Source organism: Clostridium sp. DSM 17811 (genome assembly GCF_018861905.1).
GTDB classification, from domain to species: domain Bacteria; phylum Bacillota; class Clostridia; order Clostridiales; family Clostridiaceae; genus Clostridium_AD; species Clostridium_AD frigoriphilum.
Genome location: NZ_JAHLDU010000011.1, coordinates 57,672 through 115,342 on the forward strand (window position 1 = coordinate 57,672; position 57,671 = coordinate 115,342).

The following is a 57,671-nucleotide window of genomic DNA, read 5'->3' on the forward strand; positions in this document are numbered from 1 at the left end:
TAACATTCTTATTATCAAGAGGTTTAGTAAAACTAGGCCATCCACAGCCTGAGTCAAATTTATCAAGAGATGTAAATAATGCTTCGCCGCTATTAATATCTACATATATTCCTTCTTCTTTGTTATTCCAAAATTCATTGTCAAAAGATCTTTCAGTTGCATTTTCCTGCGTTACTTCAAACTGAATTTTTGTTAGTTCTTTTTTTAACTGTTCTTTACTTTTTTTAGTGTATATTTTTTTATCCATAAAAATAACCTCCTTAAAATATTTATATTATTTTTCCTAAATGATTTTAGAGATATATAAAGCTTAACCATTTTACCGTATTTAAGCAAGTTATAGTTAGTATATACTAATAAGCACCTAATTTTTTTAGGTTGATTAATTTCAGTAAACGTAATCAATTAAAAAAATAAGGCTTAAGCGTATATTTAGTTAAATAACTATCTAAATATAGATGATGCGTTTAATTTATTAAATCGTATGATATAATATACCTAATAATATTATTTGAGAGGTGATTTTGTATGGACAATATCGATATTAGAATACTTAAACTTTTGCAACAAAATTCCAGAGTTACCGCTTCTGAAATAAGTACTCGAATTAATTTATCCGTACCTGCAGTAGGCGATAGATTAAAAAAACTTGATAATGCTGGCATTATTGAAAAATATACTATAATATTAAGTGCTAAAAAGTTCAATAAGGATCTTATGATAATAATGTTTGTATCACTTGAATCACCTAAATTTACAGATCTATTTATTAATACGATTCAAGTAGACGATGAAATCGTAGAATGCCACTACTTAGCTGGAGATTACGACTATGTTTTGAAAATTATTACAGGAAGCACAGAAAGTTTAGAAAAAATTTTGAATAAAATAAAAAACATACCAGGTGTTCAAAAAACTAAGACTACAGTTTCTCTATCTACAATAAAGAATAATTATTCTATTATACCAAGTGAGATTATTAACTAGATTATAAAGGGAGGTTACTAAAATGAATTTTAGATTAGAAAGCGATTCAATTGGATCAAAACAAGTACCAATGGAGGCATATTATGGGGTACAGACTTTAAGGGCTGCTGAAAATTTTAAAATAACAGGACTAGGAATGTCTATGGAATTTATAAAAAGTCTTGCAGAAATAAAAAAGGCAGCAGCAATAACTAATAATGAAGCCGGGCTTTTAGAAAAAAAGATTGAAGAAGCTATTGTAAAAGCCTGTGATGAAATAATAGATGGTAAATTACAAGATCAATTCATAGTAGATCCTATTCAAGGTGGAGCGGGTACAAGCATGAATATGAATGCTAATGAAGTAATTGCAAACAGAGCTATAGAAATACTGGGAGGGAAAAAGGGAGATTATAGTATAGTTCATCCTAACGACCATATAAATTATGGACAATCTACAAATGATGTTATTCCTACAGCAGGTAAAATGACTGCCTTAAAACTTATTCCAAAGGCAATAGTTGAACTTTCTAAACTTTACGATGCTTTTAACGAAAAATCAAAAGAGTTCGATGATGTTATAAAAATGGGAAGAACTCAGATGCAAGATGCAGTTCCAATTAGGTTAGGACAAGAATTTAAAGCTTACAGTTCAGTGATAAGGAGAGATATCTCAAGACTTGAAAAAGCTAAAGAAGAATTAAAAGTTGTAAATATGGGTGGTACTGCAATCGGAACAGGTATGAATGCTGATATACAATATTTTAATAAGATAGTACCAAACATTTCAAAAATATCAAACATTGAATTAAAACAATCATCAGATTTAGTAGATGCAACTCAAAATTTAGATGGTTTTGTAGTAGTATCTGGTGTCATTAAAGCTTGCGCAGTTAACTTATCAAAAATAGCAAATGATTTAAGGCTTATGTCATCAGGACCAAGAACAGGATTTGGTGAAATTAATCTTCCATCAAAACAAAATGGTTCGTCTATGATGCCAGGAAAGGTGAATCCTGTAATACCAGAAGTAATAAGTCAAGTAGCTTTTAATATTATAGGAAATGATATAACAATAACTATGGCTGCAGAAGCTGGTCAATTGGAATTGAACGCTTTTGAACCAGTTATATTCTATAAATTGTTTCAATCCATAGAGACATTAACTAATGGAGTAAATACTTTTGTAGTTAACTGTGTTTCTGGAATAACTGCAAATAGAGAAAGATGTAAAGAATTGGTAGAAAACAGCGTTGGTATTATTACAGCAATCTGCCCACATATAGGGTATAAAAAGGCTGCTGAAATCGCAAAAATAGCTTTAAATACTAAACAATCAGTAAGAGAATTAATATTAGAAGAAGGTCTTTTAGGTGAAAAGGAACTTAATGATATATTAGATATAGAATTAATGACGAAGCCTGGTATATTAGCAAAAGAACTAATGGTAGGTTAAAATATGTGATCCCCATCAAATGGACATGACTATAGAATAGTTGTGTCCATTTAATGATTTATAGAAAGTTTTTATCGGATAAGAAACTGATGCAGTAACTCCCGCGAGGCTTGGAGTAAATGAATTATTTGTGTTGACAATTTTAAAATAACGTGGTAATATTAGCAAAAGTTAAAACATATATGTTTACTCGGTATAAGCGGCGGCTATAATGGATTAGATCAAGATAAGTATTAGCTTTTAATAATAATCTTTGAAGGGAGTGTTCATAAATGTTTGATGTTGTTATTAATAATGGTACTTTAGTTGATCCTGAACTCAAAACGAGTTTCAAAGGAAGTTTAGGTATAAAAGATGGAAAGTTGGCAGAAATAACAACTGGAGAACTAGTTGGAATAAAAAATATAAATGCATCGGGTTTAATAGTTTCTCCAGGATTCATCGATATTCATGGGCATGTTGATGGCGAAGATTATTGTGGCGAGCTATCCTTGCGTCAAGGTATTACGACTACAATAGGAGGCAATTGTGGGTTAAGTCCAATAAATATGAATACTTTTTTTGAGGAACAAGATAGAAAAGGGTTTGTTATTAATCAAGCTGAACTTGTAGGACATTCTATGAGCTTAAGGAAGGCTGTTGGAATTACAGATGTATATTCGGCAGCTAATAAAGAACAAATTTGTAAAATGCAATATCTTACAGAAAAAGCATTAGGTGAAGGTGCTTGTGGCTTATCATTAGGACTTGAATATGCGCCAAATAGCTCCCTTGAGGAAATATATGCTGTTTGTATAATAGCTGATAAGCATAACAGACCTATTACAATTCATACAAGAACATCTTCGGATCATGATTTAAATTCATTAAGAGAAGCTATTGAGATTTCAAGGGTTACAGGAGCAGCGGTTTTAATATCTCATTTTGTTTATCAATATAATGCAGTTATGGATAAAGCGTTAGAAATAGTAGATAAAGCAATAGAGGATGGATTAAATATAAAAATAGATAGTGGATTATATAACGATTGGGCTACGTCTATTGGAACTGCAATTTTTTGTGAGAACAATGTGAATCAGGGATTATGTTTAAACAAAATGCTTGTAGCTTCAGGGAAATATAAAGGTGAAAGATTAAACAAGAAACTATATAAAGAATTAAGAGCTGGTAATCCTTGTGAATGTATTATATATTGTACGGGTTCAAATGAAAGTGTATATAAGGCTTTAGATAAAAATTATGCAATGCCATCGTCAGACATTGGGCCTTATAAAAAGGGTGAAGGGCATCCTCAAATTTCAGGTACATTCCCAAGATATTTTAGGTGCATGGTTCGTGAACGCAAGGAGATAAGCCTTATAGAAGCGGTGCGCAAGGCAACTTTTCTTCCAGCAGAAACCATGGGACTTAAACAAAAGGGACGAATAAAAAAAGGGTCAGATGCTGATATTGTTATTTTTGATATAGATACTATTAAAGATAAATCTGATTTTCCAGATGTGGGGGTTCCAGATAGAAACCCTGAAGGAATAAAATACGTATTTGTGAATGGAAGGTTAGCTTTAGATGGAGGGATTTTTAAAAATAGTACCGCAGGTAGAACTATTAGGACTGCATAGCATAAGTCTAAAATAAAGTACATCATCCCCATTAAATGGACATAACTATAAAATAGTTGTAAAATCCATTTGGTGGGTTTATTTTATAGGGTACGATTCATATACTTTAAAAAAAAGCAAAGAAAGTTCTATTAGTAGGATATAATGATAATACAGAGCTTAAAAAAAATTAAGGGGTATAATATTATGGGAAATGAGAAATTATTAGAGAATATTAATAACTTAGAAAAAAAACTTTTAGATGTACGTCATAACCTCCATAAACATCCAGAGTTATCTAATGAAGAATTTGAAACAACTAAAACTTTACGTAAGTTACTAAATGAGGCTGAAATTCGTATACTTAATTTACCACTAGAAACAGGGCTAGTTGCAGAAATAACAGGAGATAGGGAAGGACCAATTATTGCCATTCGAGGAGATATTGATGCATTGCCTATTAACGAAGAAACAGATTTAGAATATAAATCACAAGTTAGTGGTAAAATGCATGCTTGTGGTCATGATTTTCATGCAAGTGTTATTTTAGGTGCAGCTTATTTATTAAAGCAGCAAGAATCAACACTAGAAGGAACAGTAAGGATAATATTTCAGCCAGCTGAGGAGTTAGGACACGGCGCGGAAGACGTATTAGCATGTGGAGCATTATCTAATGTGGCTGCTATTTTTGGACTGCATAGCGCACCAGAGTTAGAAGTAGGAAGCTTTGGAGCGAATGTGGGAGCTATGACTGCAGCTGTTGATCGTTTTGAAATTGAAATTGATGGTATTGGTACTCATGCGTCATCTCCAGAAAAGGGAATTGATCCAATTATTGTTGCAGCTCATATAATTACAGCGCTTCAGACAATTGTTAGTCGAAGCGTTAGCACCTTTGATCAAGTACTTATTAGTGTTACTCATATTGAAAGTGGTAATACATGGAATGTAATCCCAAATAAGGCTTATATTGAGGGGACAGTGAGAACTGTTAATGCTAAGATGCGTGAGTTTGTTCCAAGCAAAATGAGACAAATAATTAAAGGTATGGCTGACTCATTTGGAGCAACTGCTGAGCTTAAATGGTATAGTGGACCACCAGCAACAAATAACGCGAAAGATTGGACAGAGGTTGCATTAGAAGTTGCGCAGATGCAAGGGTATGTTGTTAAAAAATTGCCGGATACACTAATTGGTGAAGATTTTGCTTTTTATCAGGAGAAAATACCCGGTGCATTTGTAAATATTGGTACAGGTGTGTCATATTCACTTCATCATCCTAAATTTAAGGTAGATGATGCTGCACTTTTGCCAGCTGCCAATTATTTTTCGGAACTTGCTAAGCGCGCTTTGGTAATACTTAAAGAAAAATAAATATATGAACTAAAAAACACATTCCTAGGAAATATAGGAATGTGTTTTTTGTTTATATAATTATAATTCTAATGCTGTTTTTAAATCTTTTACTATATCAGAAACATTCTCAACACCTACTGATAATCTTACTAAATGATCGGTTATTCCAATTTCTTGTCTAATTTCATATGGAACTGCTGCATGTGTCATAGTGGCAGGATGGCAAATTAATGATTCTACTCCTCCTAAACTTTCTCCAAAAGTTATTAACTGAAGACTTTCTAAGAATTTTTTATAATCATAATCTTTTTTTAGAACAAAGGAAATGATACCGCCATATCCAGTTGCTTGCTTTTCTTGTATTTTATGTCCTGGGTGATCCTCAAAACCTGGATAATATACTTTTTCTACTTCTTTTCTATCTCTTAAGAATTCAGATACAATTTTTGCGTTTGAGTTGTGTCTGTCCATCCTTAAAGCTAAAGTTTTAATACCTCTTATTAATAAGAAGGAATCAAAGGGAGATAGAACACCACCTGTTGAATTTTGTATGAATCCAATTCTTTCTGCAAGGTCTTTATTATTTACGACAACAAGTCCTGCAATTAAATCACTGTGACCACTTAGATATTTTGTAGCACTATGAATAACTATATCAGCACCGAGGGTAAGTGGCATTTGTAGATATGGAGTCATAAATGTATTATCTACAATTAAGAGTAAGTTATTTTTTTTAGCAATTTTTGCAACTGCAGCAATATCTGTAATACCCATTAATGGATTTGTTGGTGTTTCTATAAAAATAGCTTTTACACTATCATCAATTTTATTTTCTAATAACGTTATATCAGATGAATCAAATGCAGTATAATGTATACCAAAATTATTAAAATATTTGTCTATAACTCTAAAGGTTCCACCATATATATTATTTGATATTAGAATTCTATCTCCTGTTTTAAATAACGATAATGTAGCAGTTGTAGCTGCCATACCTGAAGCAAATGCGAAACCTGCATAACCTACTTCAAGATCTGTAATGAGTTTTTCAAGAGCTTCGCGTGTAGGGTTTCCTGATCTTGAATACTCATAAGCATTATCAGCATCAAATTTACCTTTTTTGAACGTAGATGTTTGATAAATGGGAACATTTACTGCTCCGGTATGAGCATCACCATCGACTCCGCCATGTATTAATAATGATTCGAATTTCATATTTTTTTTCATATCTTTCCTCCTCGAATAATTTTTTATATATAATAACTAATTAAAATCTAAACTTAAAAATTGTTTTATTCGTGCGTTATTTGTGTTACTTAATAATTCCTCTGGAGTTCCCTTATCAAGGATAATTCCGTTATCCATAAATATTATATTGTCACCTACATCTCTTGCAAAGTTCATATTATGAGTAACGACTACCATAGTCATACCTTCAAGAGACAATTCCTTCATAACTTTAAGCACCTCGGCTGCAAGCTCAGGATCTAGTGCAGAAGTTGGTTCGTCAAATAACAACACTGATGGCTCGATGGCCATAGCGCGGGCTATGGCAACTCTTTGCTGTTGTCCTCCAGAAAGTTCATGAGGGTAACTGTTAGCTTTATCTAAAAGTCCAACTTTCTCTAATAGATTAAGTGCTTTATCATGAGCGGTCTTCTTAGATTGCTTAAGGACTGTAGTAAGTCCCTCCATAATATTTGCAACTACAGTCATATGAGGAAACAAATGAAATCCTTGAAATACCATTCCTGTATTTCGTCTTAGTGTTAGCATTTCTTTATCAGTTGGTTCTTTATTTCCACCAAAAACCAATTCAATATCTCCAATGCTTATGGTTCCAATGTTCGGTATTTCCAATAAATTTATACATCTAAGAAGTGTGGTTTTACCTGAACCTGAAGGGCCTATTACAATTGTTGTTTCACCCTTTTTTATTTTTAAATCTATACCTTTTAATATTTCATTATCTCCGAAACTTTTGTGTAAATCTTTTATATTAATCATGAAATACCTCCAATTACCTAGCTACATATCTTTCAAGTTTTTTCTCTATTCTTTGCTGAATTATAGTTAATATTGTACAAAACATCAGATAAATAAAAGCTACTTCACAATACAACACAAGCGGCTCATATGTTGTTGCTGTTATTTGTTGTGCAACTTGGAACATTTCAGTCAAAGTAATAGCCGCTGCAAGTGATGTATCTTTAATAAGACTTATAAAGGAGTTTGACAGTGGCGGTACAGATACTCTAGCTGCCTGTGGCAAAATTATACGAAGGAGTGATTGAGTATGAGTCATACCAATTGAACTTGCGGCCTCCCATTGACCCTTAGGTATAGATAAAATAGCCGCTCTAATCACTTCTGAATTATAAGCACCAACGTTTAATGTAAAACCTATAATTGCTGCAGGGAGTGCTCCGATTGTTATACCTGCTGTTGGCAATCCGAAGAATAATATAAATAACTGTACAAGAAGTGGCGTACCTCTTATTATCCAAACATAAAAACTTGATATTAGGTTTAGTAATTTATATTTTGATATACGAGCAAGAGCCGTTACCATAGCTAAAATTGAACCAAGCAAGAAGGAAATCACAGCTACTGGAATTGTAAACTTCACACCTGCTATTAATAAAGGAAAGAAAGAATCTTTAACTATGCCGAGTATTCTTAGTGTATCTACGTCTAAATTCATTTTATCACCCTTTTATTTTGATACATCGCTGCCAAAATATTTATTTGAAATTTTTGAGTAAGTGCCATCTGATTTCATGTCAGATAATGCTTTATTAACTGCGGTTACTAATTCTTTATTTCCTTTATTGAACATAAATCCACTTGGTTGTGCGTTTCCTTTTTGATCAACAATCTTTATAGCAAGGTTTGGTTTTTGTTTTTTTAGATCAAGGTAAGATAAACTGTCATTAACTGTGGCATCTACTCTTTTAGAAACTAAAAGGTCAATTGATTGGTTAAAGCCATCAACTGCTTGGAGCACCGCACCATTAGCTTTTGCAATTTTGCCTAAGTCACTAGTTAATGATTGAGCAGATTTCTTACCTTTTAAATCAGCAAATTTTTTGATAGTATTATCAGAACTATTTACTATTAGAACAGCTTTCGAAACTATATACGAGGTTGAAAAATCGTATTTTAGTTTTCTATCTGAATTGATTCCAACTTCATTCGCTATCATGTCAAATCTCTTTGCACCCAGCCCAGCAAGCATACCGTCCCACTTTGTTTCTACAAATTCGGGTTTAACTCCAAGACGTTTAGATACTTCAGTTGCAATATCAACATCAAATCCAGTTAATTTTCCTGATTTGTCATGGAAAGTATAAGGTGCATAAGTACCCTCAGTACCGATTTGTATTTTACCTTCACTCTTTATTGTTTCTAACAAATTTTTTGATGTTGTAGTTTTACTGGTACTGGTACCACATCCTACAAGACCTACTGATGCTACTAATAAAGTGGTAATTAATATAGATAATTTTTTCATTTGTTTCCCCCCTTGAAGTAATCCTACTGTTTTAGTAAGGTATTGTATTAATAATACCATAATTAATCCGTTGTTGTCAATATACGTTCGAAATTAAAAAGTGGCTTAAAAAACAACTAAAATAAAGGGTGGCTAATGGCCATCCTTTATTTTAGTTCATTCGGTGAAACTATTTTTTCAAAAAAACTAATAGCAAATATTAATATGCTATTCCCTCAGAATACATAGCATCAGCTACTTTAATGAATCCTGCGATATTAGCACCGGCAAGTAAATTACCTTCAAATCCATATTCTTTTGCAGCACTACTTGCTTTAATATAAATATCTGACATTATAGTCTTTAATTTATTATCAACTTCTTCAAATGTCCATGAGTATCTTATGCTGTTTTGTGACATTTCAAGTGCTGAGGTAGCAACGCCGCCTGCATTAACTGCTTTAGCAGGTCCAAAAAGAATCTTGCTTTTCAAGAATACATTAATTGCTTCTGAAGTGGAAGGCATATTTGCACCTTCTCCAACTGCTATACATCCATTCGCTATAAGAGTTTTTGCAGAGGATTCATTTATTTCATTCTGAGTAGCGCAAGGAAGTGCAATATCACACTTTATTTTCCAAATTCCTGAGCAACCTTCATGATATTCTGCAGTAGGATGGTATTTAACATATTCGCTTATCCTTTCTCTATTAACTTCTTTAATTTTTTTAACTGTATCTAGTTTAATTCCAGTAGGATCATATATGTATCCATTTGAATCACTTAATGCAACTACATTTGCACCTAGCTGTATAGCTTTTTCAGCTCCGTATATTGCAACATTACCTGAACCAGAAATTACAACTGTTTTATTTTTAAAGGAATTTTTTGTAGCTTTAAGCATTTCTTCAACAAAGTAACACATACCATATCCGGTGGCTTCTGTACGAACAAGACTTCCACCATAAGATAATCCTTTACCTGTTAATACACCTGTAAATTCATTTCTAAGCCTTTTATATTGACCATACATAAAACCAATCTCTCTGCCACCAACACCAATATCACCAGCAGGAACGTCAGTATCAGCTCCAATATGTTTTGAAAGCTCAGTCATAAAACTCTGACAAAATCTCATTATTTCTCTATCAGATTTTCCCTTAGGATCAAAGTCACTTCCACCCTTACCACCACCAATTGGTAGACCAGTTAAGGAGTTTTTAAAAGTTTGTTCAAATCCAAGAAATTTAATAATACTAAGATTAACTGAAGGATGAAGTCTTAAACCGCCTTTGTAAGGTCCGATAGCACTATTAAATTGGACACGAAAACCTCTGTTTACATTTACTACTCCCTTATCATCTATCCAGGAAACTCTAAATATAATTTGTCTCTCAGGCTCTACAATTCTATCAAATATTCCAGCTTCCATCCATTCAGGATGAGCTGCAGCAACTGGTTCTAGCGATTCTAGTATTTCTTTTACAGCCTGTTGAAATTCTGGCTCGTTTGGGTTTTTATTAATAACTTGTTGAGTCAAACTTGATAATAAACTCACTTTATGGCCTCCTCAAATATAATAAATAAATAAATATAAGTTGAATTTTAAAATTAATAGTTATCAATATATACAATTTTATAAAAATTGCATTTATCTATTATATATTCTACCATTTATAGAACGATTTTTCAACTTTTTAAAAGCCAGTTTTGATAACAATGATCAGTGGTAAGAACTTGTGGTGATATGCTACACCATAACAAATTAGTCGAGAGTGATTTTTATTAAATAAATTTTGCAAATAAACTGAAACCTATTAATCTAACATAACTAACAATGTTGTTATATTTTATTTGAAAACTTGGGTTTTATATGTTAAATAAACCATAAATCCATATTGAAGTTTATGTACAAGTGGAATATATGAGTATTACAAAAGGGATTATATATAAAATGAATTAAATTTAATGATAACATGCAATAATTTAGTTTTTAAAATTAAATTAAATATATAAATGTTAATGATTACATTCGAATTTATATGTTGCTTTTGCGTTAATGCACCTAGAATTGGCAGGTTATTCGTTAAAGAAATAGAATTAACAGAATATTAAAATACTTGACTTATGTTTCAAAAGTTAGTAAAATGATTTCTAATGGTAAGCAAAAATTCATTGTGACTACAATACGAATTTTTAAAAGCTAGGAATAATAATATTTAATTAGGGGGAATTTTTATGAACGCAATAAATACGACAGATACGTCATTTATGATTTTTGCAACGGTATTAGTAATGTTAATGACACCTGGACTTGCTTTATTTTATGGTGGAATGGTGAGAAGAAAAAATGTACTTAGTACTACAGTACACAGTTATACAGCAATGGTAATTGTATCGCTTCAATGGGTTTTAATTGGTTATACTTTATGTTTTGGAAAAGATTTTGCTGGTTTTGTTGGTAATTTTCAGTTTCTTGGATTGCATGGTGTAGGCTTTCTTCCAAATGCAGACTATGCAACTACGATACCACAATCAGTATTTATGTTATTTCAGTTAATGTTTGCAATAATTACACCTGCTTTAATTTCAGGAGCAATTGCTGAGAGAATGAAATTTCTTGCATTTGCAGTGTTCATTTTAGTATGGACAACATTAGTTTATGATCCAATTGCACATTGGGTATGGGGTGCAGGTGGATGGCTTAGAAATTTGGGAGCACTAGATTTTGCAGGTGGAAATGTAGTTCATATAAGTTCAGGTATATCTGCACTTGTTGTAGCACTTGTAATAGGAAAGAGAAAAAAATTAAAATCAATTACTCCACACAATCTTCCGATGACACTTCTTGGAGCAGGGATTTTGTGGTTTGGATGGTTTGGATTTAATGCAGGAAGTGCACTCGCTGTAAATGGTGTAGCACTTAATGCATTTATTACAACTAATACATCTGCTGCGGCATCTGCACTAGCTTGGTGTACATGTGAGTTAATTATTAGAAAGAAAGTTACATCGCTTGGGCTTGCAAGTGGTATAGTTGTAGGATTAGTTGCTATAACACCTGGTGCAGGTTTTGTAAGTCCGATGTCTTCCATATTGATAGGTGGAATAGGCGGCATAATATGTTACTTTAGCGTAACTGTAGTTAAACAAAAATTTGGATATGATGATGCATTAGATGCTTTTGGTTGTCATGGGATTGGAGGGATTTGGGGAGGCATAGCTACTGGCATTTTTGCTTCAAAGGCTATAAATTCTGCTGGTGCAAATGGTTTAATTCATGGCAATATTAAATTGCTAGGAATTCAACTAATAGCAATTGTAGCAACAATTGCATACTCAGCAATAATGACCTTTATTATATTGAAGGTACTTGGTAAATTTATGAGCTTAAGAGTAACAGCAGATGAAGAAAGCGATGGATTAGATATTTCTCAACATGGTGAGGAAGCTTATGGTGGTATAGATATTTAATAAAAAAGGGGGTACTATTATGGAAGAAAAATTTTCAAAAATAGATATTATTACATCTTCAAGTAAATTTGAAGAATTAAAAGAAGCTCTAAATGCGATTGGTGTAAGTGGTATGACTGTATCTAACGTTTTAGGATGTGGAATTCAAAAGGGCCACAAAGAATTTTATCGAGGACTCGCTTTAGATATTAATCTTTTACCGAAATTGAAGGTAGAAATAATAGTGTGCGATATTCCAGTAGAATTGGTTGTGGAAACAGCACAAAAGGTACTACACACGGGGAAAATGGGGGATGGAAAAATATTTGTTTATGATGTGAAAAACATTATAAGAATAAGTAATGGTGCTGAAGGGCGAGATGCTCTACGATATAACAAATGATAATATTAAAAAGTAATATATCGATTTAATTATATAAAAAACAAAAGTGCTTTCTACGATTTAATTAAATCGTAGAAAGCACTTTTGTTTTTAAGCAAAGGCATATTGTTGTCATAATGGATACTTGTTGTTATAGGTAATAAAAATTTCAAAAAAATATTTGATGAATTTATACTAGCTTAAAATCATTTTGAATATACTTATTTGAAAAAAGCCTATATTTAATACGTTTAATTCAAACTAATACAGAATAAAATAAAAAAATGATTAATATTAAAAGATATATTGCAATTAACTGAAAATGGTGATATTATAAATATTATATTATTTGCTATATAAATGGTAATAATAATCATAACTTACTAAAGAAGTAAAAACAAAGAGGAGGTTATATAAAACTAATTAATAATAACAAGAATCTAGGGGAGGAATTGTATGAAAAAAAAATATTCTATTATTACATTAATGGTTTTAAATACTTTAATATTACTTTCAGGAGTCCTGTTTATTGCATACAGTATTTATTTTAAGATAACTTTCAAAATTATTAATACTAATATCCCAGGTGCAATTGTTGGACTAACAGTTTTATATTTTTCATCACGCTATTATAAAATGATTTTAAAACTAAAGACTGAAATTAATGAGAAGGGAACCACTTTTTCTTGGTCAAATTTTAAACGAATAAAAAAATGATAAACAAGAATGAAGATAGGGGGGATATTAAATGAAAAAGATGACGAAAATTTCTATAATCACTTTGTTAACGGTATTATTTATAAGCATTTTTTCAGTTGTTGTATTTGCAGAAGGGGCAAGCGGAGATCCAACAGGTGTAAAAGCGGCTACGGTTAATCAGATAACAGCACAGATTGCTGGTAAACCAACATCTAGTGAAATAACAACACAAATTGCAAAAAATACATTGGGTGTTAATTATGTATGGGTTCTAATGACGGGAATGTTAATATTCTTCTTCCAGTGTGGATTTGCAATGGTAGAAACAGGTTTCTGTAGATCTAAAAATGCCTTGCATACAATGGCAATGAATTTTATGGTATTTATAGTTGGTGCAATAGGATATTTCTTAGTTGGATTTGCAATTCAATTTGGAGGGGTCGGAGGTTGGGCCTCACTTGGATCTGGAGTAGCAACACTAAATCATGAAGTATCTATAGCCGGGTGGGGTATATTTGGTACAAAAGGATTGGCACTTGCAAGTGGAGGAACTTATGATGTAGGGGTGTATGCATTATTCTTCTTCCAAATGGTATTTATGGATACAACTTGTACAATACCAACTGGGTCAATGGCGGAAAGAGTTAAATATTCAGTAGTTGTAATAAATTCTTTCTTCGTATCAATGATATTTTATCCTCTATTTGGTAATTGGATGTGGGGTGGCGGTTGGCTTTCTCAAATGGGTGTAAAGCTAGGACTTGGACATGGTGCAGTGGATTTTGCTGGATCGGCAGTAGTACATTCAATGGGAGGTATGATGGCACTTGCAGGTGCAATTGTTATAGGACCTAGAATTGGTAAATTTAGAAAAGATGGAACAGCAGTCGCATTTCCTGGACATGATATACCAATGGCAATAGTCGGAACTATAATCTTGTTTTTCTGTTGGTTTGCATTTAATGCGGGGAGTACAACTAATGCTACTGATTTAAGACTAGCAATAGTTGCAACTAACACAATGATTGCAGGAGCTGTAGGTGGATTTACAGCAATGATGTATATGTGGTTAAGATATGGGAAACCTGATCCGTCAATGATGTGTAATGGAGCTTTAGCAGGACTTGTTGCAATAACAGCTCCCTGTGCATTTGTAAATGGAATATCATCTTTTATAATTGGGATTATTTCTGGAATACTTGTATGTATATCAGTAAGAGTATTTGAAGATAAATTCAAAATTGATGATCCTGTTGGTGCAATATCTGTTCATTGTGTTAATGGGGTATTTGGAGTAATCGCTGTAGGGTTGTTTGCAGATGGGACCTACGGCGATGGTTTAAATGGAATTAAAGGTGGAGTTATTGGCTTATTTTACGGTGGTGGATTCAAACAATTAGAGGCTCAACTTATATGTGTTGCAGTATTGATTGTTTGGGGATTTGGATTATCTTATTTGTTTTATAAGGTGCTTGATAAAACAATGGGGCTTAGAGTATCTGCACAGGTAGAAATAGATGGTTTAGATGTTCCAGAGATGGGAATGCTTGCGTACCCAGATTTCGCATTAAATCCTGATAATATTGAAATATCAAGTTCTATAAAGGAAAGAATGATTCATACTAAAAAATAGATGGAAATGTTTATAAGTGTATTTATAATAGCTTTATAAAATAAAAGGGGGTTATGATAGTGGAAGAAAAATTTTCAAAGATAGATATTATTACATCTTCAAGCAAATTTGAGGAATTGAAGGAAGCCTTAAACGCAATTGGCATCAGCGGCATGACTGTGTCAAATGTTTTAGGATGTGGAATTCAAAAGGGTCACAAAGAATTTTATCGAGGACTCGCTTTAGATATTAATCTTTTACCTAAATTAAAGGTAGAAATAATAGTGTGTGATATTCCAGTGGACTTGGTTGTGGAAACAGCAAAAAAAGTACTACACACAGGTAAAATGGGTGATGGAAAGATATTTGTTTATGATGTGAAAAACATTATAAGAATCAGCAATGGGTCTGAAGGACGAGATGCTCTTCGGTATAACAAATAATTGCACTTAGAATTAAAGAAAAGCAGACCAACTTAATTGCATTAAGTTGGTCTGCTTTTTAGTTGTTATACTTTTTTGATAATAAGGCTCTACATAAAATAATAGCTATGAAGAATATATTAAAAAAATAAATAGTATCACTAAATTGTAATTTGATTAATAAAACAAAAAAGCTTGACTTTTGTCACAAAATTAAGTAAAATGACGCTTATTGGCAAGCAAAAATTCATTGCAACTGCAATGAAATTTTTTTTTGCATTTAGGAATAATATTTAATTAGGAGGAATTTCTATGAAGGCAATAAATGCTGCAGATATGTCATTTGTAATTTTTTCAACTTTATTAGTAATGTTAATGACTCCAGGACTCGCTTTATTTTATGGGGGAATGGTAAGAAGAAAAAATGTACTTAGTATTACAGTACACAGTTATGCGGCAATGGCTATTATATCAATTCAATGGATTTTAATAGGGTATACGTTATGTTTCGGAAAAGATTTTGCTGGACTTATTGGTAATTTTCAATTTATTGGATTGCAAGGAGTGGGATTTCTTCCAAATAATAATTATGCGACTACCATTCCACAATCAGTATTTATGTTATTTCAGCTTATGTTTGCAATAATTACTCCCGCTATAATTTCAGGAGCAATTGCTGAGAGAATGAAATTTTTCGCTTTTACAGTATTCATTTTACTATGGTCAATAATAGTTTACGATCCAATTGCACACTGGGTATGGGGTGCTGGTGGATGGCTTAAAAATCTAGGAGTATTAGATTTTGCAGGGGGATATGTTGTTGAAATAAGTTCGGGTATTTCAGCACTCGTTGCAGCACTCGTAATAGGAAAGAGAAAAAAGTTAAAAACAATTACTCCTCATAATATTCCTATGACAATGTTAGGCGCTGGAATTTTGTGGTTTGGATGGTTTGGATTTAATGCTGGGAGCGCACTAGCAATAAATGGTGTAGCATTAAATGCATTTATTACAACTAATACATCTGCTGCTGCAGGTATTATATCTTGGAGTATATGTGAGGTAGTAGCTAGAAAAAAGGTTACGTCACTGGGTATTGCAAGTGGTATGGTTGCAGGACTTGTTGCAATAACACCAGGTGCTGGTTTTGTAAGTCCTATGGCATCGTTATTAATAGGAGGAGTTGGAGGCATGTTATGTTTCTTTAGCGTAACGGTATTTAAACAAAGATTCGGTTATGATGATTCCTTAGATGCTTTTGGGTGTCATGGAATTGGAGGCATTTGGGGAGGACTAGCTACTGGTATTTTTGCTTCAAAAGCTATAAATTCTGCTGGCGCAAATGGATTAATATATGGTAATATTAAATTAGTAGGAATTCAACTGATTGCAATTGTAGCAATTATTGCATACTCAGCAATAATGACATTTATAATATTAAAAGTTATAAGTATATTTATGAGTTTAAGAGTAACAAGTGAAGAAGAAATGGAAGGACTAGATGTTTCACTACATGGTGAAGAGGCTTATGGTGGAATAGATATTTAATGAAATAAGTTAAAATAAAAGGGGGTACGGGTATGGAAGAAAAATTTTCAAAGATAGATATTATTACATCATCGAGTAAATTTGATGAGTTGAAGGACGCTTTAAATGAAATTGGTGTTAGTGGAATGACTGTATCTAACGTTTTAGGATGTGGCATGCAAAAGGGCCATAAAGAATTTTATCGTGGTCTTGCCTTAGATATTAATCTTCTACCTAAAATAAAAGTAGAAGTAATAGTTTGTGATATTCCTGTAGAATTAGTTGTAGAAACAGCAAAGAAGGTACTTCATACAGGGAAAATGGGTGATGGAAAAATATTTGTTTATGATGTTAAAAATATTATAAGAATCAGCAATGGTGCTGAAGGTCGAGATGCCCTACGGTATAATAAATAATTTAATATTAATAGATCAGCTTAATTACATTAAGTTGGTCTTTTTTTATAAAAAAAAGACTTTTTTGCTGTTTATTGATATAATTTTATTAAAACTGAGTTGAAATTTTAAAAAGTATAAAGGGGTCTTTTAATTATGAAATTTGTTACGTATATTAACAAAAGTAAGGAAAGCGTAGGAATTATTATTGGACAAAAGGTTATATATATCAATGAAATATACAATGCATTAGGTAAAGCTAGTGTTAGTTCTATGACTGAACTAATAGAAAGTTTTGAAGAAAACACAGTGGAAAAAATTAAAAATGCTATTAGTAGTAATAATTTTAATTATGTATCATTAAATTCAATTCAATTACTTGCTCCAATACCAAACCCCAAAAGAAATATATTTTGCCTTGGCAAAAATTATGTAGATCATGTAAAAGAAATTAAAAAAACTAAAATATCAGGTACTGGTATTCCAGAATACCCTATATATTTTACTAAAGTAGCATCACCTGCAATTGGAAGTGGTGATTTTATTAAATTTTCTTCAAAAGTTACAGCTCAGGTAGATTATGAAGTAGAGCTCGCGGTAGTAATTGGAAAAGAAGGAACTGATATTAAACCAGAGAATGTAGAAGAACACATTTTTGGCTACACTATAGTTAATGATGTTTCAGCTAGAGATTTGCAAGGAAAGCACATTCAATGGTTTAAAGGGAAAAGTTTAGACACATTTTGCCCTATGGGACCATGTCTAGTCCATAAAAGCGAAATTAAATTTCCTACAGAGCTAAATATAATATGTAGCGTTAATGGAGAATTAAGGCAAAATTCCAATACAAGAAATTTAATTTTTGATATACCATATATCATTAGTGATTTGTCAAAAGGGCTTACTTTAAAACCAGGTGATATAATTAGTACAGGCACTCCAAGTGGTGTTGGTCTAGGATTTGATCCACCTAAGGTTTTGAAAAATGAAGATATCGTAGAATGTTATATTGAGAATATAGGCAAATTAGTTAATAAAGTAATCGTTGTTAATGAATAGATACAGAAATTTAGAATAAATTAAAGGCATACTTTTTTTGAGAAGGTATGCCTTTAATTTAATATGTGTGTATTAGCTGTATTATTTTATTTGAGCTAGACCCTTTTCTTTTAAAACTTTATTTAAAACAGTAATATTAAATAAATCCTTAGTATCGGGTTCGGATTTTAAGAAACCTTCTTTAACTGATGATTTAACAAAATCAAGTACTGAGTCTTTTTCAGGATCATTTGTAATTGTTAATCGCTTAAAAGCAGCATCTAAAACATCATTAGATATTGATTTTTTAGTTAATTCAGTGATTTGTTTATTTACTATTTCCTTAGCTTTATCTGGATTTTTATTAATATATTCAGTTGTCTCTACGTGATTTTTTATAAAAGCTTCAACAATTTGTGGATGATCCTTTAAAAATTCAGTTCTAACAACTACTACAGCAGTAGTATATTTTCCTTCTCTAAATACATCTTTATAATCTAAAATAATATTTGCACTTGCCTCTTTAATTAGCCTTGATCCCCAAGGTTCAGGTACTAAAGCTGCATCTATATCTCCCTTTTGTAGTAAGGCTAAAATATCTGCGTTCTCTGCCTGCCTTACTTCTACGGTTCCACCTTTTGTTTTATCTTTAAGTCCATTGTCAGATAATATTTTCCTAAGAGTTAAATCTTGAGTGTTTCCAAACTGAGGAACTGCGATTTTCTTGCCACTTAAATCTTTTAAATTCTTAATAATTATGCCTTTTCTAGAGACAAATATTGCTCCTGCATCAGTTGCGCCTGCAATAATTTGAACATCACCTTTAGATTTTACAAAAGCATTTATAGCTGGTCCGGGTCCTATATATCCAATATCTATAGCTCCTGCAAAAAGTGCCTCTACTTCTGCGGGTCCTGCATTAAATAGTTTCCAATCTATTTTGTTCGCTGCTCCTATAGCCTTTTGAAAAGTACCTTGATCGCGGCCTACAAGCGCTTGTGCATGGGTTATGTTTGGAAAATATCCAACTCTAACATTAACAGCCTCACCTTTTGTTTCTTTTGATGAGCAGCCTGAAAATGTCCCAATAATTGAGATACCTAGTAATAATGCGATTGAAAATTTGAAAACTTTTGAATTTTTCATTTTGTCCCCCTTATATTAATTATTTCACAATCCTAGTATTGCGGTATGTTTAATATGATATGTAATAGTTAATATATTAGTTCCTAAATAAAAATATGTCAATAGTTTATTTTTTTATAAATATGTTGCAATTCCGGTTGAAACATAGTAATATACTAGGAATAGTAGGTATTGAATAGTTTGAAAGTTCAAAAAATATAACAGTAAGAGGAAGGCGGTGAAAACTATTTGAGAATAGGGGGTTAGAGGATTCTTGAATGGCGAGGGCTATGAGTATGTTAATTGTAGGTGGGGATAATATTGAAGTAATAAATTGCAATCTTTGTAAATATGGATATTGTGTATCTAAACACATAAGTGGTCGTAAGAACAAACATAAATGTATCGAAATTCCTAAAGACATTGATTTAATTTTAGTTTTAACCGATTTTGTTAGCCATGGAGTAAGTAATCATATAAAAAAAGAGTCGAAAAGGCTTGGTATAAAGACTATATATTCAAAACGCTCATGGTCCTGTGTTGAAAGTTCATTAGTGGTATAAATAGAGTTTAAATACATAAAAATATAACAATAAAAGGGGGCATACTTGAATGCAGAAGGTAGTTGAAATTGATAGTGAGAATTTAAGGCTTAGGGGCATGCTTCATATTCCTGAAAATATAAATAATAAGGTACCGATAGTTATAATATTTCACGGGTTTTGTGGTGATAAAATGGGTCCACACTTCATATTTGTAAAGTTATCTAGATTACTTGAAAAGGCTGGAATAGCGTGTATAAGGTTTGACTTCGCAGGAAGTGGTGAAAGTGATGGAGATTTTATAGATATGACTATGGATACCGAGTTAAAAGATGCAAATAACATTTTAAATTATGTAAGAACATTAGATTTTGTAGATAATGACAGAATTGGAATTGTAGGGTTAAGCATGGGAGGTGCGATTGCTAGCATGCTTGCAGGAGAAAGGAAAAGTGATATAGAAACATTGTGCTTATGGGCACCTGCAGGAAATATGGGTGAAATAATTTTAGAGAAACATTATATTGGGGCGGGTTTTGAGGAATTTATGCAAAATGGCTATTTTGATGTTGAAGGATTACTTGTAGGGACGAAATTTGTGGATAATGTTAAAAATATAAAAATATATGAAAAAGCAGCTGAATATGATAAAAAATCTCTTATAATCCATGGAGACAAAGACGATGTAGTTTCATTAAGTGCATCGCAAAAGTATATCGATTTTTGGGGAGATTCCTCTTTATTTAAAGTGATTAACGGAGCAAATCATACCTTTGACAAACGTGAGTGGGAAGAACAGGTAATTGATAGTACAATAGAATTTATAGAAAAACAACTTTAATTAATCATATTATTTACAAAAAAATCAATAATATTCTTGACATTATATTAAAATAGTATTATTATAATAACAACATACAAATAAACATATATGAATACTTGGTATTAATAACATGCAACACTTAATAGTAAGTATAAAAAATTTATAATCATAGCGAATAATGTTAAAAGTACAACTAAATAAAAACTTCTTATCAAGAGTGGTGGAGGGACTGGCCCTATGAAACCCGGCAACCTAATTTAAATTAAAGGTGCTAATTCCAGTAGGTTTAAACCTTGAAGATGGGAAGCTAATAGACAGGTAAATTATCCTTCTATAGCTAGCCTATAGGGGGATTTTGTTTTATTTAAAAGTTTTAAATCATAGCGGTATTTTTATCATACAAAATATTAAAATCAAAAATAACTTATAAAAAGGGGACAAATTATTATGAGCGAGAGAAAATTTAGTTTTGAAACATTACAAGTACATGCTGGGCAGGTTCCAGATCCTACTACAGGATCAAGGGCAGTTCCAATTTATCAAACATCATCTTTTGTTTTTAAAAATGCAGATCATGCAGCAAACTTATTTCAATTAAAAGAACCTGGAAATGTGTACGGAAGAATAATGAATCCAACTACAGACGTTTTTGAAAAGAGGGTAGCAGAACTTGAAGGTGGTGTGGCAGGACTCGCTACAGCATCAGGACTTGCTGCAATATTCTATTCAATACTTAATGTAGCTAGTGCGGGTGATGAAATAGTATCAGCAAGTACGTTATATGGTGGTACTTATGAATTATTTAATGTTACTCTTAGAAAACTTGGAATTAACGTAATTTTTGTTGATCCAGATGATCCTGAAAACTTTAGAAAAGCAATAACAAATAAAACAAAGGCACTTTATGGTGAAACAATAGGAAATCCCAAAATAAATGTTTTAGACATAGAAGCAGTAGCAAATATTGCTCACGAGAATAAAATACCACTTATTATTGACAGTACATTTGCAACTCCGTTCCTCTCACGCCCAATTGAGTTTGGAGCAGACATAGTTATCCATTCTGCAACAAAATTCATTGGTGGTCATGGAACTACTATTGGTGGAGTTATAGTTGATGGAGGTAAATTTGATTGGAGGGCAAGTGGCAAGTTCCCAGATTTTACAACTCCAGATAAAAGCTATAATGGCCTTGTATATGCAGATTTAGGTGCTCCTGCATTTGCTTTAAAGGCTAGAGTACAACTTCTACGTAACACTGGTGCAACCCTTAGCCCTCAGAGTGCATTCTTATTTCTTCAAGGACTAGAATCATTGTCTTTAAGAGTTGAGAGACATGTATCAAACGCTAAAAAAGTAGTTGAATTCTTAAGTAAGCATCCCAAAGTAGCATGGATTAATTACCCAGAACTTGAAGGAAGTAAATATAAAGAATTATCTAAAAAATATCTACCTAAGGGGGCAGGATCAATATTCACTTTTGGAATAAAAGGTGGACTTGAGGCTGGAAAGAAATTTATTAATAGCGTAGAACTATTCTCATTACTAGCAAATGTTGCTGATGCAAAATCACTTGTAATTCACCCATCTAGCACAACACATGCAGAACTTAATGAAGAAGAACAAAAAGCAGCTGGAGTTACTCCAGATTTAATAAGACTTTCAATTGGTGTTGAAGGTATAGACGATATTATATACGATTTAAAACAGGCACTTGATAAAACAATATAATATAAAGTATTATTTAAAACTAAATATGACTTATCGAGAGAGGTAGAGGGACTGGCCCGATGATACCCGACAACCAGCATTTTTTAATGCAATGGTGTAAATTCCATCAGATTGTAAAATCTGAAAGATAAGGATGTTAGCAAATTTTATTGGACATTATATTGTTTACTAAAGTTAATTATGCTGCTCTCCTTATGTGAGAGCAGCTTTTTATTACCCAAAATAGTGAAGCCTAAATTTTATTAGATTGTAAATATGTTTTAATCAAAGGAAATAAAGATGAGTATAAGAAATGTGGTACGAGATTTTTCAAACATAATTTCCAAGGAGGAATTGTAATGACTAATAAAAGATATTCAAAATTCATAACAAATTGTGTTCATGCTGGCAATGGTATTGACAAAGAAACAGGAGCGATTAGAAGACCATTAACTATGGCAAACAGCTACAGGCTGCCAGATGATGCATCTAAGCTTAATTGGAGTGGCACGGATGAATTAATCTATACTAGAACTACATCTGCAAATCAAATATATTTACAGGAAAAATTAGCTACTCTTGAAGGCGGAGAAGATTGTGTGGTTTTAGCTACGGGGGTAGCAGCCCTTGCAGGAGTATTCTTTACTTTCCTTAAATCAGATTCACATATAATATGTACAAATGTTTCCTATGTAGCTGTCTACAGGCTACTAAATCAATATTTTCCAGAGAAATATGGTACAGAAGTAAGTCTTGTAGATACAACAAATCTAGAGGAAATTAAAGCAGCTATAAGACCCAATACAAAGCTTATACATATAGAAACACCTGGAAATCCTACTACCAGAGTAAGTGATATAGAGGAAATAGCGAAAATAGCAAAAGCGGCTGGAGTACTTTTAAGTGTTGATAGCACTTTTGGAACACCTTATTTGCAGCAGCCATTGGCACTCGGAGCGGATTTAGTTATTCATAGCCTTACAAAATATATTAATGGACATGGAGATGCTATGGGTGGTGCGGTAATAGGAAAAAAAGAATTAATAGATAAAATAAAACGTGAGGCTATGGTAAACATAGGAGGTGCAATAAGTCCATTCAATGCATGGCTAATAATGAGGGGAGCTGTGACACTATCTCTAAGGATGAGGCAACATAGTGAAAGTGCCTTGAAGATAGCTAAATTTCTTGAAGCACATCCATCAATAAGTTTTGTGGCTTATCCGGGACTAAAAAGTCATCCACAACATGAAATAGCAAAGAAACAGATGAGTGCATTCTCAGGAGTAATGTCCTTTGGACTTAAGGCAGATGTTACAACCCATAATAAGTTTGTAAATTCTTTAGAACTCATAATTTCTGCGGTTTCTATAGGTCATGATGAAAGTCTTATAGTTTATACTGGACCAACGGATGAAAGAAATCATTTCTATCCAAAGGAATTTCAAAATGGACATCTAAGATTTAGTGTCGGGCTAGAAGATCCAGATGACATAATAGCTGATATAGAACAAGCACTTAAAAAAAGTGAATTATAGTATGCAAGTTAATTGTTTATATAGATAAGTAATAATGTACAACAAAGAAAGGCCATAAGAATAATGGCCTTTCTTTTATTATACCCGAATTGTGGAACAATCCTGGAACTTTAAGTCGTCTAAAACTTCTTATATAATAATAAAGATTTAATAGTAAGTTTTTAAGCATATACCACAAAATTACATTAAAGAATACAAATATAGGATTAAAGTTAAATGTTTAAATACTTGAAAAAATGACTTGACAAAAATTTAATATAGCATATAATAAAATTATAACTAATCCTATATGAATACTATGAGATGCGATGAAGAAGGAAAGTATTATATTGAACGGGTACAGAGAGGAAGCGCTGCTGAGAAGTTTCCACCTGAATATATATGAAGTGCCCTTTGGAGTATGGACCTGAAATTAAAGTAGGGGACTACGGGTTCGCCCGTTAAAGCGATAAAGCATTTTGTGCTTGGATTTAATTCATATTTATAATCAATTAGAGTGGGACAGCGAAGTTTAAAAGCGACGCCTCTATAATAGGGGGCATTGCTTTTTTGACTTTAAAAATATAATCATTGGGAAATGTAGTAGGAAAATGCCAATAATAAAATGGGGGTTAAAAAATGTCAATCAACAAAGAGGAACTGTATAAGAAATTAGCTGATACTGTAGTAAATATGGAGGAAGAGGAGACAGTAGAAATTTGTGAACAGGTCATTTCTGAAAACTTGGATGCTTATGAGGCTATAGTAAATGGATTGTCAGAAGGTATGGATCAAGCAGGAAAACTTTTTGATGAAGAGGAGTATTTTGTTCCAGAACTTTTGTTATGCTCTGATGCTATGTACGCAGGTTTAGATGTACTTAAGCCACATCTAAAAGCTAAAGATAATAAGGACAAACAAAAGGTAATTATAGGTGTTGTTGAAGGTGACACTCATGACATTGGTAAAAATCTTGTAAAAATTATGCTTGAAACTGCTGGTTTTGATATTATTGATCTAGGAAGAGATGTTCCACCATCTGTTTTTGTAGAAAAGGCAAAAGAAGAAAAAGCCAAAATAATAGTAATCTCTACGCTTATGACTACTACAATGGAAGGTATGAGTGAAGTAATTGAGATTCTTAATAAAGAAAATATAAGAGAAAATTTTAAGGTTATGATAGGTGGAGGACCAATATCTCAAGTATATGCAGATAAAATTGGAGCAGATGGATATTCAGTAAATGCGGCAGAAGCTGTAAAACTTGCTAAAAGGTTAGTGCAAGCATAGAACTCATTTTAACTTAAAGTTGTCTTAATTTTAAAAGAATAGGGGGAAAATAATATGTCACTTATACAAAGAAAAGATGAACTAACTTCACTTGAACGGGTATCTTTAACGCTTGCACGTAAGGATGTAGACAGAATTGCGGCTGTTCCACTAGTTTGTGGTGCTTCATATAGAGTATTAGGTACAAGATATGATAAATGGTCTAATGATGCAGAAGTAGCAACTAAAAGTTTGCTTGCAGCTCAGGAATTAATAGGACAGGATGCATTTCTATTGCTTGTAGATCTTTCTGTTGAAGCTGCTGATTTTGGACAAGAATTACTTTTTCCAAAGTATAGTACAGCATACCCTGATTTTAATAATCAATTAATTAATGCAACTGATGAATATAACAAGGTTAAAAAAATAAATCCTCGCGAGACAAAACGTATGAAACAAGTTATTGATATTATAAAAGGTCTGTCTAAGGCAAAAGGGAATGAAGTAGCAATTCTTGGTTTCATATATGGTCCTCTTGGCGTATTATCTCAGATGAGAGGACATAAAAATTTATTTACGGATCTTATTCGTCATCCGCAAGAGGTACTAGCTGCAGTTGATATTATAACTGATGTACTTGTAGAATATGCTAAAGCACAAGTAGATGCAGGGGCTCACTCTGTGTGCATTGATCCATTATATTCTTCGTCAACAGTACTTAGCAAGAAAACATGGGAGAAGTTTGAAGGCCCGTATCTTAAACGTATTGCTGATGCGATAAGGGAGGCAGGTGCAGCAGTATCAATACACAATTGTGGTGATGGAGTGTATTTTGAAGAGGTAATAAAATGGTCTAATCCTATAGCAATATCTGTAGCACATCCTGCACATGGCTCTAAAACATGGGAGGAACATGCAAAAACATGGGGAAAGAAAGTCATTACTATTGGATACTCAGATCCAGCAACTACTGGACTTAACATGTCTACTGATGAGGTATTAGAAGATTGTAAAAGCCAAATTGACTTATTTAGGAAAAATGATGCGGGGTTCATTCTTTCAACTGGTTGTGAATTTCCTCCTAATGGTAATTTACTTAGTGCAGCTGCGATGGTTGAGGCATCAAGAAGATATGGAAGATAAGATAAAAATTGATATTTTTTCTGGCTTTTTTGGTGCAGGAAAGACAACATTAATAAAAAAATTAATAGATGAAGATTTATATAATAAAAAAGTTGTCATTATTGAAAATGAGTTTGGCGAAATAGGTATAGACGGGATTTTTTTAAAAAAATATAATATTGAGGTTAAGGAAATAAATGAGGGATGTATTTGCTGTTCAACTTTTAATGATTTTAATAACACAATTCAAGATATTATTGATTCAAATAAAATAAAAAGAATTATTATTGAACCATCAGGTGTGGGAAAGTTATCAGAAATACTTGATATTGTAAAAAAATTTGAAATCAAGAATAATGTAATTATAAATATGGTTACTACTGTTGTTGATGTCACAATGTATGAAGATTTTATTGACTTCTTCAGCGAATTTTACAAGGATCAAATTATCTATGCGAATACTATAGTGCTAAGTCGAACACAAAGTGTTAATTATGAGGAATTACAAAATGTAATTTCGAAAATAAAGAAGTTGAATAAAAAAGCAAATATTATAACAACGCCTTGGGATGTTTTAAGTGGGAATAATATTATTATGGCTTCAGAAAAGAATGGTAGACAAGAATTATTTAACGAAGTAAATATAATTAAAATTCCAAAAGCGAAAGCAAAATTTCGAATTGCAAGAAAAATATTGGCAGAAGATATCTTTAGCAGTTGGGGAATTGAAACACCTAAAGTTTACAACATTGAAGAACTAAAGCGTATATTTAATAATTTGAAAGATGAAAAATTGTATGGAAAAATAGTGAGAGCGAAAGGAATACTACAGGTAGATGAGAATAAGTGGATCCAGTTTGATTATTTACCAAAACAATTTGAGGTAAGGGAGGTTAGGCCAGATTATACGGGGCGAATTTGTGTAATAGGAATTAACTTAAAGATTGAAAGCTTAATAAATATTTTTTAATCTAGTTATGTGATTTGTAAGGAGATATAGAATGAAGATAAAAGTAATAGCTTGTGAGGTTATGAAAGAAGAGATGTTATCAATAAAGCCATTAGCTGATGAGGACTTTGAGTTTGTATCGATGGATTACCATCTTTATCCTCAAAAACTAGGCACTGAGCTCCAAAATATTATTGATAGATCTGTGGATTATGACAGAATTATTTTAGCTTTTGGTTTGTGTGGTGGAGCTGCAAATGGGTTAAAATCAAGCAACTGTAAGCTTACAATACCCAAAGTACATGATTGTATTTCTGTATTTCTTAGTTCAGGTGAAGGATGTGTATGTGATTTTAAAAAAGAGGTAGGAACCTTTTACCTAAGTTGTGGTTGGATGATCACAGAAAAATCAATACTTTCCGATCATAAGCGAATTCTTGAAAAATTTGGATCTAAAAAAGCTTTTAGAGTTTTAAACAGGATGTATGACGGCTATAAAAAGGTGCTATTTATTCGTACAGGATATCCGTCGGAGGACGAAGTAATAAATCAATCAAAAGAAATAGCTTCATTAATTAGTTGTGAACATGAAATAATTCAAGGGAAAACCTCTTTTATTGAAAAGATTATAAGAGGACCATGGGATGATACAAATTTTATAAACAAAGATCCACTAGGAATTCTTACAGAAGAAGACTTTGGGATACATTAAAATTTATTATCAATATAAAATGCAAAAGGAGAGTTGCTTTATGAATGATCTAACTCCAAAAGAGAGAATACAACGCACATTTAAAAAGCAAACAGTAGACAGACCACCTATAATTTGTCCGGGCGGGATGATGAATTCTGCCATTGTAGAGGTAATGAATAAAACAGGTCATAAACTTCCACAAGGTCATCATAACAGTAAGATAATGGCTGAGATCGCAAATGATGTACATCAGAATACAGGCTTTGAAAATTTTGGGATACCATTTTGCATGACCGTTGAAGCGGAGGTTCTAGGAAGTGAAATAAATTATGGGAATCTTTTTTGTGAACCTAAAATACAAAAAGAAGTATTTGCTACAGCATCTGATGTAGTATTTAAAGAATTAGGGGCAATGGAGAAAAATAAAAGAGTTAATTCAATAATTGATGCTACTTATACATTGTCTAAAAAATACCCTGATGTTCCTGTAATCGGAAGTCTAACAGGTCCTATTAGTACAGCGGCTTCTTTGGTAGATCCTATTTCTTTCTTAAAAGAATTAAGAAAAAATCCAAGTATCGCCCATAGTGTTATTGATTATGTAAGTAATCATATTATAGAACTCGCAACATTAATGATAGAAAATGGAGCAAATGTAATTTCTATTGCGGATCCTACTGCAACGGGGGAGATATTAGGGCCAAAGATGTTTGACGAATATGCAGTTAGATATTTAAATAAAATTATTAATGCGGTGCATGCTATGAATACACCCGTAATTGTTCATATATGTGGAAAAATGAGTGCAGTAAAAAAATATATACCTAAAATTAAATCTGATGCCATAAGTACTGATTCGTCTATCAATTTAAAAATACTTAAAGACGAATATCAAGGACTTACTACAATGGGAAATGTAAGCACATATCTTTTAGAATTTGGAGATGAAGAAAAAATTGCAAATCAAACAGCAAGACTTGTAAATGATGGAATTAACATTATATCACCAGCTTGTGGACTTAGCACATCTACACCATTAAAAAATATAGAATCAATGACAAAAATAGTGAAGGGGTCTTAGTTCATGGTAAAAGTAAATTTTATTACAAATAATAAGTCAGTTACTGTGGAAAAAGGAACTACAATACTTACAGCAGCAAGAAAGGTAGGAATCGTTATAGAATCACCATGTAATGCAGTTGGGGTATGTGGTAAATGCAAGGTAAAAGTTGAACTAAGCAACTTAGTGGATATAATTCAAGATGGAAACCATCAGTTGTCAGAGAAAGAGAAAGCTCAAGGTTTTATATTAGCTTGCGGAGCTAGGGTAATGGCAGATATAAATGTAGAAATAATATCTAAAAATTCAAATAAGACGCTACAAATATTAAATCATGGTGAAAGCTTCGATATACAATTAGACAGTTTTATTAGAAAAGAATATAAAGATAATGGAAAGACGAATGTGTATGCAGGAGATGAAATAATAGGCGAAGAGGAGGGTGATACTACAGCATTAATTTACGGCGTAGTTGTGGATATCGGAACTACAACTTTAGTAGCAACATTAGTTAATATTAGTACAGGTGAAGAGATTAATTCAGTTTCAGCATTAAATCCACAAAGTATTTATGCTCAAGATGTTTTATCTAGAATAAAATTTGCGTCGGATGAAAAAGGACTTAATATAATGTATTCTTCAATAATCAAAGAAATAAGCGGATTAATTGAAAAAAACACTAAAGAAACAGGGATAGATAATAAGTATATATATGAAGTGATTTTTAGTGGTAATACATGTATGATTCATCTTGCAGCTAATGTTAATCCTTATTCTTTAGGCAAATACCCATATACTCCAGTAATAAGAGGCGGAAGTTATTTAATTTCTAAGGAGCATAAATTAAATATTTCAAGTAATGGATTAATATATTTACCTCCTATAATTTCATCCTATGTAGGTCCAGATATAACATCTGGTATATTAGCAACAAGGCTTCAAGAGAGAAAAGGTACCACATTGTTTGTTGATATAGGGACAAATGGTGAAATGGTGATAGCAAGGGATGGTAAATTATCATCAACATCTACTGCGGCAGGGCCAGCTTTTGAAGGCATGAATATAACTTATGGTATGAGAGCGCAAAGAGGTGCTATAGAATATTTCAATATAGAAGAAGATGGGTCAATAGAAATCAAGACCATTGAAGATGGAGATCCAATTGGTATTTGTGGTAGTGGTCTTTTAGATATTGTGGGGGAGTTAGTTGCAAACAAAGTTATTGGTAAAAGTGGTAGATTTGTTTCCATAGAAAATTCTAATTTACCAGAGATTTTAAGTGAGAGATTAGTAAAATTAGATGGTAAAAATGCTTTTAAAATAGCAGAGGGAATATTTCTTACTCAAAAGGATATAAGACAAGTTCAGTTAGCAAAAGGTGCAGTAAGATCGGGAATTGAATTTCTTATGTTAAGCAAAAATGTAGAGGCAACCGAAGTTGATAAAATACAAATAGCTGGCTCATTTGGCTATCATCTAAGATCAAAAAGTCTTACAAACATTGGACTATTGCCAAAAGAGTTTGAAGGTAAGATAGATTTTGTTGGAAATACATCTAAATCTGGCGGTCATGCGTTTTTATTAAATAAAGAATATAGAACTGAAATGGAGAAAGTTGTAAAGGACATTGAAGTTGTTGAATTATCAAATGGTGAGAATTTTGATAAGATTTTTGTTAAAAGTTTATCTTTCTAAAAAAGTAAGGAGAAAATAAAATATGAATGAAATTTTGTTAAAAGATGAAATGACACCAAAGGAAAGAATTGAAGCCATGATTAGTGGTAGACCATTTGACAGAGTCCCATGTAATATTTTTATAGGTGATCATGCAGCAACTATAATAGGTGTCAAAGTGTCAGATCTAAACTTTTCATCTGACAAGTTTATAGAGGGACAGATAGCCGCAAATGAAAAATATGGTATAGAGTCTACAGGTGTTTCACCTGGACTTGCAGGTATTGCTGAGGCATTAGGAAGCAAGCTTATTTTCCCAGATCATGGGGCCCCTTATGTTAGTGAATATGCTATAAAAGATGTTTTAGATTTAGAAAAGCTAAGTGTACCTGATCCAGTAAAAGCAGGTAGATTTCCATTCGTTTTAGAAACTACGAAAAGACTTGTAGATAAATTTGCAAAGGAAATACCGGTTTCAGTAGAAGTACCTGGGCCATTTACAACAGCAGGAAATCTTATGAGTATAGAAAAATTATTGCGTGATACAAGAAAAAATCCGGATTATATTCATAGAGTTCTTCGTCTTGTAACTGATACAACAATAGCATTTATAAAGGAAGCCGCAAAATTTGATGTAGATATAGGAATAGCTGAACCGTCTGCATCAGGTACTTTAATAAGTAAAGATTTGTTTCAAAAGTTTACTCTTCCATACTTAACAGAAATAGTTGATCTTATTAAAATGTTAGGTAAAGGATCACCTTATCTTCATATTTGTGGGAATACTAAAAAAATTTGGACTTTAATGGCAGATACAGGTGTGGGATCTTTAAGCCTTGATGATGTTATAGATTTGGAAGAAGCAAAAAAAACAGTAGGAGATAGGGTAACACTAATTGGTAATGTAAAACCTACAGCAACTATGTATTTAGGAGGACCAATTGATGTGGAAAAAGATGTTAAGGAGTGCCTTAAAAAGGCATATGATAATCCTAAAGGATATGTACTTGCTTTGGGATGTGGATTCCCAATTGATACGCCTCCTGAAAACATTTATGCACTACGGAAAGCGGCAATAAAATATGGTAAGTATCCATATGAACCATCACTATTTAGCTAGAATAATTATTGATTATCCCGTAATAAACCAAAATATAAATATTTAAAAGAAGAGTTGACAAAGACAAAACATGGCATATAATAGAAATAAAACTAATCCGATATGAATACTATTGAATTTAACTTAAAATAGATATATGGGGGTAATATTATGGGATCAGTAGATTATTTCAACGAAATAGCACAAAGTTGGAATGTAATAAGAAGTGAGTATTTTGATGAGAGATTAAAGTACAAGGTTTTATCTAAAGTAAATATTAAAGACAAGGTTGTGGCTGATCTTGGATGTGGAACTGGATTTTTATCATTAGCACTGGCATTAGATGCAAGTATTGTATTTTCTATAGATCAATCTGTAAATATGTTAGTAGAAACAAGAAAATTAATGGAGACTAAAAAATTTGATAATGTGTATCCAATAAAATCATCCATAGACAACTTGGCTTTGTTTGATGAATCTGTAGATGTGGTTTTTATTAATATGGCACTTCATCATGTTAAGGATGCTAAAAAAGCAATAGAGGAAATGTTTAGAATAATAAAAAAAGATGGAACTTTAATAATATCAGATGTACAAGAGCATAGTGGCGAATGGGCAAAGACTGAGATGTTTGACGAATGGCTTGGGTTTTCAAATAATCAGATGGAAGAGTGGTTAACGTCTGCTGGTTTTAATCTTGTTAATATTGAGAATACAGATTTATTATGTAAAGGCTATTCTAGCAAAGGAGAATTTACACAGACTGGCATTTTTATTGCAGTAGCAAATAAGGGAGGACTAAATAGTGAAGTATATAAATAGTGTACTCGAGAATATAGGAAATACACCACTCATAAAATTAAATAATTTAGGATTAAAAGAAGGGGTGAATATTTTCGCAAAACTTGAGGGTGAGAACCCAGGTGGTAGCGTAAAAGATAGAGTTGGAGTTTACATGATTAAGGATGCAGAAGACAGGGGCATCCTTAAAGTGGGATATACAATTGTTGAAGCTACCGCAGGAAATACTGGAATAGGTGTGGCACTTGCAGCAATAAACAAAGGATATAATATAATATTTGTTGTTCCAGAGAAGTTTTCAGTAGAAAAGTTAACTTTGATGAGAGCATTAGGTGCAACTATTGTTAATACACCAAGGGAAGATGGCATGTTAGGTGCCATTAATAAAGCGAAAGAACTATTGGATGAAATCCCTAATTCTATTTCATTACAACAGTTTGAAAATGATGCTAATCCAAAAGCACATTATGAGACTACAGGACCAGAAATATATAATGCATTAGAAGGTCAAATTGATTATTTTCTTGCAGGAGCAGGAAGTGGTGGAACATTTAGTGGTGTTATGAAATATCTAAAGGAAAAGAATGAAAATATAAAGGGTATATTAGTAGATCCGGATGGATCAACCATAGGTGGTGGAGAGGAACATTGTTATGATATAGAAGGGATAGGAAATAATTTTGTTCCAACCACTATGGATTTAAACCTAGTTAAAAGTGTTATTAAAATTACTGATGATGAGGCTAAAGATAAGGTAAAGCTAATTGCTGTTCGTGAAGGATTATTTGTAGGAAGTTCTTCTGGAGCTGCAATAGCGGCTGCAATAAAACTTGCAGAAACTATTGATAAGGGAAACATTGTTATAATATTGCCTGACAGAGGGGATAGATATTTTAGCAAAAACATTTATGATTAATACTTGTTATTATTTATAATTTAGTAGTCAAAAGGTAGAAAATAATATTTAAAATTATGCAGCAAAGCTAACACCTTTGCTGCATAATTTTTTTTGGCGAAATATCATTAGGGCAGTATAAATAAAATTATTTTGGCTAGAAGAATATAAGTTAGTTTACATATCAATGATTATGTAAACTAACTCTAAAATGTAAACCTATTTTAAATTAATGAATAATACTAACAAAATCAAGAAATAGCAAAATATATATTATATTCAAAAATAAATAAAGTATAGATAATATATATGCTTAAAACATAAAAACATTGACATGTTTTTACTAATGTAATATTATTAATTAAACATACAGGTTTGGTATGAGAGATAAAGTGCGAATATTGCAAATTATGAGTGTTTGTTTTGAAATGAATTTAACAAAAAATACTGCTATTACAAGAGAAATTAAAATAAATCATGAAAATATTGGAGGAATAAATATGAATATCAAAGTAAATGGCGAAGAAAAAAATATTAAAGATGATGTTACGGTGACTGAAATGTTAAAAATCGAAGATGTGGAAATGCCAGATATGGTTTCAGTTCAATTGAATGGTGAATTTGTGGATAGAGATCAATTTGTGAAAACTGTATTAAAAGAAAATGACGAAATAGAAGTTTTATATTTTATGGGAGGTGGAAGTCTTGGACTTTAGTGAGGAGCAGATAGAAAGATATTCAAGACATATATTATTGTCTGAGGTTGGAGTTGAGGGACAAGAAAAATTACTAAATTCAAAAGTTCTTATTATTGGAACAGGAGGTCTTGGGGCACCAGCTGCTATGTATTTGGCAGCTGCAGGAATAGGTACAATAGGACTTGTAGATGGCGATGTTGTTGATTTATCAAATCTTCAGAGGCAAATTATACACCAAACTAAGAATGTGGGGCAACTTAAAGTTGAATCTGGAAAAGAAACAATAAATGAACTTAACCCAGATGTAAATGTCATTACTTACAATGAATTTGCTACATCAGAAAATATTTTAAATATTATAAAAGATCAGGATTATGATTTTATAATAGATGGAACAGATAATTTTGCTGCAAAATTTTTAATAAATGATGCCTGTGTACTTGCTAAAAAACCATTTTCTCATGCTGGAATAATAAGGTTTAAGGGACAACTCACAACTTATATTCCAGGTAACAATACGCCTTGTTATAGATGTATTTTCCAAACACCACCACCAGAAGGAATGGTGCCAACATGTAGAGAAGCTGGCGTACTTGGAGTAATGGGTGGAGTTGTGGGAACACTCCAAGCAACAGAAGCTATTAAATATATACTAGGACTTGGACAAACTCTCGCAGGTTATTTACTAACTTATGATGGACTAAAGATGGAATTTAAGAAAATAAAAATAAATCATAATAAAAGATGTGGAGTTTGTGGGGATCATCCTACTATAACAGCTTTAATAGACTATGCAAATCCATCTTGTGATTTAAAAACAGGAAAGTTGAATGGGTGATTAATATGATATATATTGATAAACTTACGATAGATAAAATAATAAATCAGGCAAAAGAGGAGTTCCCTAATGAATGTTGTGGCTTTTTATCAGGAACTAAAAGCGAAGGTATAATTAATGTGAAAAAGTCATATCCACTTACAAATTTAGATAAAAGTAGTGAGCATTTTTCAATGGATCCTAAGGAACAATTTAATACAATAAAAATTATTAGAGGTCATGATATGTTATTCATTGGAAACTATCATTCCCATCCATATACTCCCTCAAGGCCTTCAGAAGAAGATATAAGACTGGCGTATGATCCAAAGATAATATATGGCATTTTATCACTTGAAAAAGAAGAGCCAGTATTTAACTTGTTTAAGATAAATAAAGATGGCGTTCTTAAACTTGAGTACAAAACTATTTAATATATTAATTTAGATTTTAATATACAAATGCTTTTATTAATACAAAGGGAAGTGATTTAGGATGATTAATATTACAGAAGAAAGTTATAAGGTGATAGAAGATTTTAAAGAAAAAGCCGATTTATATATGAATGGCAAACTTGATCCTACTAGATTTAAGGCATTTAGAGTTTCTATGGGAGTTTACGAACAAAGAGCTTCAGATACTTATATGGTAAGGACTAGGATTCCTGGTGGAGTAATTACACTAGAGCAATTTAAGCAGATAAGTGATATCTCAAAAAAATATGCAAAAGGTTTATTGCGTTTTACTTCTAGGCAGGATATTCAGTTTCAAAGTGTTGAATTAGCAGATGTATATAGTATTATGAAGGAGCTTATAGAAGTAGGTATAATTACTAAGGGAACTGGCGGTAATACAGTAAGAAATGTTGAGTGTTCCCCTCTTTCTGGAGTGTCTAGAAATGATGTATTTGACGTAACTAGTTATATGAGTGAAGTTACTAATTATTTGCTTAAAGACCCTACCACTATGAATCTTCCAAGAAAATATAAAATAGGTTTTTCAAATACTCTCGGCGACACTGGAAACGCTACAATATCTGATTTGGGATTTATAGCAAGGGTAGTTGATGGAGCTAAAGGGTTTGAGGTTTATGGTGGTGGAGGTTTTGGAGGAAATCCAAAAGTATCACTAAAACTTGAGGATTTTATTAATGTAAAAGATGTTTTGTATTATGTTCAAGCTATGAAGGAACTTTTTGAAAAAGAAGGGGACAGAAGCAATAAACATAAAGCAAGAATAAGGTATATTGTTGAAAGATTAGGTGAAGAAAAATTTAAACTAAGGTTTAATGAAGAACTTAAAAGAATAAAGAAAGATAGAGATGTTGATTTAATAATAGATGATGTCATAGATGAAAAATATGATCAAATTGCTGAAGGTTCTGAAATTGATAAGGCATATGAAAGTGTTTTATTCCCTCAAAAACAAGTTGGATATACTTCTGTTTATGTACATCCGCAAGGAGGAAATTTAGAAGCGGTAAACCTTCAAGAAATATTAGATTTTGTTAATAAATTGGATTATAAAATATCTATAAGGCTTTCAAACACTCAGAGCTTTTTTGTGAGAGATTTAAAAGATAACGATGCTAAAACATTATTAAAAATAATAGCACCATTTTCATCAAATTTTAACATATATAATTCAGTAACTTGCGTTGGAGCATCAACTTGTCAATTAGGACTGTGTTTATCACAAAATCTGTTGCAAGCTATAAAGGAAGAATTTAGTGAAAATACTGATGAAATTAAAGCATCACTTCCTAGAATCTTTATATCGGGATGTCCTAATTCCTGTGGGCGTCACCAAATAGGCAAAATAGGCTTAAGTGGGAGAGCAAAAAGAACAGAAGATGGTCTAATGCCTACGTATACTGTATCATTTGGTGGTAATGTTGGGCATGGCCAAGCTAAAATCGGAGAATCATACGGTGATATTCCTGCAAAGAAGGTACCAAAGTATCTTGCAGAGATTGCTAAGCTTAAAAAAACATCCGGTTATGAGTCTTTTGAAGAGTTTTTAAATAATACCCAGAAGGATGTAAGAGAGTTAACTAATAAATATGGAGCATTGGAAACATTTAAAGAAAATCCTGACCTTTATTATGACTTTGGAGCAAGTGAAAAATTTTCTATTGAAGGACGTGGACCTGGTGAGTGTAGTACAGGGGTATTTGATGTTATAAAACTTGACTTATCAAATGCAGAAAGTTCTCTTTTAAAGTATAAATCAAGTAAAAAATCGCAAGATTTGTACGAGGCTGCGGTGTCATCTGCGAGAACTCTTTTAGTATTAAAGGGCATAGATACAGCAAAGGATAGAGAGATATTCAAACAATTTAATATAAATTTTGTTGAAACTGGTTTCGTTAGCAAATCTGTTGTAGAGCTTTTCGATACGCTTCTTGATTATAAACTTGGCGATATAGTTGATATAACAAGTAAAGCAGTTGAGGTTGAATATCTTTATAACAAGGTAAAAGAAATGTATGGATCTTTAAATGGACAATTAGAAATAACACTTCCAAAGGAAGTATCAATTAACGTGTCAGAGGAATCACAAATAAGTAAAGATTATGAAGTTATTGATTTTAGAGGAGTTACATGTCCAATGAATTTTGTAAAAGTTAAAATTCAACTATCTAAAATAAAGTCTGGTGAAAAAAGAGGATTTTATTTAGATGATGGTGATCCTATAAAAAATGTTCCATTAAGTGTTTCAAAAGAAGGTAACAAGATAATATTAATAGATAATAATTATGAAGGCTATAATTTACTTGTAGTTGAGAAAAAATAACTTCAGAGGTGTAAATATGAAATTCAACACTAAATTAATACATGGAAATCTAAAAACTGATGAAACAGGAGCAACTAATACACCACTACATTTATCAAATGCATTTGCTCATAATACGGCGGAGAAGTTAGAGGGTATAATGAAGGGTACGAGTATGGGATATGCTTACACTAGAATTTCAAACCCTACTGTTACTTCGTTTGAAAGAAGAATTGCAAGTATCGAGGGAGGCCTCGCAGCTACTGCTGCTGCCTCTGGTATGAGTGCTATATATCTTGCAATAATGAATATTGTTGAGTGTGGAGACGAAATAATAGCATCTAGTGGCCTTTTTGGGGGAACTTATGCACTTCTTAAAAATCTAAAAAGTTATGGTATAAATGTTAAGTTTTTAGAAAATTTAGATGAAGAGAGTTTAGAAGCTGTTATAAATGAAAATACAAAAATTGTATTTGGAGAAACATTAGGTAATCCAAAGCTAGATGTATTGGATATAGAGGAAGTAGCTAAGGTTTGTAATAAACATAATCTTATTTTTATTGTAGATTCTACTATAACAACTCCATTCCTTATAAGACCAATTGAATATGGAGCAGATATTGTTATCCATTCAACTTCTAAATATATAAATGGAACCTCAAATTCTATTGGTGGAATCATAGTAGATGGAGGAAGTAGTAAATATAAAGATATCAAGTATAAAAATTTTAATGAGTATAGTAAAAAGTTTGGGAAAATGGCATACACATCAAAGCTTAGAAATACGGTAGGAAAAGATATTGGAGCGTCTCTTGCACCTTTTAATGCTTTTTTAAATCTAACTGGAATTGAAACATTGTCACTTAGAATGAGAGAGCATTGTTCAAATACTCTAGCAGTGGCAAAATTTTTAAGTAACAATAGTAAAGTAACATCAGTAAATTATCCGAGTCTTTCGACTTCTAAATACTATAATATAGCTCAAAAGTATTATAAAAATGGAGCTAGTGGGGTTTTAACTTTCAGACTTGGAAGCAAGGAGAATGCTTTTAAATTTATTAATAATTTAAAAATGATTCTTAATATTACCAATATTGGTGATACTAAAACTTTAATTATTCATCCTGCCTCAACAATATGTTCTAGTAATACAGAAAATGAAAAAGAACAGATGGGAGTTTTTGATGATTTGTTAAGGCTTTCTGTTGGCATAGAAGATATTGAAGATATACTATTTGATATTGAGAGCGCTATGAACTCCATTAACTAATAGTTATAAAGAGCAGCTTACATGATGTTATATCACGTAAAGCTACTCTTTTTAAGTTTTCTTATTTATTTTTCAAAAAACAAAGGATTTTACAATATTTAGTCGAATTTAATATATCAGTGATAATATATTTTGTTTATAAAAAATTATGAATAGGAAGTGATTTTTTGTGGAGGATAATAAAAATGAACATATTAAAATAATGGATATTGATCCATACCTTAAACCATATGAAAGCGATATTAACCTTAGAATGAAGTCTTATTCATCTTCTAAGAAAAAATTACTAGGTTATAATCAAGATTTTAAATCTTTTGCAAATGGTGAATTATATTATGGCTTTCATTTAATGAAAGATGGTTGGATTTATAGAGAATGGGCTCCTAATGCTGATGCTCTTTATTTGATTGGTGACTTTAATTATTGGGATCCACATACACATCCAATGCAAAAAACAGAAAATGGAAATTGGGAAATTTTCTTACCAGGAGTACAAGCTCTTAAACATATGTCACGTGTTAAGGTAAGAGTAGTAGCAAAAAGAAAATCAAGAGATAGAATTCCACTTTATATTAAGAGAACAGTTCAGGATCATGATACTCATGATTTTGCAGGTCAAATTTGGCAGCCAGAGCATGCATTTATCTGGCAGGATAGTGGCTTTCATATTGAAAGTACAAAACCATTATTTATATATGAAACTCATGTAGGTATGGCACAGGAAAAAGATGGCATTGGTACTTTTAATGAGTTTACAGAAAATATACTTCCAAGAATAAAAGCTGATGGTTATAATACTTTGCAACTTATGGCAATTATGCAACATCCATATTATGCATCCTTTGGCTATCAAGTATCTAATTTTTATGCTGTTTCCTCTTGGTTTGGTACCCCGGAGGATTTAAAAAAATTAATTAATACTGCTCACCTAATGGGTATTGCGGTATTGCTTGATTTAGTACATTCTCATTCAATTAAGAATATAGCTGAGGGTATTAATGAATTTGATGGAACTGATTATCAGTTTTTCCATACTGGCATTAAAGGAAATCATCCAGCTTGGGGTACAAAACTATTTAATTACGGAAAACCAGAGGTTATTCATTTTCTTTTATCAAATATTAAGTTTTGGCTCGAAGAATACCATTTTGATGGTTATCGATTTGACGGTGTGTCATCCATGTTATATCATCACCAAGGACTAGGAGTAGCATTTACAGATTACAGTAAATACTTTAGTATGGAGACGGATATAGAGGCAATTACATACCTTCAATTTGCAAATGATTTAATTAGGGAAGTAAATCCTACAGCTGTTACAATAGCTGAAGATATGAGTGGAATGCCAGGAATGTGTATACCTGTAAGCTTTGGTGGTCTGGGTTTTGATTATCGCTTATCTATGGGGGTACCTGATCTTTGGGTGAAAATATTAAAAGAGTTACCTGATGAAAAATGGAGTATGAATCAATTATGGTATGAATTAACTAGTAGAAGGCCTATGGAGAAAAACATAGGTTATTCTGAATCACATGATCAGGCACTTGTAGGGGATAAGACTATAATGTTTAGGCTAGGTGGCAAGGAAATGTATTCTCATATGCTCAAAGATGATGATAACTTAATAATAAATCGAGCAATAGAACTTGATAAACTTATTAAATTTATCACTATAACTTTAGGTGGAGAGGGATATTTAAATTTTATGGGGAATGAATTTGGTCATCCAGAATGGATTGATTTTCCAAGAGAAGGTAACAATTGGAGTTATAAATATGCCAGAAGACAATGGAGTCTTATGGAAAACAAGGATCTTAAATATGACTATTTATCAAATTTTGATAGAGAAATGATAAATTTTATAAAATATAATAATGTTTTAAGTGCTAGTGATGAGCAAAATCTTTGGACTGATGAAAAATTTAAACTGCTTGCATTCAGAAAGGGTGGACTGGTGTTTCTATTTAATTTTAATTCGGACACTTCTTTCCCTAAATATGAACTACCAACCTCTGAAAATGGTGATTACAAGGTTGTTTTTAATAGTGATGAAGTTATGTTTGGTGGACAAAGTAGAATTGATACGAAGTATATTTATCACACCAAAGTGTTAAGTCATAAGGATAATAAGACTGGGGTTATAATAAACACACCAAGTAGAACTGTTCTAGTTTTAAAGAAAATAGACAATAATACAGATTAAATATTAAAATAGATTGTAAAAGGGGACGGCAGTCTAAAAAATCTCGTTAATCACGAGAATATTTTTAGACAACCGTCCCTAAGTTTTACTATATTTTATCCTCTTAACGAAGTTTCTCCCATTAAGTATTCATCAATATTTTTAGTAACTAAACGCCCCTCATAAATTGCCCAAACAACTAGTGATTGACCTTTTTTCATGTCACCAGCAGCAAAAACACCTTTGGTCTTAGTCATATAATTGTCATCTACAATTACATTGCCACGGATATCAAAGTCTAAACCTAGATCGGTAAGCAATCCTTCATGTTGTGGATGTAGAAAGCCCATAGCCAAAATAACTAGGTCAACTTTTAACTCAAATTCTGAGCCTGGTATTTCAACCATTTGCATGCCTTTTTCAGTATGTGTCCATTCCACTTTAGTGGCATGGAGAGTATTAACAAAGCCATCCTCACCAGTGAATTTTCTTGTAGTAACATTCCAATCACGGTTACAACCTTCTTCATGTGAAGTTGTAGTTTTCAATGTTCTAGGATATGTTGGCCATGGCATTGAAGCATCACGGTTGGCCGGAGGTTTTGGCATAATCTCATACTGATATACGCTCTTAGCGCCTTGCCTAATAGCTGTTCCAATGCAATCAGAACCTGTATCACCGCCGCCTAGAACTAATACTACTTTGTCTTTAGCATTTATTTCTGTAGTTTCTATTTCTTTGCCTGAAACTCTTCTATTTTGTTGTTTTAGATAATCCATAGCAAAGTGTACACCCTTAAGCTCGCGTCCTTCAACTTTCAAATCACGAGGGATTGTACTTCCACCGGTTAAAGCTACAGCATCAAACTGCGCTAAAAGATTTTTTGCACTATAATCTACGCCGACATTTACGTTAGTTTTAAAATTAACGCCTTCTTCTTTCATAAAGTTCACACGTCTTTCAACTATACTTTTATCTAATTTAAAGTCTGGTATACCATATCGCAAAAGTCCGCCTATTTCGTCGTCCCTCTCGAATACAGTTACATCATGTCCTACAGAATTAAGTTCAGCAGCAGCTGCAAGACCTGATGGACCTGAACCAATTACAGCAACCTTTTTACCCGTTCTTACTCTAGGTTCTTGTGGGTTTGTCCATCCTTCTTCAAATGCTTTTTCTATGATATTTAATTCTATTTCCTTTATTGCGATGGGATCTCTATTAACACCTAATGTACATGAACCTTCACAAGGGGCGGGGCAAATTCTGCCAGTGAATTCTGGAAAGTTATTTGTAAGAGTTAATCTGTCATATGCTTTCTCCCATTTCTCTTTATATACCATGTCATTCCAATCTGGAATTAAATTTCCAAGTGGGCAGCCCCAGTTACAAAAAGGGACGCCACACTCCATGCACCTTGCACCTTGCTGACGTAACTTATCAACTGGAAATTTTATGAATAATTCTTTAGAGTCCTTAACTCTATCTTTAACAGGGCGTTTTTTTGCAGTTTCTCTTTTAAATTCTCTGAAACCTTGCAATTTTCCCAAATTTAACACCTCCAAAATTGAAAAGTATAAACTGTTCTCAAAATTTGAGAGAACAGTCTTATATCTTCTTATTGTATTTTCTCTCTAATCTATTTTCCTTCTAGTATTGCTTTGTAAGCGGTTGGTATTACTCTTTTGAATTTTGATTTATATTCATTCCAATTATTTAAAATTTTATTAGCTTTGTTACTGTTAGTAGCCTCAAAATGTTCTTTTATTATTGAATAAAGCTGATCTAAATCTAATTTTGAGGTTATTGATTCTACTTCAATCATTTCCATATTACATTTTGATTTAAAAGTTTCATTCTCATCTATAACGTATGCTATACCACCGCTCATTCCGGCTCCAAAGTTTCTACCAGTTCTTCCTATAATAACTACAACTCCGCCAGTCATATATTCACAACCGTGATCTCCAATTCCTTCAGCTACAGCCTGGGCTCCTGAATTTCTTACTGCAAAACGTTCACCTACGAGTCCGTTTATAAACAATTTACCAGAAGTTGCTCCATAAAGAATTGTATTACCAGCAATAAAGTTTTCATCTTGGACAAATGTACAATTTTGTGGTGTTTTTACAATAATCTTAGCACCGGATAATCCCTTGCCAACATAATCATTTGCATCTCCTACTAATCTTAATGTTAATCCATTAGCACCAAATGCTCCAAAACTTTGACCTGCAGCTCCTACAAAATTTAATGTTATTGTATCGTCTGGAAGACCAGTAGCACCATATTTCATAGCGATTCTCCCGCTTAACATTGCACCAACAGAACGATTAACATTTTCAATTTCTAAGTTAAATGTACTTTTCATTCCATTTTCTAAAGATTCTTTTGCCATTTCAATAAGTTTATAATCTAAAGAATTGTCTAAACCATGATTCTGAGCAATTACACAGTAACGTTTAATTCTCTTTGGCATATCTGGTTTATATAAAATATTTGATAAATCTAGATTTTTTGCTTTCCAATGAGTGATTGCTTTTTTAGGACTAATCTTATCTACTCTACCTACCATTTCATTCATAGTTCTAAACCCAAGTTTTGCCATATGCTCCCTTATTTCCATTGCAATAAAGGTAAAGAAGTTTACAACATATTCAGGTTTGCCTTTGAAATTCTTACGAAGTTCTGGATCTTGAGTAGCTATACCCATATCGCAAGTATTTAAATGACAATTTCTTAGCATAGTACAACCTAGAACTACAAGAGCTGTAGTTGCAAATCCAAATTCTTCAGCTCCAAGAAGTGCAGCGATAACAACATCGCGGCCTGTTTTAAGCTGACCATCAGTTTGAACTGTTACTCTGCTTCTTAAATTGTTTAGCAGAAGTACCTGCTGAGTCTCAGCAAGTCCAAGCTCCCAAGGAAGTCCTGCATGCTTAATAGATGATAGTGGGGAAGCTCCTGTTCCACCATCATGACCACTTATTACTATAGCATCAGAATGTGCTTTAACAACTCCAGCAGCTATTGTTCCAACTCCTAATTCTGAAACTAATTTCGTACTTATTCGTGCATGAGGATTTACACTCTTTAAATCATAAATAAGCTGAGCTAAATCTTCAATTGAGTATATATCATGATGAGGTGGTGGTGATATTAAATCAATTCCAGGCGTTGAATGCCTAAGTCTTGCTATATTAACATCTACTTTTTTACCTGGTAGTTGCCCACCTTCTCCAGGTTTAGCACCTTGAGCTATCTTAATTTGTAATTCATCTGCATTAACAAGGTATTCAGTTGTAACTCCAAATCTAGCAGAAGCTATTTGTTTAATTGCACTTCGTCTTAAATCTCCATTCTGATCAACCTTGAATCTTTCAGGGTCTTCTCCACCTTCACCAGTATTACTTTTTCCACCAAGTCTATTCATAGCTATAGCCATAGTTTCATGAGCTTCTTTACTGATAGATCCAAATGACATTGCACCTGAGCAGAAACGCTTAACTATTTCACTTATTGGTTCAACTTGCTCTATTGGAATTTCATTTCCATAATTAAGTTCGAATAATCCTCTAATGGTACATAAATGTTTGTCCTGATCATTTATGATTTTTGAGTATTCTTTATATAAGTTGTAATCGTTAGTCCTTGCAGCTACTTGAAGTTTATATATTGTATCAGGATTAAACAGGTGATATTCTCCATCTTTTCTCCAAGAATATAATCCACCAACATCGAGTTCTGCTATAGGTTTTCTTAACTTATTAAATGCATTTTTATGTCTAATTAATACTTCCTTTGCCACAGTTTCTATACCAATTCCACCAATTCTAGAAGGTGTTCCTCCAAAATATTTTTGTAGAAAGTCAGAATTTAAGCCAACAGCATCAAAAATTTGTGCCCCGTGATAACTTTGAATAGTTGATATTCCCATCTTTGATAATATTTTTAGAAGACCTTGTGATACTGCATGTATATAGTTTTCATGAGCTTTTTCTATAGAAATATTTTCTATATCACCCTCATTTATAATATTATCAATTGATTTAAATGCAAGGTATGGATTAACACCAGTTGCACCATAACCAATTAATAAGGCCATATGCATTGTCTCTCTTGCTTCTCCTGTTTCAACTATTATAGAAACAAAAGTTCTGGTTTTTTCGCGTATTAAATGCTGTTGAACAGCAGATAACGCAAGCAAACTTGGGATTGCAGCATCATATGAGTCTACTAATCTGTCACTAAGAACGATAATATTATATCCTTCTTTAATTCTTGTAGATGCTCTTTCACAAATTTTATCAAGTGCCATTTTGAAACCTTCAACCCCAGTGTCTGCCTTAAAAGTTATAGGGATTGTTGTAGTTTTAAAAGCATTATCTTTTAAATTCTTAATTTTAGCCATTTCTAAATTTGTTAAAAGGGGTCTGCTTATTTCAATAAATGGATTATCATTAGAATCCTGATTTAAAACATTATATTGAGAGCCCACATAGTTCATTAAAGACATTACCATTTTTTCTCTAATTGAATCAATTGGAGGATTGGTAACTTGGGCAAAAAGTTGCTTAAAATAAGCAAATAAAAGCTGTGGTTTGTTAGATAAAACAGCAAGGGGAGTATCATTTCCCATAGAACCAATGGGCTCTTTACCGTTTTTCGCCATAGGAGATAAGATAAGTTTTAAATCCTCTAGAGTATAACCAAAGGCTTGCTGTTTTTCCTTTAAAATATCTTTATCTATTATAACTTCATCAACTACACCATCAAAATCTTCTAGATATAGTTTGTTTTTTAAAACCATTTCGCCATAAGGCTTATTTGTACAAACTGTTTTCTTAACTTCGTCGTCTGTAATTATTCGTCCTTCGTTTGTATCAATTAGGAACATTTTTCCTGGTTGAAGTTTGCCCTTTTTTTTGATATCTTCTGGTTTAAATTTAAGAACTCCAGCTTCAGACGCAAGAACAGCAAAACCATCCTTTGTTATTACGTATCTTGCAGGTCTAAGTCCATTTCTATCCAGGGTCGCACCTATTCTAATTCCATCCGTAAATGCAACGACAGCTGGGCCATCCCAAGGTTCAATAAGCGATCCATGATATTCATAAAATGATCTCTTATAATCTTCCATATCATCATTTGTAGTCCAAACTTCAGGAATCAACATCATCAAACTATGAGTTAGAGATCTTCCATCCATTTTTAATAGTTCCAACATATTATCTAAGGAAGCTGAGTCGCTACCATTAGGACTAATGATTGGGAATAACTTCTTAAGATTTTCTCCGTACACATTAGATTTTATTATTCCTTCCCTAGCATTCATCCAGTTTCTATTTCCACGAATAGTATTTATTTCACCATTATGAGCCAAATATCTAAAAGGTTGCGCTAAATCCCAAGTTGGAAAGGTGTTTGTACTATATCTTTGATGAACAAGGCAAAGAGCACTTTTAAAGTTTATGTCTTGCAAATCAATGTAAAAGCCTTTTATTTGTTCAGCAAGTAAAAGTCCCTTGTAAACAATTGTTCTGCTAGAAAGACTACAGATATAGAAATATTCTGTGCTTCTATTAACCAATTTGATTACTTCGCTTTCAGCTCTTTTTCTTATAACATAAAGTCTTCTTTCAAATTCTTCTTGTAGTTCATCTTCGGAAAGTGATTCATCCTTAAAGGTTGACCCTATAAATATCTGTCTTATAATAGGTTCGGTTCCTTTTGCTGTGTCACCAATGTTTCTACTATCTATAGGAACAGATCTCCAGCCGATTATTTTTTGTCCTTCTTCTTCTGCAATTCTCTCGAATATGCCTTCACATTGAAATCTCAATGCCGGTTCTTTTGGTAAAAAAATCATTCCTACAGCGTATTTTCCGACTCTAGGTAATTCGAGTCCTAAATTGTCACAGCTAATTCTAAAAAATTCATCAGGAATTTGAACAAGTATTCCTGCACCATCGCCAGTTTTAGGGTCTGCCCCTACTGCACCTCTATGGGTTAAATTCACGAGAACCTTTAGCCCTTTTTTTATAATATCGTTGGTTTTTTCACCTCTGACATTCACTACAAAGCCAACGCCACAATTATCTTTTTCATTAGCAGGATCATATAATCCCTGCTTTTCAGGATAACCAATGCTAGTATTCACAATATTACCCCCTTCTAATTTTATAAAGTAATTATATAAATTGTACCACGATTTTATAATTTTGCAAGTTCGATTTTAAAACGAGTCAAAAATAACAATTTACAGACTATTTACAAGGAATTTACAGCAGAGATTAATGTTATCATTTAACAACAAAGGCAACAGTCATTGAAAATAATTTTCAATGACTGTTGCCAAGTAAATTTGTTTTTTAACTTTCTAATAAAAAATTATAATTTTCTTTTAGAAAGTTTAATATAACAGTTGCTATTAATGACTGACCGTCGATGTTTGGATGTATCCCATCTTTACATAAAAACCGAGTGTAATCATTATGTTTTAAAAACTCTGAACGAATATCAATAAGTACAGTATCAGTTTCATTAGCTACCTGAGTAATCATTTTACTATAAGAATTATGCCAAGTAAAAAGTCTATCCTTTGTTCCGAGCCAATGTAAAATGTTTTTCTCTGAAGTACAATCTTCTTTTGAAATCCAGTTAAAATATTTTAAAGGATCAAGTGGAGGCAAAGTAAGAAGTACCGGCATTATGTGATTATTTTTTAATGTATCGATCATTGAAAGTAATGTTTCACGAAAAGTATATATATCAGTGTTTGGTTTGTATTCCATTTCAGGATTTTTGGCGATTTCATCCCATTTATAATCGCAATCATTACCACCAAATTCTACTAAAACTATATCAGGTGATTTTTTAATCACATCATTATACATTTTAAGTGCACCACGAATAATTGTATTACCAAATTTACCTGCATTGTACACAGGTCCTTTTATTTTATTATCTATAATACTTGTAAAATTTTCTTTTAAAGTTGCATATTTAGATTTTTTATCATCATAAATAATCCCTTTTGTAATAGAATCTCCATATGCTACTATAATGTAACTATCTTTAACTTCCATAATACACCTCCATAAAACTAAATTATATAAATCAAATTACTTATTCTATGTTAATATTATACCATAGGAATACAAACATTTCAATACATAGTTATTAAAACTACGTAAAACATTAAAATTTTTATTAAGTTACTTATTTAATATATTATTCCCATTATTATTTGGTATATTCTATACTAAACAATAAACTTATATAAGTGATTTAATTCTTTCCTTATAATTTTTTTATTTGATAATATTTATTAGCAATATTTTCAATAGACGAAAAAAGTATGGGAAAATATATAGGATAATAATAGCAATAATTGTGTTGACAATTCATTAAACTAATGATAACATACACCTAACCTATAGGATAAGTATGGTTAAGCGCTGTGAATAATTTAAAAATATAATTAATTAAATACTTCTGACAAAATAGTTAAAAGTTAAAACAATTATTATTATGTAGAAGGGAAACGTTGTGAAAGAAAACATTAATATATTGAAGAACTTAAGTAATGAAGAAAAAAAGATATTCAACTCACTTCAGAATGAGGGACCTATTACCAAAAGTGAAATATCCAGATTAACAGAAATTAAATTAACTACATTAAATAATACAATGGAAATATTAGAAAAAAAAAGAATTATAGTAAGGGAAGCTATAGGTCAATCTACAGGTGGAAGAAGACCAGTTCTATATGATGTGAATTTATTAGAATTTTATATTATAGGAATAGATATATCTAGAGTTTATACTCAGGTAATCATTGCTAACTTAAAAATGGAAATATTGTATAAAGAAATGTTTAATATGGATATTTTTTGTTCTCCGCAGGAAACTGTGAGAAGAATATATGAAATTATTAATAAAGCAAATCAAAATTTAAGATTAGATAGTAGGAACTTGGTAGGAGTAGGTCTTGGAACAGTAGGCCCATTAGATATAAAAAATGGGATAATGATAAGTCCTGTTAATTTTAGTGCACTAGGTTGGTCGAATGTCCCTATAAAAGAAATGCTTGAGAAAAAATTAAATTGTCCTATTATTATTGAAAATGGAGTAAATGCAGCTGTTATTGGAGAATATTTTTATGGTATTGGAAAAGGAGTTGAAAATATTGCTTATTTAAATTGTGGAATAGGCATAAGAACAGGTACAGTTTTATCTAGTAAGCTAATGAGGACGATAAGCGATGATGAAGATGCTTTAGGACATATGATAGTCGATGTTCATGGAGAAAAGTGTAAATGCGGAAATTTTGGATGCATAGAGAGTTATTCATCTATAAATGCAATAATAAAAAAGTTTTCCTTAGAAGTTAAAAAGGGAAGAAAGACTATAATAAATAAGCAATTAAAAAATATAGGTTATAAAGATATTTGTATTGCAGCAGAAAGAAATGATAATTTATCTAAAGAAATACTAATAGGTGCTGCTTTAATTTTAGGAACTGGGTTAGTTAATTATATTAATCTACTAAATCCAGGATTGGTTATATTAAGTGGTCCTTTAATAATTAATTCAAAGCTATTTTATAATGAGTGTATTAAAACTGTATTCAAAAAATTGCATCCAGATAGAATGAAAAAGATTATTTTTAGTAGAGGTGGATTTTTTAAAGAAAATGCAATTTCGATTGGTGCCGTAGCTTTAGTAATTAAAGATATTTATAATTAACATCCTTAAATGTATATAGGTAGTATTGAATATTTCAATAAAACTAATTTTAGTAGGAGGCCTACGTTGAAAAATTCAAAGGGATTTAAAGTTTCAGGAGTAATAGTGGCAGGATTTTTAATTATCGCTGGATTATCAGGATGTTCATCAAAAAAAGTGGTAAATGAGAATGTTGATGTTAGAGTTGGATATTTTCCAAATATAACCCATTCTCAAGCTCTTGTAGGACGAGAGCAAGGTAGCTTTCAAAAGGCTATAGGAACGAAAAACAAAGTAATGTGGAAATTATTTAATGCAGGACCTGCAGAAGTAGAAGCATTATTTGCAAAAGCTATTGATATTGCATATATTGGGCCTGGTCCTGCTATCAATGGATATTCAAAATCAAAAGGGGATATTCAAATCGTCGCAGGTGCAACGGATGCTGGTGCAATATTTGTATCTAAAAAGGGAATGGTTATTAAGAATTTGAAAGATTTAAGTGGTAAAAAAATTGGAGTTCCACAGTTCGGAAATACGCAAGATTTAACACTTAGGAACATATTGTCTGAAAATGGACTTAAGGATAAAACAAAGGGTGGAACGGTTGAAGTAAGGCAAGCATCAAATGCTGACATTTTATCATTGCTAAAAAAAGGGGACATAGATGCTGCATTAGTACCTGAACCTTGGGGATCAAGACTCATTAAAGAGGCAGGAGCAAATGTTATTTTAGATTATAAAGAATTATTTAGACAAGGTAACTATACTACAGCTGTAGTAGTTGTAAGAACTGAATTTTTAAAGCAGCATCCATTAATTGTTGAAAACTTTATAAAAGCACATGTAGATGTTACTACTTATATTAATAAGAATCCGGGTATAGCTAAGGTAATAGTTAATAAACAAATTACTGAGTTGACAAAAAAAGGAATAGAAAAGGATGTTTTAGATGCTGCCTTTAAAAGATTAACAATTACAAATAATCCACAAAAGGATTCCGTTTTAGATTTTGTTAAATTTTCACTTCAAGAAGGGTTTTTAAGATTAAATCCAGACACAAAGAATTTGTTTAACCTTACAATTTTAAATAAGGTTTTAAAAGAAAAAGGTCAAGTTCAAATCAAATAAAAGAGGTGATAAGTTTGAGTCTTATAGTTAAGGATGTTAGTAAGGAGTTTATTTCAAAGCATAAGAAAACAAGTACACTTGAAAATTTTAATTTAGAAATTACAAAGGGCGATTTTGTATGCATATTAGGGCCATCTGGTTGTGGAAAATCAACTTTACTAAATATTTTAGCAGGACTTGAAAAGGCAACCAAAGGTGTTGTTCTACTTAATGGTAATGAAATAACAGGTCCGGGGCCTGATAGAACAGTAATGTTTCAAGAAGCAGCATTGTTTCCATGGCTTAAGGTAATAGATAATGTAGAGTTTGGAATGAAGATGGCTGGAATGCCAAAGGAAGATAGATATAAGAAGGCTATCCATTATTTAAAAATGGTGCATCTATCAAAATTTCAAGATTCTTATGTTTATGAGTTATCAGGTGGAATGAAGCAAAGGGTAGCTCTCGCCCGTGCACTATCTCTTGATTCTGAAATACTGTTAATGGATGAACCTTTTGCAGCCCTTGACAGTCAGACTAAAATGATGCTGCAACAAGAGTTACAGCGGATTTGGGTAAATACAAGAAAAACAATTATTTTTATTACCCATAATGCAGAAGAAGCAGTTTATCTGGCTAATAGAGTTGTTGTGATGGCAGCTAATCCTGGGAGAATAAAGCAAGAATTTAAGATAGAACTTGCAAGGCCAAGAGAAATGGAAAGTTGTGATATAGCTTATTATACATCTAAGATAATGAAAGCATTAAAAGAGGAGGTGGAGAAGGTTGCAAAAGCAGAATACGATGGTGATTGGAATATTGAAGAAAATACTGTTCTATATACTCCTGATAGTGATATGGGAGGGGATTTATAAACTAGGTGTTGATGTTTTAAAAATTTGGAAACCTTATATTTTCCCATCACCTTTTGACGTTTTTGGTACTTTGATTTCACTTATAAAAGATAACACAATAGGAATAGCTATTGTTGCAAGTTTAAAGAGAATTGTAGTTGGCTATTTTATATCAGTAATAATAGGGGTTACTCTAGGACTAACAATTGCTAAATTTAAATATTTAGATGAAAATTTAGGGCCATTAATTTTAGGACTTCAAACTTTACCTAGTATTTGTTGGTTGCCTTTTGCTATTCTTTGGTTTGGACTTAGTGAGATTTCAATTATTTTCGTAATTGCAATTGGTTCAACATTTGCGGTGGCAATATCAGTTAAATATGCAATACAAAATGTAAATCCATTATATATAAGAGCTGCAAAAACAATGGGTGCAAGGGGTAGTAAAGTTTATACCCATGTAATTCTGCCAGCGGCGCTGCCAGATATAGTTAGTGGACTTAAGCAGGGCTGGTCATTTGCATGGAGGGCTTTGATGGCAGGAGAAATGTTATCTTCAACAAAAGGGCTTGGCCAAGTGCTTATGGTAGGCCGTGACTTAGCCGACATTAGCCAAGTTGTAGCTGTAATGATAGTAATAATAATTCTTGGGTTAGTGGTGGATAAACTTGTTTTTTCAAGACTTGAAAAAAATATGAGACATAAATGGGGCCTTGATAGGGCTTAGTTTTTAAAATTAATGGAGGTGAATATAAATGAGCATAGAAAACCTTACTTGGCACGATACATTTGTAACTCGGCAGTTGCGTGAAAATCTATTATCACAAAAATCTAAGTTATTATGGTTTACTGGCCTTTCGGGTTCTGGAAAGTCAACGGTAGCAAATGCTTTAGATTTAAGATTAAATGAAATGGGCAAAGCAACTTATCTATTAGATGGAGATAATATTCGCCTAGGTATAAACTCAGATCTTGGGTTCTCAAAGCAAGATAGAAATGAAAATATACGCCGAATTAGCGAAATAGGGAAATTGTTTGTAGATTCAGGATTAATAACCATTGCTTGCTTCATATCTCCATTAAAAGCAAATCGTGAGATGGCACGTTCTACACTTGGCGATGATTTTATTGAAATATTTGTTGATTGCCCCCTCTCGGAATGTGAAAGGAGAGATCCTAAGAATTTATATAAGAAGGCAAGACTTGGCGAAATCAAAGAATTTACAGGTATATCTTCCCCATATGAAAAACCTGAAAATCCTGAAATTGTTGTAAACACAAAAGAGAAAACAGTAGATCAATGTGTAGATCAAATATTAGACTACTTAAAGTTAGTATCTAAAATTTACTAGTGTATTTATAGTTATTTATTTTAAAATGTCTTGGCTAGGAGGATATAATGAGGCTTGAAACAAAAATACTAGAAACAGATGTGCTAATAGTTGGTGGAGGCACCGCTGGATGTTATGCAGCATTAACCTTAAGTAAAAAGGAAGATATTAATATTATTGTAGCAGATAAGGCCAATATAAAAAGAAGTGGATGTTTAGCGGCAGGTGTTAATGCAATCAATGCATATATTAATGAGGGATATACCCCAGAAGACTTTGTAGATTATGTTAAAAAAGAAGCAGAAGGAATAGTAAGAGAAGACTTAGTTTATTCTATAGCTAAGAATTTAAATAAGGTTACAAAAAATATGGAGAGTATAGGTCTTACTATTTTAAAGGACTTGGATGGTAAATATGTAACTCGTGGAAAAAGAAGTATTAAAATTAACGGTGAAAACATAAAACCCCTTCTTGCAAATGAGATTAATTTAAAGACAAATATAAATGTTTTAAACAAGGTAAATATAATTGATTATATTATTAAAGATAATATAGTCATTGGTGCTTATGGTTTTCATATAGAAGAAAATACTTTCTACGTAATATATTCGAAAGCTGTAATTTGTACTACCGGCGGAGCCTCTGGCCTTTATAAACCTAATAATCCTGGCTTTTCTAAACATAAAATGTGGTATTCACCCTTTAATACTGGGGCAGGTTATGCTATGGGAATAAGAGCTGGAGCTGAAATGACCTCTTTTGAAATGAGATTTATTGCTCTAAGGTGCAAGGATACTATAGCGCCAACAGGTACAGTGGCTCAAGGTATTGGTGCAAGGCAAGTTAATGCTAGTGGAGATGAATATGTAAAAAAATATGGCAAACCATTGACGACTATAAGATTGTTTGCAACTGTAGAGGAAAATGGTAAAGGCTTAGGCCCTTGTTATTTAAAAACAAAAGGCATTTCGGTTGGAACACAGGAAGAACTTTACAAGGCATATCTTAATATGGCACCAGCTCAGACTTTAAAGTGGATTGAAGATGGAGTTGGACCTAGCAAGGAGAATCTTGAGATAGAAGGTACAGAACCTTATATAGTAGGTGGACATGCGGCTAGTGGATATTGGGTTGATACTAAAAGATCTACAACTATTTCTGGCTTATATGCAGCTGGTGATGTCGCTGGGGGAAGTCCTAAAAAATACGTTACTGGTTGTTTTGTAGAAGGTGAAATTGCAGCAGATGCTGCAACTGAGTTTATAAAAAACAAGAAAAACAAGCTAATTGATGATAAAGAAATTTCTGCTAAAGTAAAATTATTAGAAACTTTTCTTGAAAAGAATGATAGCTTATTTTCTATAAATGGTATTGAAGAGGCTATGCAAAAGGTAATGGATGAATATGCAGGTGGTATATCTAAAAATTATGTTTTTAATTCTTCTAAGTTACAAATTGCTAGTAAAAAAATAGAAGAACTTTTAGTTCTTTCAAATGATTTAAGGGCTAAAGATATGAGAGAATTATTGCAAATATACGAAGTTATTGATAGGCTATATGTCTGCAAAGTTTTAATAGTTCATCTTCTAGCAAGGAAAGAAACCCGCTGGAAATGTTATGGTGAAAATGCAGACTTCAAGGAAAAAGACGAAAACTTGCTTAAGTATGTAAATACTATATATAAGGAAGGCACGGTTCAAGTTGTCTTTAGAAACCTAGTAAAGCGAGATGAAGTTTATGAGCATTAAAATAAATTTACAAAAATGTGTGGGTTGTGGTAAATGCCTTAAGATGTGTCCGGGAAATCTCATTTTTAAAAATGATAAATCGAAAGCTTTTATAAAATACCCTGAGGAGTGTTGGGGGTGTACTGCCTGTCTTAAAGAATGTCCAGTCCAGGCTATAAACTACTATCTTGGAGTTGATATTGGTGGCAAAGGAACTTTTTTAAATACTAAAAAAGAAAAAAATCTTCTTCATTGGCACATATTTAAGCCAAATAAGGACGAGATAATTATTACAACAAATGAAACAGAGGCTAATAAATATTAGGGAGGTTAAATTATGGATCATTTAGATGAATTAGAAGCAGAAAGTATTTTCATATTAAGAGAATCTTATAAAAAACTAGGCAAACTTGGAATGTTATGGTCAATTGGTAAGGATTCAACAGTATTATTGTGGTTATCAAAGAAGGCGTTTTTCGGACATTCTCCTTTTCCGTTTATTCATGTAGACACAAAACATAAAATCCCTGCGATGATCGAATATAGAGATAAAATTGCTAAAGAGTTTAATATTGACCTTATAGTGCATACAAATCAGGAAGCAATCGACGCAGGTATGGGACCAGATAAAGGAAGACTAGTTTGTTGCAAAGCACTAAAAACAGATGGACTTCAACAAGTGGTTACAAAATATGAATTTGATGGATTAATTCTTGGAATTAGAAGTGATGAGGAAGGTTCCCGCTCAAAGGAACGAGTATTTAGTGAAAGAAATAAAGATTCAGAGTGGGATTACACTAATCAAGCACCAGAACTTTGGGATCAATTTAAAACTGATTTTCCAAAAGGAAATCATATAAGGGTTCATCCAATACTTCATTGGAATGAAATAGATATATGGACTTATATACAAAGAGAAAATATACCACTTATAGATTTATATTTTGCAAAGAACGGCGAGAGATACAGAAGCCTTGGATGTGCTGAGTGTACAGGTAAGATAAAGTCCAATGCGGTGACGATTGATCAAATAATTGAAGAATTAAAACATACGACTACTGGAGAAAGAGCAGGTAGAGCTCAAGATCAAGAAGATTCATATGCTATGCAAAAACTTCGTAAAGATGGTTACATGTAAGGGAGGGGTTTATTACTAATGGAAAATACAAGAGAACAATTAAGAATAGTTGCAGTAGGACATGTAGATCACGGTAAGTCTACAGTAATTGGAAGATTATTGTATGATACAAAATCATTACCAGAAGGTGCAATTGAAAAAGTTAAAAGAATTGCTAAAGAAACAGGTAAACCTTTTGAATATGCGTATCTATTGGATGCTTTTGAAGAAGAACAAAAACAGGGAATTACAATAGATACAACATCACTTCAATTTCATACAGATAAACGGGATTACGTAATTATAGATGCACCAGGGCATATAGAATTTCTTAAAAATATGATTACAGGTGCAGCTAGTGCTGAAGCTGCGCTACTTATAATAGACGCTAAAGAGGGAATACAAGAACAATCTAAAAGACATGGTTATATATTATCACTACTTGGTATAAAGCAGGTGTGCGTTGTAGTTAATAAAATGGATCTTATAGATTATAGCCAGGAAAAATTTAATGTCATAAAAAATGAAATGAACGCTTTTCTAAAAAAATTAAATGTACATCCAATGAGTTATATTCCTATTTCAGCATTTTACGGTGAAAATTTAACTTCAAAATCAGAAAAATTATCTTGGTACAAAGGAGAAACTGTTCTTGAAGCATTAGATTTATTTACTCAGGAAGAAGGATTAGACGCAAAACCACTAAGATTCCCAATTCAAGATGTATATAAATTTGATAATAGAAGAATAATTGCAGGTAGAATAGAAGCAGGTACGCTTAAGGTTGGTGATGAAATTCTTATTTCTCCTTCAAATAGGACTACAAAAGTTAAAAGTATAGAAGCCTTTGTAGAAAAAGATAGGGTAAGTACAGTAAGCGCAGGAATGTCAGTTGGAATTACTTTTGAAGATGAGTTTTTCAATAAAAGGGGAGAAATAATTTCACACATTGATAATGCTCCTGTGATTGCTGATCTTTTTACTACTAATATATTTTGGATGGGAAAAAATAGTTTAGTAAAAGGCAGAAAATATAAGATAAAACTTGTAACTCAAGAAGTAGAATGTGAAATTGTAGCTTTTAATAAAGTCATAGATGCAAGTACTATAGGAACTTATGAAAATGCAACTGAGGCAAAAACTAATGATGTAGCTGAAGTTACTATAAGGACAAAAGAAAAAATATGTTTTGACAAATTTGCAGATAACCAAAATACAGGTAGATTTGTAATAGTAGATGGTTATGATGTAAGTGGTGGTGGAATTATTTCAGGGGTAGCAGAGTCTACGAGTGTCATAGAAACTACCTTTAGTAAAGATAAACTTAAACTTACTATTAATTGTTTTGATGAATATTATTTTGATATTAAAGCACTAGCAATA

Annotated in this window: 50 protein-coding genes, 2 riboswitches and 1 other annotated feature (2 of these 53 cut by a window edge); of the genes, 40 read left to right on the forward strand and 10 right to left on the reverse strand. The window is 32.2% G+C overall.

Annotation, left to right across the window (positions count from 1 at the left end; translation table 11 throughout):
• Window positions 1–247: the 5' portion of a peptide-methionine (R)-S-oxide reductase MsrB gene (msrB, locus tag KPL44_RS14565; RefSeq protein WP_216251695.1), read on the reverse strand. 209 nt of this gene lie to the left of the window's left edge; the window shows 247 of its 456 coding nt (coding positions 1–247); its start codon is at window positions 245–247; the stop codon falls past the left edge of the window.
• 281 nt (window positions 248–528) lie between these two features.
• On the opposite strand from msrB, the gene KPL44_RS14570 reads away from it, so the two are divergent.
• The 4 genes from KPL44_RS14570 to KPL44_RS14585 all read left to right on the forward strand — a co-directional run bounded on the left by KPL44_RS14570 (window position 529) and on the right by KPL44_RS14585 (window position 5,394).
• Window positions 529–987, forward strand: a complete 459-nt coding sequence (locus KPL44_RS14570) for an Lrp/AsnC family transcriptional regulator (protein WP_216251697.1) — start codon at window positions 529–531, stop codon at window positions 985–987.
• Between the two features lie 22 nt (window positions 988–1,009).
• Window positions 1,010–2,422: an aspartate ammonia-lyase gene (locus tag KPL44_RS14575; RefSeq protein WP_216251699.1), complete on the forward strand. Its 1,413-nt coding sequence runs from the start codon at window positions 1,010–1,012 to the stop codon at window positions 2,420–2,422.
• 272 nt (window positions 2,423–2,694) lie between these two features.
• Window positions 2,695–4,041 carry an amidohydrolase family protein gene (locus tag KPL44_RS14580; RefSeq protein ID WP_216251702.1) on the forward strand — a complete coding sequence of 449 codons (1,347 nt, stop codon included), beginning with the start codon at window positions 2,695–2,697 and terminating at the stop codon, window positions 4,039–4,041.
• Window positions 4,042–4,227: 186 nt separating this feature from the next.
• Window positions 4,228–5,394: an amidohydrolase gene (locus KPL44_RS14585; RefSeq protein ID WP_216251705.1), complete on the forward strand. Its 1,167-nt coding sequence runs from the start codon at window positions 4,228–4,230 to the stop codon at window positions 5,392–5,394.
• A 60-nt stretch (window positions 5,395–5,454) separates the two neighbouring features.
• Here KPL44_RS14585 and KPL44_RS14590 read toward each other — a convergent pair whose 3' ends face one another.
• The 5 genes from KPL44_RS14590 to gdhA all read right to left on the reverse strand — a co-directional run bounded on the left by KPL44_RS14590 (window position 5,455) and on the right by gdhA (window position 10,427).
• A complete protein-coding gene (locus KPL44_RS14590) occupies window positions 5,455–6,591 on the reverse strand; it encodes a trans-sulfuration enzyme family protein (RefSeq protein ID WP_216251875.1) in 1,137 nt (378 codons plus the stop codon).
• Window positions 6,592–6,639: 48 nt separating this feature from the next.
• Entirely contained in the window at window positions 6,640–7,383 is a 744-nt protein-coding gene (locus tag KPL44_RS14595; protein ID WP_216251707.1) for an amino acid ABC transporter ATP-binding protein, read from the reverse strand.
• 13 nt (window positions 7,384–7,396) lie between these two features.
• The gene (locus KPL44_RS14600; protein ID WP_216251710.1) at window positions 7,397–8,080 is read right to left on the reverse strand and encodes an amino acid ABC transporter permease; all 684 of its coding nucleotides are present in this window, start codon (window positions 8,078–8,080) and stop codon (window positions 7,397–7,399) included.
• 12 nt (window positions 8,081–8,092) lie between these two features.
• Window positions 8,093–8,890, reverse strand: a complete 798-nt coding sequence (locus KPL44_RS14605) for an amino acid ABC transporter substrate-binding protein (RefSeq protein WP_216251712.1) — start codon at window positions 8,888–8,890, stop codon at window positions 8,093–8,095.
• Window positions 8,891–9,089: 199 nt separating this feature from the next.
• Entirely contained in the window at window positions 9,090–10,427 is a 1,338-nt protein-coding gene (gene gdhA, locus KPL44_RS14610) for an NADP-specific glutamate dehydrogenase (protein WP_216251714.1), read from the reverse strand.
• Window positions 10,428–11,107: 680 nt separating this feature from the next.
• On the opposite strand from gdhA, the gene KPL44_RS14615 reads away from it, so the two are divergent.
• From KPL44_RS14615 to KPL44_RS14650, 8 genes are all read left to right on the forward strand, one after another.
• Window positions 11,108–12,343, forward strand: a complete 1,236-nt coding sequence (locus KPL44_RS14615) for an ammonium transporter (RefSeq protein ID WP_253201782.1) — start codon at window positions 11,108–11,110, stop codon at window positions 12,341–12,343.
• Between the two features lie 19 nt (window positions 12,344–12,362).
• Window positions 12,363–12,725 carry a P-II family nitrogen regulator gene (locus KPL44_RS14620; RefSeq protein WP_216251717.1) on the forward strand — a complete coding sequence of 121 codons (363 nt, stop codon included), beginning with the start codon at window positions 12,363–12,365 and terminating at the stop codon, window positions 12,723–12,725.
• Between the two features lie 435 nt (window positions 12,726–13,160).
• A complete protein-coding gene (locus KPL44_RS14625) occupies window positions 13,161–13,421 on the forward strand; it encodes a hypothetical protein (protein WP_216251718.1) in 261 nt (86 codons plus the stop codon).
• 31 nt (window positions 13,422–13,452) lie between these two features.
• Window positions 13,453–15,036 carry an ammonium transporter gene (locus KPL44_RS14630; RefSeq protein WP_216251721.1) on the forward strand — a complete coding sequence of 528 codons (1,584 nt, stop codon included), beginning with the start codon at window positions 13,453–13,455 and terminating at the stop codon, window positions 15,034–15,036.
• Window positions 15,037–15,089: 53 nt separating this feature from the next.
• Window positions 15,090–15,458 (forward strand): P-II family nitrogen regulator, encoded by a 369-nt coding sequence (locus tag KPL44_RS14635; RefSeq protein ID WP_253201783.1) that lies wholly within the window; start codon window positions 15,090–15,092, stop codon window positions 15,456–15,458.
• Between the two features lie 291 nt (window positions 15,459–15,749).
• Window positions 15,750–16,985 (forward strand): ammonium transporter, encoded by a 1,236-nt coding sequence (locus KPL44_RS14640; protein WP_216251728.1) that lies wholly within the window; start codon window positions 15,750–15,752, stop codon window positions 16,983–16,985.
• Window positions 16,986–17,017: 32 nt separating this feature from the next.
• Window positions 17,018–17,380, forward strand: coding sequence for a P-II family nitrogen regulator (locus tag KPL44_RS14645; protein ID WP_216107217.1), 363 nt, complete (start codon window positions 17,018–17,020; stop codon window positions 17,378–17,380).
• Between the two features lie 135 nt (window positions 17,381–17,515).
• Window positions 17,516–18,418: a fumarylacetoacetate hydrolase family protein gene (locus KPL44_RS14650; protein WP_216251731.1), complete on the forward strand. Its 903-nt coding sequence runs from the start codon at window positions 17,516–17,518 to the stop codon at window positions 18,416–18,418.
• An 81-nt stretch (window positions 18,419–18,499) separates the two neighbouring features.
• Here KPL44_RS14650 and KPL44_RS14655 read toward each other — a convergent pair whose 3' ends face one another.
• Window positions 18,500–19,543, reverse strand: coding sequence for an aliphatic sulfonate ABC transporter substrate-binding protein (locus KPL44_RS14655; RefSeq protein ID WP_216251739.1), 1,044 nt, complete (start codon window positions 19,541–19,543; stop codon window positions 18,500–18,502).
• Between the two features lie 257 nt (window positions 19,544–19,800).
• Between KPL44_RS14655 and KPL44_RS14660 the strand changes: the two genes are divergently transcribed.
• From KPL44_RS14660 to KPL44_RS14750, 19 genes are all read left to right on the forward strand, one after another.
• Window positions 19,801–20,085 carry a DUF2325 domain-containing protein gene (locus tag KPL44_RS14660; RefSeq protein WP_253201784.1) on the forward strand — a complete coding sequence of 95 codons (285 nt, stop codon included), beginning with the start codon at window positions 19,801–19,803 and terminating at the stop codon, window positions 20,083–20,085.
• 49 nt (window positions 20,086–20,134) lie between these two features.
• The gene (locus KPL44_RS14665) at window positions 20,135–20,905 is read left to right on the forward strand and encodes an alpha/beta hydrolase (RefSeq protein ID WP_216251741.1); all 771 of its coding nucleotides are present in this window, start codon (window positions 20,135–20,137) and stop codon (window positions 20,903–20,905) included.
• A 187-nt stretch (window positions 20,906–21,092) separates the two neighbouring features.
• A riboswitch (SAM riboswitch) is annotated at window positions 21,093–21,193 on the forward strand.
• A gap of 138 nt (window positions 21,194–21,331) precedes the next feature.
• Entirely contained in the window at window positions 21,332–22,618 is a 1,287-nt protein-coding gene (locus KPL44_RS14670) for a homocysteine synthase (RefSeq protein ID WP_216251879.1), read from the forward strand.
• Window positions 22,619–22,645: 27 nt separating this feature from the next.
• A riboswitch (SAM riboswitch) is annotated at window positions 22,646–22,752 on the forward strand.
• A 204-nt stretch (window positions 22,753–22,956) separates the two neighbouring features.
• A complete protein-coding gene (locus KPL44_RS14675; protein WP_216251743.1) occupies window positions 22,957–24,135 on the forward strand; it encodes a trans-sulfuration enzyme family protein in 1,179 nt (392 codons plus the stop codon).
• 299 nt (window positions 24,136–24,434) lie between these two features.
• Window positions 24,435–24,666, forward strand: a binding site (T-box leader).
• Window positions 24,667–24,753: 87 nt separating this feature from the next.
• On the forward strand, window positions 24,754–25,404 hold the full coding sequence (locus KPL44_RS14680; RefSeq protein WP_216251746.1) for a corrinoid protein: 651 nt from the start codon (window positions 24,754–24,756) through the stop codon (window positions 25,402–25,404).
• 54 nt (window positions 25,405–25,458) lie between these two features.
• Window positions 25,459–26,526 carry a uroporphyrinogen decarboxylase family protein gene (locus KPL44_RS14685; RefSeq protein ID WP_216251748.1) on the forward strand — a complete coding sequence of 356 codons (1,068 nt, stop codon included), beginning with the start codon at window positions 25,459–25,461 and terminating at the stop codon, window positions 26,524–26,526.
• Window positions 26,516–27,475, forward strand: a complete 960-nt coding sequence (locus KPL44_RS14690; RefSeq protein WP_216251750.1) for a CobW family GTP-binding protein — start codon at window positions 26,516–26,518, stop codon at window positions 27,473–27,475. The genes KPL44_RS14685 and KPL44_RS14690 overlap by 11 nt, the downstream gene beginning before the upstream one ends.
• 31 nt (window positions 27,476–27,506) lie before the next feature.
• The gene (locus KPL44_RS14695; protein ID WP_216251752.1) at window positions 27,507–28,166 is read left to right on the forward strand and encodes a DUF1638 domain-containing protein; all 660 of its coding nucleotides are present in this window, start codon (window positions 27,507–27,509) and stop codon (window positions 28,164–28,166) included.
• Between the two features lie 40 nt (window positions 28,167–28,206).
• Window positions 28,207–29,229, forward strand: coding sequence for a uroporphyrinogen decarboxylase family protein (locus tag KPL44_RS14700; RefSeq protein ID WP_216251754.1), 1,023 nt, complete (start codon window positions 28,207–28,209; stop codon window positions 29,227–29,229).
• Window positions 29,230–29,232: 3 nt separating this feature from the next.
• Entirely contained in the window at window positions 29,233–30,903 is a 1,671-nt protein-coding gene (locus KPL44_RS14705) for an ASKHA domain-containing protein (RefSeq protein WP_216251757.1), read from the forward strand.
• A 22-nt stretch (window positions 30,904–30,925) separates the two neighbouring features.
• The gene (locus KPL44_RS14710) at window positions 30,926–32,002 is read left to right on the forward strand and encodes a uroporphyrinogen decarboxylase family protein (RefSeq protein WP_216251760.1); all 1,077 of its coding nucleotides are present in this window, start codon (window positions 30,926–30,928) and stop codon (window positions 32,000–32,002) included.
• A 150-nt stretch (window positions 32,003–32,152) separates the two neighbouring features.
• On the forward strand, window positions 32,153–32,803 hold the full coding sequence (locus KPL44_RS14715; protein WP_216121274.1) for a class I SAM-dependent methyltransferase: 651 nt from the start codon (window positions 32,153–32,155) through the stop codon (window positions 32,801–32,803).
• On the forward strand, window positions 32,787–33,698 hold the full coding sequence (locus KPL44_RS14720) for a PLP-dependent cysteine synthase family protein (protein WP_216251763.1): 912 nt from the start codon (window positions 32,787–32,789) through the stop codon (window positions 33,696–33,698). Before KPL44_RS14715 ends, KPL44_RS14720 begins: the two co-directional genes overlap by 17 nt.
• A gap of 407 nt (window positions 33,699–34,105) precedes the next feature.
• Window positions 34,106–34,393 carry a sulfur carrier protein ThiS gene (gene thiS, locus KPL44_RS14725; RefSeq protein ID WP_367302951.1) on the forward strand — a complete coding sequence of 96 codons (288 nt, stop codon included), beginning with the start codon at window positions 34,106–34,108 and terminating at the stop codon, window positions 34,391–34,393.
• A complete protein-coding gene (locus KPL44_RS14730) occupies window positions 34,383–35,213 on the forward strand; it encodes a HesA/MoeB/ThiF family protein (RefSeq protein ID WP_216251766.1) in 831 nt (276 codons plus the stop codon). The genes thiS and KPL44_RS14730 overlap by 11 nt, the downstream gene beginning before the upstream one ends.
• Window positions 35,214–35,218: 5 nt before the next feature.
• On the forward strand, window positions 35,219–35,626 hold the full coding sequence (locus KPL44_RS14735; RefSeq protein WP_216251770.1) for a M67 family metallopeptidase: 408 nt from the start codon (window positions 35,219–35,221) through the stop codon (window positions 35,624–35,626).
• A gap of 61 nt (window positions 35,627–35,687) precedes the next feature.
• On the forward strand, window positions 35,688–37,988 hold the full coding sequence (locus KPL44_RS14740) for a sulfurtransferase TusA family protein (RefSeq protein ID WP_216251772.1): 2,301 nt from the start codon (window positions 35,688–35,690) through the stop codon (window positions 37,986–37,988).
• Window positions 37,989–38,004: 16 nt separating this feature from the next.
• A complete protein-coding gene (locus tag KPL44_RS14745) occupies window positions 38,005–39,237 on the forward strand; it encodes an O-acetylhomoserine aminocarboxypropyltransferase/cysteine synthase family protein (protein WP_216251774.1) in 1,233 nt (410 codons plus the stop codon).
• 169 nt (window positions 39,238–39,406) lie between these two features.
• Window positions 39,407–41,440, forward strand: coding sequence for an alpha-amylase family glycosyl hydrolase (locus KPL44_RS14750; RefSeq protein WP_331702530.1), 2,034 nt, complete (start codon window positions 39,407–39,409; stop codon window positions 41,438–41,440).
• 95 nt (window positions 41,441–41,535) lie between these two features.
• On the opposite strand, the gene KPL44_RS14755 is transcribed toward KPL44_RS14750, so the two are convergent.
• The 3 genes from KPL44_RS14755 to KPL44_RS14765 form a co-directional block, all read right to left on the reverse strand.
• Window positions 41,536–42,969, reverse strand: coding sequence for a glutamate synthase subunit beta (locus KPL44_RS14755; protein ID WP_216251777.1), 1,434 nt, complete (start codon window positions 42,967–42,969; stop codon window positions 41,536–41,538).
• An 89-nt stretch (window positions 42,970–43,058) separates the two neighbouring features.
• Entirely contained in the window at window positions 43,059–47,579 is a 4,521-nt protein-coding gene (gene gltB, locus KPL44_RS14760; RefSeq protein ID WP_216251782.1) for a glutamate synthase large subunit, read from the reverse strand.
• Window positions 47,580–47,790: 211 nt separating this feature from the next.
• The gene (locus KPL44_RS14765) at window positions 47,791–48,507 is read right to left on the reverse strand and encodes an SGNH/GDSL hydrolase family protein (RefSeq protein WP_216251785.1); all 717 of its coding nucleotides are present in this window, start codon (window positions 48,505–48,507) and stop codon (window positions 47,791–47,793) included.
• Window positions 48,508–48,970: 463 nt separating this feature from the next.
• Here KPL44_RS14765 and KPL44_RS14770 point away from each other — a divergent pair, with 463 nt between their 5' ends.
• The 9 genes from KPL44_RS14770 to KPL44_RS14810 form a co-directional block, all read left to right on the forward strand.
• Window positions 48,971–50,170: an ROK family protein gene (locus KPL44_RS14770; RefSeq protein ID WP_216251789.1), complete on the forward strand. Its 1,200-nt coding sequence runs from the start codon at window positions 48,971–48,973 to the stop codon at window positions 50,168–50,170.
• Between the two features lie 66 nt (window positions 50,171–50,236).
• Window positions 50,237–51,280 carry an aliphatic sulfonate ABC transporter substrate-binding protein gene (locus KPL44_RS14775; protein ID WP_253201786.1) on the forward strand — a complete coding sequence of 348 codons (1,044 nt, stop codon included), beginning with the start codon at window positions 50,237–50,239 and terminating at the stop codon, window positions 51,278–51,280.
• 14 nt (window positions 51,281–51,294) lie between these two features.
• The gene (locus KPL44_RS14780) at window positions 51,295–52,134 is read left to right on the forward strand and encodes an ABC transporter ATP-binding protein (RefSeq protein WP_216251794.1); all 840 of its coding nucleotides are present in this window, start codon (window positions 51,295–51,297) and stop codon (window positions 52,132–52,134) included.
• Window positions 52,064–52,840, forward strand: coding sequence for an ABC transporter permease (locus KPL44_RS14785; RefSeq protein ID WP_216251886.1), 777 nt, complete (start codon window positions 52,064–52,066; stop codon window positions 52,838–52,840). Before KPL44_RS14780 ends, KPL44_RS14785 begins: the two co-directional genes overlap by 71 nt.
• Before the next feature lie 28 nt (window positions 52,841–52,868).
• Window positions 52,869–53,465: an adenylyl-sulfate kinase gene (cysC, locus tag KPL44_RS14790; RefSeq protein ID WP_216251799.1), complete on the forward strand. Its 597-nt coding sequence runs from the start codon at window positions 52,869–52,871 to the stop codon at window positions 53,463–53,465.
• A gap of 47 nt (window positions 53,466–53,512) precedes the next feature.
• Window positions 53,513–55,192 carry an adenylyl-sulfate reductase subunit alpha gene (locus KPL44_RS14795; protein ID WP_216251802.1) on the forward strand — a complete coding sequence of 560 codons (1,680 nt, stop codon included), beginning with the start codon at window positions 53,513–53,515 and terminating at the stop codon, window positions 55,190–55,192.
• The gene (locus tag KPL44_RS14800) at window positions 55,182–55,496 is read left to right on the forward strand and encodes a 4Fe-4S dicluster domain-containing protein (RefSeq protein WP_216251804.1); all 315 of its coding nucleotides are present in this window, start codon (window positions 55,182–55,184) and stop codon (window positions 55,494–55,496) included. Before KPL44_RS14795 ends, KPL44_RS14800 begins: the two co-directional genes overlap by 11 nt.
• Window positions 55,497–55,508: 12 nt before the next feature.
• Window positions 55,509–56,309, forward strand: a complete 801-nt coding sequence (gene cysD / locus KPL44_RS14805; RefSeq protein WP_071612711.1) for a sulfate adenylyltransferase subunit CysD — start codon at window positions 55,509–55,511, stop codon at window positions 56,307–56,309.
• 18 nt (window positions 56,310–56,327) lie between these two features.
• A protein-coding gene (locus KPL44_RS14810; RefSeq protein ID WP_216251806.1) for a sulfate adenylyltransferase subunit 1 crosses the window boundary here: on the forward strand, window positions 56,328–57,671 show its 5' portion. Its footprint extends 366 nt past the window's final position; 1,344 of the gene's 1,710 nt are visible here — the first part of the coding sequence; its start codon is at window positions 56,328–56,330; its stop codon lies beyond the right edge, outside the window.

Bases quoted from the DNA above. Each gene is read 5' to 3' on its own strand.
- KPL44_RS14570 (WP_216251697.1), top strand. From the start codon at position 529: ATGGACAATATCGATATTAGAATACTTAAACTTTTGCAACAAAATTCC.
- KPL44_RS14575 (WP_216251699.1), top strand. From the start codon at position 1,010: ATGAATTTTAGATTAGAAAGCGATTCAATTGGATCAAAACAAGTACCA.
- KPL44_RS14580 (WP_216251702.1), top strand. From the start codon at position 2,695: ATGTTTGATGTTGTTATTAATAATGGTACTTTAGTTGATCCTGAACTC.
- KPL44_RS14585 (WP_216251705.1), top strand. From the start codon at position 4,228: ATGGGAAATGAGAAATTATTAGAGAATATTAATAACTTAGAAAAAAAA.
- KPL44_RS14590 (WP_216251875.1), bottom strand. From the start codon at position 6,591: ATGAAATTCGAATCATTATTAATACATGGCGGAGTCGATGGTGATGCT.
- KPL44_RS14595 (WP_216251707.1), bottom strand. From the start codon at position 7,383: ATGATTAATATAAAAGATTTACACAAAAGTTTCGGAGATAATGAAATA.
- KPL44_RS14600 (WP_216251710.1), bottom strand. From the start codon at position 8,080: ATGAATTTAGACGTAGATACACTAAGAATACTCGGCATAGTTAAAGAT.
- KPL44_RS14605 (WP_216251712.1), bottom strand. From the start codon at position 8,890: ATGAAAAAATTATCTATATTAATTACCACTTTATTAGTAGCATCAGTA.
- KPL44_RS14615 (WP_253201782.1), top strand. From the start codon at position 11,108: ATGAACGCAATAAATACGACAGATACGTCATTTATGATTTTTGCAACG.
- KPL44_RS14620 (WP_216251717.1), top strand. From the start codon at position 12,363: ATGGAAGAAAAATTTTCAAAAATAGATATTATTACATCTTCAAGTAAA.
- KPL44_RS14625 (WP_216251718.1), top strand. From the start codon at position 13,161: ATGAAAAAAAAATATTCTATTATTACATTAATGGTTTTAAATACTTTA.
- KPL44_RS14630 (WP_216251721.1), top strand. From the start codon at position 13,453: ATGAAAAAGATGACGAAAATTTCTATAATCACTTTGTTAACGGTATTA.
- KPL44_RS14635 (WP_253201783.1), top strand. From the start codon at position 15,090: ATGATAGTGGAAGAAAAATTTTCAAAGATAGATATTATTACATCTTCA.
- KPL44_RS14640 (WP_216251728.1), top strand. From the start codon at position 15,750: ATGAAGGCAATAAATGCTGCAGATATGTCATTTGTAATTTTTTCAACT.
- KPL44_RS14645 (WP_216107217.1), top strand. From the start codon at position 17,018: ATGGAAGAAAAATTTTCAAAGATAGATATTATTACATCATCGAGTAAA.
- KPL44_RS14650 (WP_216251731.1), top strand. From the start codon at position 17,516: ATGAAATTTGTTACGTATATTAACAAAAGTAAGGAAAGCGTAGGAATT.
- KPL44_RS14655 (WP_216251739.1), bottom strand. From the start codon at position 19,543: ATGAAAAATTCAAAAGTTTTCAAATTTTCAATCGCATTATTACTAGGT.
- KPL44_RS14660 (WP_253201784.1), top strand. From the start codon at position 19,801: ATGGCGAGGGCTATGAGTATGTTAATTGTAGGTGGGGATAATATTGAA.
- KPL44_RS14665 (WP_216251741.1), top strand. From the start codon at position 20,135: ATGCAGAAGGTAGTTGAAATTGATAGTGAGAATTTAAGGCTTAGGGGC.
- KPL44_RS14675 (WP_216251743.1), top strand. From the start codon at position 22,957: ATGACTAATAAAAGATATTCAAAATTCATAACAAATTGTGTTCATGCT.
- KPL44_RS14680 (WP_216251746.1), top strand. From the start codon at position 24,754: ATGTCAATCAACAAAGAGGAACTGTATAAGAAATTAGCTGATACTGTA.
- KPL44_RS14685 (WP_216251748.1), top strand. From the start codon at position 25,459: ATGTCACTTATACAAAGAAAAGATGAACTAACTTCACTTGAACGGGTA.
- KPL44_RS14690 (WP_216251750.1), top strand. From the start codon at position 26,516: ATGGAAGATAAGATAAAAATTGATATTTTTTCTGGCTTTTTTGGTGCA.
- KPL44_RS14695 (WP_216251752.1), top strand. From the start codon at position 27,507: ATGAAGATAAAAGTAATAGCTTGTGAGGTTATGAAAGAAGAGATGTTA.
- KPL44_RS14700 (WP_216251754.1), top strand. From the start codon at position 28,207: ATGAATGATCTAACTCCAAAAGAGAGAATACAACGCACATTTAAAAAG.
- KPL44_RS14705 (WP_216251757.1), top strand. From the start codon at position 29,233: ATGGTAAAAGTAAATTTTATTACAAATAATAAGTCAGTTACTGTGGAA.
- KPL44_RS14710 (WP_216251760.1), top strand. From the start codon at position 30,926: ATGAATGAAATTTTGTTAAAAGATGAAATGACACCAAAGGAAAGAATT.
- KPL44_RS14715 (WP_216121274.1), top strand. From the start codon at position 32,153: ATGGGATCAGTAGATTATTTCAACGAAATAGCACAAAGTTGGAATGTA.
- thiS (WP_367302951.1), top strand. From the start codon at position 34,106: ATGAATTTAACAAAAAATACTGCTATTACAAGAGAAATTAAAATAAAT.
- KPL44_RS14735 (WP_216251770.1), top strand. From the start codon at position 35,219: ATGATATATATTGATAAACTTACGATAGATAAAATAATAAATCAGGCA.
- KPL44_RS14740 (WP_216251772.1), top strand. From the start codon at position 35,688: ATGATTAATATTACAGAAGAAAGTTATAAGGTGATAGAAGATTTTAAA.
- KPL44_RS14745 (WP_216251774.1), top strand. From the start codon at position 38,005: ATGAAATTCAACACTAAATTAATACATGGAAATCTAAAAACTGATGAA.
- KPL44_RS14765 (WP_216251785.1), bottom strand. From the start codon at position 48,507: ATGGAAGTTAAAGATAGTTACATTATAGTAGCATATGGAGATTCTATT.
- KPL44_RS14785 (WP_216251886.1), top strand. From the start codon at position 52,064: ATGGTGATTGGAATATTGAAGAAAATACTGTTCTATATACTCCTGATA.
- cysC (WP_216251799.1), top strand. From the start codon at position 52,869: ATGAGCATAGAAAACCTTACTTGGCACGATACATTTGTAACTCGGCAG.
- KPL44_RS14795 (WP_216251802.1), top strand. From the start codon at position 53,513: ATGAGGCTTGAAACAAAAATACTAGAAACAGATGTGCTAATAGTTGGT.
- KPL44_RS14800 (WP_216251804.1), top strand. From the start codon at position 55,182: ATGAGCATTAAAATAAATTTACAAAAATGTGTGGGTTGTGGTAAATGC.
- cysD (WP_071612711.1), top strand. From the start codon at position 55,509: ATGGATCATTTAGATGAATTAGAAGCAGAAAGTATTTTCATATTAAGA.